The organism is Curvibacter lanceolatus ATCC 14669 (assembly GCF_000381265.1).
In the GTDB taxonomy this organism is placed as follows: domain Bacteria; phylum Pseudomonadota; class Gammaproteobacteria; order Burkholderiales; family Burkholderiaceae_C; genus Curvibacter; species Curvibacter lanceolatus.
The window spans coordinates 111,871-167,859 of the sequence record NZ_KB906253.1 but is presented as its reverse complement, the minus strand read 5'-3'; the positions used below and the strand labels follow the sequence as shown (position 1 = coordinate 167,859).

Below are 55,989 nucleotides of genomic sequence, written 5' to 3'. Positions count from 1 at the left end.
GTGCTCAAGTGGCCGGTGCCAGCCGCGGTGCTGGGCACCCTGGTCACCGGGGCGCTGCTCGGGGGCATCAACGGGGTGCTGATCGGCTATCTGCGGCTGCGCGCCTTCCTGACCACCTTGATCACGCTGATCATCTTCCGCTCGCTGTACGAGATCCTGAGCCTGCGCTATTCCACCGAGATCGCGGGCAACCTGCCCGACTCGGCCTGGTGGGATTTTCTGGGCGGCGGCACGTTTCTGGAGATCCCCTCCGTGGCCTGGGTCTACGCCGTGGTGGCCATCGCAGGCCACCTGATGCTGACCCGGCTGCGCTGGGGCTGGCATGTGATGGCCATCGGCGGCTCGCGCCGCTCGGCCTACAACTGCGGCATCGCCGTGCGCCGCACCGTGGCCTTGAGCTATGTGGGCAGCGGCGTGCTGACGGCCGTGGGGGGCTGCTTCTTCGCGTCACGGCTGGCCACGGCGGGCGCCGACATCGGCGTGGGCATGGAGGTGCTGGTGCTGACCGCGGCCGTGCTGGGCGGCATCAGCCTGGGGGGCGGCCGCGGCTCGGTGACCAAGGCGCTGGTGGGCACCCTGGTGGTGCTGCTGATCACCAACGGTCTGACCTCGCTGTCGGCCCCTGGCGGCGTGACGCGCATGGTGCTGGCCGGCATCCTGATCGCAGCGGCCGCCATCGATGTGCGCTGGCTCAAGAACCGCCACCGCATCATCAGCAAGGTGTACGTGAGCCCCACCTACCTGCGCCTGCCCGCCGCGCCCGACTGCAGTGCCCAGGCACACAGCGCCTGGGCCGTGAACAACAAGCTGCGCGATGTGGAGCTGATCGGCCTGGGCCGCATCGAGGCGCCCGAGGACGTGATCCTGGACCGCGACAACCACCTGTATGCGGGCTCGCGCCATGGCGACATCATCCGGTTCAAGGCGCCCGACTACCAGGAGATGGAGGTCTTTGCCCACATTGGCGGCCAGCCCCTGGGCATGGCGTTTGACCGCGACTGGAACCTGCTGGTCTGTGTGGGCGGCATGGGCCTGTACAAGGTGACGCCACAGCGCGAGGTGCACTGCGTGACCGATGAAACCAACCGCAGCTGGGCCTCGATCAACGACGACAGCCGCCTGCGCCTGGCCGACGACCTGGACATCGCCCCCGACGGCCGCATCTTCTTCAGCGAGGCCACCACCCGCTATGAAATGCACGAGTGGCCGGTGGACGGGCTGGAGGCCCGCGGCAATGGCCGCATCGTGTGCCACGACCCACGTGACGGCAGCACCCGCACCCTGTTGCGCAGGCTGAAGTTTCCCAACGGCATCAGCGTGGCCAGCGACGGCCAGTCCATCCTGTTTGCCGAAACCTGGGGCTGCTGCGTCAAGCGCTACTGGTTTGACGGGCCGCGCCAGGGCCAGGTCGAGGTGGTGCTGGACAACCTGCCGGGCTACCCCGACAACATCAACCTGGCTTCGGACGGCCACTACTGGATGGCCCTGGTGGGCATGCGGGCGCCGGCCTACGACCTGGCCATGCGCATGCCGGGCTTCAGGCGCCGCATGGCCAAGCGGGTGCCGGTGGACGAATGGCTGTTCCCCAACATCAACACCGGCTGCGTGCTCAAGTTCAGCGAGCGCGGCGAGGTGCTTGAAACCCTGTGGGACCTGGGTGGCGAGAACCACCCCATGATCACCTCGATGCGCGAGCACCGGGGCTACCTCTACCTGGGCGGCATTTCCAACAACCGCATCGGCCGCTACAAGCTGCCCGACGCGAAGGCGGATTTCGCCCATTACGAACAACGCTGGGAGCAACACTGATGCTGGCCACCTTCAGACAACTGAGCGACCGCTTTCTGGGCCGGGGCGAGGCGGCCATCACCGTGCCCGTGATGGACGGCGCCCTCAAGCCGAACCGGGCCCTGGACGAGGCCCAGGTGGTGGCCCAGCTGCCGGGCCTGAACGACCTGGCCTGCGATGGGCGCCAGCTGTGGATGAGCGCGGGCAACGCCCTCTACCGCCTGGACCAGAACAGCACGCCCGTGGAGCAGCTGCGCTTTGACCGCCCCATCACCGCGCTGGCTCTGCAGGGGCCCGAGCGCCTGGCCGTGGCACTGGCCGGCAGCGAGCTGCGCATCCTGCACCGCCGGGGCACCGACTGGACCACCGAGGCCAGCCTGCAGACGCTGGCGGGCACGCCGCTGCTCAGCGTGAACGCGCTGGGCTTCGATACCCAGGGGCGATTGCTGTTCAGCGAAGGCTCTTCGCGCCACGGCACCGAGGCCTGGTGCCATGACCTGATGACGCTGGGCCGCACGGGGCGCGTGGGCTGCTGGACGTCGGGCGCGCCGCAGACCGAGCTGCTGGCCCAGGGGCTGCGCCACGCGTTTGGCGTGCTGGCGCTGGGCTCGCGGGTGCTGGTCAGCGAAAGCTGGCATCACCGCGTACTCGACCTCAGCGGCGCCGGCCCGCGCCAGGGCCACCCGCTGAGCGCCGAACTGGTGGGCTACCCGTCGCGCATGGCGCTGGATGACAGCGGTGGCTTCTGGCTGAGCTGCTTTGTGTGTCGCTCGCAACTGGTCGAGTTCGTGCTGCGCGAGCCCGCCTACCGCCAGCGCATGGTGGCGGAGATCGACCCTCGCCACTGGATCGCGCCGGCCTTGTCGTCGGGCCAGAGCTTTCTGGAGCCGTTGCAGGGTGCGGGCGTCAAGCAGATGGGCGTGCTCAAGCCCTGGGCGCCCCCGCGCTCCTATGGTCTGGTGCTCAGGGTGGCGGCCGATGGCCGGGTGCTGTCGTCGCTGCACAGCCAGGTGGACGGGCAGCACCACGGCATCACGGCGGTGGCCCAGCTGGGCCACGCCTTGTATGTGGCCTCGCGCGGTGCGGGGCGCTTGTTGCGGCTGGACACCCAGCCGGCAGGGAGTACGACATGACGGTTTCTCAGCTGGATTCCCCCCACGCTTCCCCCCACGCCACAGCCCCTGCCCCGCTGGCCGACGAGGTGGTGCTGGAGCTGCGCCAGGCCACCAAGAAATACGGCGGGGTGCCAGCCGTCGACGGGGTGAATTTTGACCTGCGGCGCGGCGAGATCCATGCCCTGCTGGGCGAGAACGGTGCCGGCAAGTCCACCCTGACCAAGATCATGGCCGGGGTGGTGGCCCTGAGCGACGGGCAGATGCTGGTCGAGGGGCGCGAGGTGCAGCTCAAGACCCCCCTGGAGGCGCGTGACGCGGGCATTGCCATGGTGTTCCAGGAGACCAGCCTGGTGCCCACCATGACGGTGGCGCAGAACCTGTTTCTGGGGCAGGAGCAGTTCTTCAACCGCTTGCGCGGGGTGTACATCTCGGCGCAGCAGTTTCTGCAGTCGCTCAACTTCGATGTCGACCCCACGGCCACGGTCAGCCTGCTGGGCGCCGCCAAGAAGCAGATGGTGGAGATTGCCCGCGCCGTGCTGCACCAGGCGCGCATCATCATCTTTGACGAGCCCACCGCCAGCCTGACACCCGAAGAGAAGAAATACTTCTTCGACCTGATGCTCAATCTCAAGGCACGCGGGGTGTCGGTGATCTTCATCTCGCACGCCCTGGAAGAGGCCCTGCTGCTGGCCGACCGCATCACCGTGCTGCGCGACGGCCAGCACGTGGTGACCGACCTGAAGCAGAACTTCGACCGCGCCCGCATCATCCAGGCCATGGTGGGGCGCGACCTGTCGCAAACCCTGTACGGGCAGAGGAAGACCCACGTGCGGGCCCAGGGCGACTGCGTGCTGTCGGTGCGCAACCTGCGCATGGCCTCGATGGTGAAAAACAACTCGCTGTCGGTGTTTGCGGGTCAGGTGACCGGCGTGTTCGGGCTGGTGGGGGCTGGCCGCACCGAGACCTTCAAGGTGGTGGCCGGCCTGATCAAGCGCGACTTCTTCCACGGCGGCGAGGTGCTGCTGCGCGGGCGCCCGGTGCGCTACCGCGTGGCGCGCCAGGCCGTGGCCGATGGCATTGCCTACATCACCGAAGACCGCAAGGTGGAGGGCTTTTTCGAGACCATGTCCATCACCCAGAACATCTACATGGGCTGGCTGGGCAAGCTGGGCTCGATGTTCGGTCTGCTCGACCCGGGCCGCGCCGCCCGCATGGGCGAGCACTGGAGCCAGTTGCTCAATGTGCGCGCCATCAGCCGCGATGTGAAGGTGATCGAGCTGTCGGGCGGCAACCAGCAAAAGGTGGTGATTGCCAAGTCGCTGGTGCAAGACCCCGACGTGATCATCTTTGACGAGCCCACACGCGGGGTGGACGTGGGCGCCATCACCGAGATCCACGCCGAGATCAACCGGCTGGCCGATGCCGGCAAGGCGGTGGTGGTGATCTCGTCCTACCTGCCCGAGGTGATGGCCCTGTCCGACCGCATCCTGGTGGCCAAACAGGGCAAGGTGGTGGTCGAGTTCTCGGCCGATCAGGCCAGCCAGGAGGCCATCATGTACGCGGCTATCCACTGACGGGGCGGGGATGGGGGACGCCCGCCCCCGATCGGCGTCAGCCCTTGATGCCGTCCGGCCCCCGGCTGGACCCGCGGATCACCAACTGCCCCTCCAGCACCACCTTGCGCGCCGGCCGCTCCGGGTCGTCCATGCGCTGCAGCATCAACTCGGCCGCCGTGCGGCCGATGTCGTAAGTGGGCTGGGCGATCACGGTCACGTCCACCGAGGGCAACGCGGTCCAGTCGTTGTTGTCGAAGCCGGCCAGGCCGATCTGCCCCGGTGAACGCTTGCCCGCCGCCTGCAAGGCCTGCACCGCCCCCATCAACAGCAGGCCGTTGGAGGCCAGCAGCGCGTCGGGCCCGTCAGCCTGGGCCAGCAAGGCGGCGGCCACCTGGGTGCCGGCCTCGCGGGTGGGGGCCACACGGTGCACCTCGGGGCTGAGGCCGCGGGCCTGCAGGGCGGCTTCGTAGCCGGCCTGGCGCTCCTGGCCGGTGGTGCTTTGGTGGCCCACCAGCAGCGCAATGCGCCGGTAGCCCGCCGCCAGCAGGTGCTCGGTGAGCTGGCGCGCAGCCGCCTCGTTGTCGAGCAGCACCCGGTCCACCGGGGTGTCGGGCAGGGCCCGGTCCACCATCACCACCGGAAAGGGCCAGTCTGAGGCGCGAAAGCGCCGCAGGCCGTCCAGTGTGGGTGAATAGATCACCCCACTGGCCTGCTCATCGGCCATCAGCTGCAGGTAGGAGTGCTCTTTTTCGGGGTTCTCGTCGGTGTTGCAAAGGATCAGGCGCAGGCCATGGCGGTAGGCCATGTCTTCAACGGCCCGGCCCACATCGGTGAAAAAGGGGCTGCGGATGTCCGACACGATCAGGCCCAGCAGCGAGGCGCGCTGTTGCCGCAGCCGACGCGCCGCCAGATTGGGACGATAGCCCAGGGCAGCAATCGCTTCTTCAACCTGGGCGCGCAGCGCCGGGCGCACCGCCTGAGGTTGACTGAGCACCCGCGACACGGTGGTGGTGGACACACCGGCCTTGGCTGCGACGTCCTTGATACTGCTCACCTGGAAACCTTTCTCTTGCCGGCCTCCATGGTAACGCCGGCTGCCATGTTTGGTATCGATTCCAAATACAACATCAAAATGAGCTGTTCAATGGCCTTTCACCCTTCGTCAAATCTTGATTTTCAGACTTGAAACACAGGGATTACCCTGGTTATCAGACGCAAAACACCCCGAATCATTGCCATTCCTGAGAAACGACATCGATAATGCGCTCCTGAAATCGATACCAATTTGGAGACAGCGATGCCGATTCCGGTCGAAGTCCGTCTGGGGGCCGACCCCCACAACCGCGAAGACGCCGTGCGCGCCGCCGGGGCCTTGCTGGCCCAGGCCGGCCATGCGCTGCCGGCCTATGTGGACAGCCTGTTGCAGCGCGAGAAGCTGGCCAACACCTTTTTGGGCCAAGGCGTGGCCATCCCGCACGGGATGATCGAAGACCGCCACCTGGTGCAGAGCACCGGGCTGGCCGTGCTGCAGGTGCCGGCCGGTGTGCGCTGGGGCGACGATGCCAAGCAGGCCCACCTGGTGGTGGCCATTGCGGCGGCCTCCGACGAGCACATTGCTGTGCTGCGCCGCCTGACCCGCCTGATGCGCGACGAGGCCCTGATGCAGCGCCTGATCAGCACCCAAGACCCGCAAGACATCGTGCGCGCCCTGACCACCGACGGCGAGGCCGACGCGCCAGCGCCCTCGGCCCTGGAAGACTTTGCGCTGGGCCGCGAGGTGGCCCTGAGCTACCCCAACGGCCTGCACGCCCGCCCGGCCGGCCAATGGGCCCAGACCGCCCAGCGCTTTGCGGCCCGGGTGCACGTGCGCTACGACCAGGTGGTGGTGGACGCCAAGAACGTGGCCGCCCTGCTGAGCCTGGGCGCCGGTCGCGGCGCCACCCTGCGCCTGTCGGCCCAGGGGCCGGACGCCGAAGACGCGCTGCGCGCCTTGCGCGCCATCGTGGTTCGCCTGGGCGAAGAAGAAGCCCGCCAGGCCCAACTGGCCAGCTTCCGCCAAAGCCAGGCCCAGGGCCTGGGCCAGGTGCTGGGCGACTGGCAGCCGGCGGCGCGCCAGACCTTCACCGGCATCGCGGCCAGCCCCGGCCTGGTGATCGGCACCCTGGTGCAGGCGGCCGGGGCGGTGTTGCAGGTTGAAGACCATTTCCGCAGCGCCCCGCTGGAGGCCGAGGCCCTGGAGCAGGCCCTGCAGGCAGCCCTGGCCGAGCTGGAGGCCTGGTCCACCCAGGCGCGCAGCCAGGGCCAGAGCGAGCAGGCGGGCATCTTCAGCGCCCACGCCGGCCTGCTGCGCGACCCGCGCCTGCTGCAGGCGGTGAGCCGCGGCATCGTGCAGGGCCACGGCGCGGCCTGGGCCTGGCGCCAGGCCTTGGGCGAACGGGTGGCAGCCCAACGGGCCCTGCCCGACACCACCCTGGCCGCGCGGGCCGCCGACCTGCAGGATGCCGGCGACCGGGTGCTGCGCCACCTGCTGGGCCTGCCCTCCGAGGCCGTGGGCGGCGCCTGGCCGGCCGATGCCATCTTGCTGGCTGACGACCTGTCGCCCTCCTTCACCGCCCAGATCGACCCGGCGCGGGTGCGCGGCTTCTGCACCGCCAGTGGCGGCCCCACCGCCCACACCGCCATCCTGGCCCGCGCCCTGGGCCTGCCGGCCGTGGTGGCCGGCGGCCCCGACCTGCTGAAAGCCGACAGCGGCACCCCCGCCATCCTCGACGGCTACCGGGGCCGACTGTATGTGGCCCCCAGCGCCACCGCCCTGATCGAGGCGCAAGAAAGAATCGAAGGCCTGGCCCGCCGCCAGGCCGAAGAGGCCCGCAACCGCCTGCTGCCCGCCACCACCACCGACGGCCACACGGTGGAGATTGCGGCCAATGTGAACCGCGCCGACCAGGTGGCCCGCGCCCTGGAGGCCGGCGCCGAGGGCGTGGGCCTGATGCGCACCGAGTTCCTGTTTCTGGAGCGCGACACCGTGCCCGACGAAGAGGCCCAGTACCTGGCCCTGCGCGCCATGGTCGAGGCCCTGGGTGGGCGCCCGCTGGTGGTGCGCACGCTGGACATTGGCGGCGACAAGCAGGTGCCCCACCTGCAGCTGCCGGTGGAGGACAACCCCTTTCTGGGCGTGCGCGGCGCCCGCCTGGCCCTGCGCCGCGACGACCTGCTGCTGCCCCAGTTGCGCGCCCTGTACCGGGCGGCCCGGCATGGCCCGCTGCAGATCATGTTCCCGATGATCAGCACCGTGGAAGAAGTGCTGGAGCTGCGCCGGCGCATGGCCCAGGTGCGCGAAGAGCTGGACGCCCCCGAGGTGCCCATCGGCATCATGATCGAGGTGCCCTCGGCCGCCCTGCTGGCCGACCGCCTGGCCGCGCATGTTGACTTCTTCTCGATCGGCACCAACGACCTGACCCAATACACGCTGGCGGTGGACCGCCAGCACCCCGAATTGGCCGCCATGGCCGACAGCCTGCACCCCGCCGTGCTGCGCCTGGTCGAGCGCACCGTGGCCGGCGCGCGCCGCCATGGCCGCTGGGTGGGCGTTTGCGGGGGCTTGGCTGGCGAGCCGCTGGGCGCAGCCCTGCTGGTGGGCCTGGGCGTGGACGAGCTCTCGATGAGTGTGGGCGACCTGGGGCCCATCAAGGCCTTGCTGCGGCGCCACCGCCTGAGCGAGCTGCAAGCCCTGGCCCAGCGGGCCCTGGACCTGGACAGCGCCGACGAGGTGCGCGCCCTGGGCGCGGCCCTGCGCAGCGCAGACAGCACGGAGGCGCAGGCATGAGCGCCCGACTGATCACCATCACCCTCAACCCCGCCATCGACCAGACCGTGCGGCTGAGCCGGCTGGAGCCCGGCGCGGTGCACCGCGCCCTGGGCGAGCAGACCGAGGCCGGCGGCAAGGGCATTGGCGTGGCCGCCGTGCTGGCCGCCCTGGGCCGGCCGGTGACCGCCAGCGGCTGGCTGGGCGCCGACAACGACGCGGTGTTCCGCACCGCCTTTGCCAGCCACGGCATCGCCGACGCCTTGGTGCGCCTGCCCGGCGCCACCCGCACCAACATCAAGCTGGCCGTGTCCGAGCGAGGCGACAGCACCGACATCAACCTGCCCGGCCTGAGCCTGCCCCCCGAGGCCTTGCAGGCCGCCGAACAGCAGCTGCAGCAAACCCTGGCCGCCACCCTGGCGCCGGGCGACTGGTGCGAGCTGGCCGGCAGCCTGCCCCCGGGCACCGATGTGGCGCTGTGGGAGCGCCTGGCGCGCTGGCTGGCCAGCCGCGGCGCGCAGCTGGTGATCGACACCGGCGGCGCGGTGCTGGGGCAGCTGCTGGCCCGCCTGTCCGACCCGGCCTTGGGCCCGGTGGTGGCACCCGCCTTCATCAAGCCCAACCGGGCCGAGCTGGAAGAGCTGGTGGGCCAGCCCCTGCCCGATGCCCGGGCCGTGGCCGACGCGGCCCAGGCCCTGGCGCAACGGTACGGGGTGCAACAGATGGTGGTGTCGCTGGGCGCCGAAGGCGCCGTGATGGTCAACGCCCAGGGCCGCTGGCAGGCTGCCGCGCCCGCCGTGCCCGTGGCCACCACCGTGGGCGCGGGCGACGCCCTGGTGGCCGGCACCCTGGCCGCGCTGATGGACGGCCAGGCCATGCCGGCCGCAGGCGTGTTCGGCATGGCCTGTGCCGCCGCCCGCATCCAGCGCATCGCCCCCGGCCTGCCCCCGCTGCAAGAAGTGCGCGAGCTGGCCAGCCGCATCCACACCACGCCGATCTGAGCGCACCGATCTGACCGCCTCGATCTGAACCCCACACTGAGCACACGGAGACACGCATGGCGCAACTCATTGCCCTCGCGGCCAGCCAGGCTGGCCCCGCCCACAGCTTCATCACCGGCGAGGCCCTGCGGGCCGCCGCCGAACGCCAGGGCCACCACCTGGCCCTGTGGGTGAAAAGCCCGCTGGGCGACCAAGGCGTCTGGAGCGAGACCGAACGGGCCGGCGCCCTGGCCTGCATCGTGGCCTCGGACCTGGACACGCCCCTGCCCCCTCACCTGCAACCCCAGGTGCCCACCCTGCGCGTGACGCCGGCCGAGGTGCTGGCCGATGCCGAAGGCGTGCTGCGCCGCGCCCTGCTGCCGGCCGCTGGCGCCGCACAGCCAGGCTTGAACACCACAACGCCCACACCGCTGACACCGGCCGCGGCGCCTGCAGCCGCAAGCGCACCCCGTGTTCCTGCTACGCCCCTGCGCATCGTGGCCGTCACCTCCTACCCCACCGGCGTGGCCCACACCTTCATGGCGGCCGAGGCGCTGGAGCAAGGTGCCAAGGCCCTGGGCCACGCCATCCAGGTCGAAACCCAGGGCTCGGTGGGCGCACAGAACACCCTCAGCACCCAGGCCATTGCCGAGGCCGACCTGGTGATCATTGCCGCCGACACCCAGGTGAACCGCGAACGCTTTGTGGGCAAGCGCCTGCACGTGACCGGCACCAAGGCCGCCATCCACGACGCGGGCGCCGTGTTCACCGAGGCGGCCCGCCAGGCCGTGGTCTGGACCAGCGCCGCGGCCCCCACAGCAGCGGCTTCGGCCAGCGCAGCGCAGGCCGGCCCGCAGGCCCGCACCGGCGCCTACAAGCACCTGATGACGGGTGTGTCGTTCATGCTGCCCTTTGTGGTGGCCGGCGGCCTGCTGATTGCGCTGGCCTTTGCGCTGGGCGGCATCTATGTGTATGACGATGCCCACAAAGGCACGCTGGGCTGGGTGCTGTTCCAGGTCGGGGCCAAGGCCGGCTTTGCCCTGATGCTGCCGGCCCTGGCCGGCTACATCGCCTACTCGATCGCCGACCGCCCCGGCATTGCGCCGGGCATGATCGGCGGCCTGCTGGCCGGCACGGTGGGGGCCGGGTTTCTGGGCGCCATTGCGGCCGGCTTCATTGCCGGCTACAGCGTGCAGGCACTCAACCGCTACCTGCGCCTGCCGCGCGGGCTGGAGGGGCTCAAGCCCGTGCTGCTGCTGCCGCTGCTGGGCGCGGCCATCACCGGCGTGCTGATGCTGATGGTGATCGGCGAGCCCATGGCCGCCGTGATGGGCGCCCTGACCAGCTGGCTCAAGGGCCTGCAAACGGGCAGCGCCGTGATGCTGGGCCTGGTGCTGGGCGGCATGATGGCCGTGGACATGGGCGGGCCCGTCAACAAGGCGGCCTATGTGTTCTCCACCACCTTGATCGGCTCGGGCGTGACCGAACCCATGGCCGCGGCCATGGCCGGCGGCATGACCCCGCCGCTGGGCATCGCCCTGGCCTGCTGGCTGTTTCGCAGCCGCTTTCTGGCCGAAGAGCGCGACGCCGCCAAAGCCACCGCCGTGCTGGGCCTGGCCTTCATCTCCGAAGGCGCCATCCCCTACGTGGCGCGCGACCCCCTGCGCGTGATCCCGGCCTGCGTGCTCGGCTCGGCCGTGGCCGGTGGCCTGAGCATGTTCTGGCACATCGGCCTGCAGGCCCCCCACGGCGGCATCTTTGTGCTGGCCATCCCGAATGCCGTCAATCAGGTGCTGCTGTATGCCGCAGCGATTGCGGCGGGCACGGTGGTGACAGCGCTGGCGCTGGGGGTGGTGAAGCGGCCGGTGGCGGCCAAGGCTGCCTGAGCGTTCAAGGCCAGCCTGCCAAAGCACGGGGCGCTGGCGTGTAGGGCTGAGGGACAGGCTCAGCGCCCGAATCCCACCACGGCGATGCCCCCTTCGGGCCTGCGGACTGGCATCGAAGCCACAGCGATGCAGCCCCCTCTGCACGCCCCCTGCCCCCCTCACTTGGCCAGGATGTGCGGCAGCAGGGGCCGGGAGAGCCGATTCACCCACCACTTCAGCGCCTCGCCCTCGTGGCCGATCTTCCAGCCCAGCCAGAATTGCTCGTCAGGCCTGGGTTCCTGGCAAGGCAATTCGACCAGGGTGCCGCGGGCCAATTCAGACTGGATGCAGGCCAGGGGCAGAAAGCCATGGCCAAGCCCCGCCACCTGGTAGGCGATCTTGGCCTCCATCGAGGGCACGGTGATCCGCTTCTGGCCCAGCTGCACCCCCACCGTCCGCTCTGACAGGTGGCGTGCGCTGTCACCCACCACGATGGCGGTGTGCTGCAACAGCTCGTCCCGACTCAAGGGCAGCTGCGCCCTGGCCAAGGGGTGGGTTGGCGCCACACAAAAGCCAAAAGCGAGCGAACCCACGTTGACCGCCCGGTAGCCGCCGCCGGCCGGGCCATCGCCGGCCGCAATGACCAGATCGGCGCGATCGTCCCGCAAGGCCTCCCAGCTGCCGGTCAGGGCTTCGCAGGCGATGCGCAAACGGGTGCCACAACGCAGGTCTTCAAAAGCGCAGACATCTGGCGCCAGTGCACTGGGCGGGACCAAGGAATCATGGACCAGGCGCAACTCGGACTCATAGCCGGTCGCGATCTGGCACATCCGCGACTCCAGATCGGCTGCGGCATTGAGCAGCCACCGCCCTTCCTTGAGCATCTCCCGCCCTGGGGGCGTGAGGGTGATGCGCGGCCCGTTGCGCACAAACAAAGCCATGCCCAACTGGGCTTCGAGCTTGGTGATGGCATAGGACACCGTCGATGGCACCTTGTGAAGCCACTCGGCCGCCGCGGCGAATGAGCCATGCCTGTCAATCGCGTCCACCAACTCAATGGCTTCGAGGGTGATTTTCAACATGCTTGCAGCGCCCCATCTATGTTCGAATTTTTCGATTATGAAGCATGAAATTCTTCAATCCAAGGGGCTATTCCGAAACGGAAACTAACGTCTATTCATCGGAAACACCTCACTGATTGGTTGATTCGATGAAATTGATCATCAACCAGATCGAAAGATCACCCAGTCCGGAGAGCAGCATGCTTGAACTTCGCAAAGCCAACGATCGGGGCCTCGCCAACTTGGGTTGGCTTGAGTCGCGCCACACCTTCTCATTCGGTCACTACCGCGACCCCCAGCAGCAAGGCTTTTCTGAACTGCTGGTGATCAATGACGACAGGGTGCAAGCCGAGCAGGGCTTCGGCACCCACCCGCACAACAACATGGAGATCTTTTCCTATGTGCTCGAAGGGGCGCTGGAACACAAGGACTCGATGGGCACCGGCTCGGTCATCCACCCTGGCGACGTGCAGTTGATGAGCGCAGGCGCCGGGGTGCGGCACAGCGAGTTCAACCACTCGGCAACCGAGCCGCTGCACTTTCTGCAGATCTGGATCGTGCCCAACATCCGGGCGGCCAAGCCGGGCTACCAGCAAAAGCACTTCAGCGAAGCGGACAAGCGTGGCCGACTGGCCCTCATCATCTCGCCGGACGGTGCGGAGGGCTCACTGCGCATTCACCAGGACGCCCGCGTGTATGCCGGCCTGTTTGACGGTGACGAGGCCAGCACCTTGGCGCTGGGGCCGAACCGCTACGCCTATGTGCATGTGGCGCGCGGCAGCCTGGAGGTGAACGGGCAAAGGCTGGCCGAAGGCGATGGCGCCCGTGTGCGCCATGAAGAGGTGTTGCATTTGAGCGGTGGCCAGCGGGCCGAGGTGCTGGTCTTCAACCTGCCGCCGCGCGAGCTGCCCTCGCGGTGACATGCGGCCGGACACCGCCTCGACCACCTGACAAATCTTCAAGACGGCGCCGAACGCACTTGGCACGATCGGCGCGCTTCTGTTCATTTTTGTTCTCCCACACTTTCAAGGATCTCACCATGACCCTCACCGCCACCCCGACACCCGGCGCCAAACTGCTCACGCCATCGGACCACGCCCTGATCCTGATCGACTACCAGTCACAGATGTCGTTTGCCACGCAGTCGATCGATGCCATCCAGTTGCGCAACAACGCGGCCCTGATCTCGCGCGCCGCCAAGGGCTTTGGCGTGCCCACCATCCTCACCACCGTGGCGGAAAAGAGCTTCTCCGGCCCCATGTACGAAGAAATCACCTCCGCCTTCCCAGGCCAGGCGCTGATCGACCGCACCTCCATGAACACCTGGGAAGACGCCAACGTGATCCAGCAGGTCAATGCCATCGGGCGTGACCGCGTGGTGCTGGGCGGGCTCTGGACCTCGGTTTGCATCGTCGGCCCGGCCTTGTCTGCACTGGCACAGGGCTATGAGGTGTATGTCATTGCCGATGCGTGCGGTGATGTGTCGGCAGAAGCCCACAACCGTGCCATGGATCGCATGGTTCAAGCCGGCGCCCGCCCCATGACCGCGCTGCAATACCTGCTGGAACTGCAACGTGACTGGGCGCGCACCGACACCTATGAGCTCACCACGGGCATTGCCAAGCAGTACGGCGGCGCCTATGGCCTGGGCATCACCTACGCCAAGACCATGTTCGGCGCCCACGAAGGCTGACAGGCCATGAAGCCCTATCTTTTGGCACTGGCCGTCGGTGTGTTGGTGGGTGTCATCTACGGGGCGCTCAATGTGCGGTCACCGGCGCCCCCGGTGATTGCGCTGGTCGGCCTGCTGGGTATCCTGGCGGGCGAGCAAATCCCGTCTCTGCTCAGGCAGGTTCTGCAAGAGCGCGCGCACCGCGTGTCCTGGCTGAACGAGCAGGTCAAACCGCACATGTTCGGGCACCTGCCCAAAGCCCCGCCGAGGGCCCGTGAAACCAACGCCGAAAGGCAGGACACATGATGAACCCCAACAGCCATCCCGACCTGATCCTGCACCGTGGCCTGTTCACCACGCTGGACCGCAGCCAGCCCAACGCCAGCGCCGTGGCCATACGGGACGGGCGGTTTCAGCAGGTGGGGCGCGATCACGAGATCCTGCCGCTGGCAGGCCCGAACACCCGGGTCATCGACCTGCGCGGCAAGCGCGTGCTGCCCGGCCTGATCGACAACCACATCCACATCATCCGTGGTGGCCTGAACTACAACATGGAGCTGCGCTGGGATGGCGTGCGCAGTCTGGCCGATGCGATGGCCATGCTCAAGCGCCAGGTCGACCTGACCCCGGCGCCCCAGTGGGTTCGCGTGGTGGGTGGCTTCACCGAGCACCAGTTCCAGGAGAAGCGCCTGCCCACGCTGGAGGAACTCAACGCGATCGCACCGGACACCCCCGTCTTCATCCTGCATCTGTATGACCGGGCCTTGCTCAATGGCGCCGCCTTGCGGGCCGTGGGCTACACCAAGGACACCCAGGCCCCACCGGGTGGCGAGATCCTGCGTGACGCGGGCGGCAACCCCACCGGGCTGTTGCTGGCCAAGCCCAATGCAGGCATCCTGTACGCCACCCTGGCCAAAGGCCCCAAATTGCCCATCGACTACCAGATCAACTCGACGCGCCACTTCATGCGCGAGCTGAATCGCCTGGGCGTGACCGGGGCCATCGATGCGGGTGGCGGCTTCCAGAACTACCCGCAAGACTATGAAGTGATCCAGACGCTGGCCGACGCGGGGCAGCTGACCCTTCGCCTGGCCTACAACCTCTTCACGCAAAAGCCCAAGCAAGAGAAGGAAGACTTTCTGCAATGGACCGCCACTTCGAAGTACAAGCAGGGCGACGACTACTTTCGCCACAACGGGGCGGGCGAGATGCTGGTGTTTTCGGCCGCCGATTTTGAAGACTTCCGCCAGCCCCGCCCTGACATGGGGCCCGAGATGGAGGGTGAACTCGAGGCCGTGGTGAGTCTGCTCGCGCAGAACCGTTGGCCTTGGCGCCTGCACGCCACCTACGACGAAACCATCAGCCGCGCCCTGGACGTGTTTGAGCGCGTGAACCAGAGCGTGCCCCTGCAAGGGCTGAACTGGTTCTTTGACCACTGCGAGACGATCTCCGAACAGTCCATCGACCGCATCGCGGCGCTGGGTGGCGGCATCGCGGTGCAGCACCGGATGGCCTACCAGGGCGAGTATTTTGTCGAGCGCTACGGCAGGGGCGCCGCCGAGGCCACGCCACCCGTGGCCCGCATGCTCGAGAAAGGCGTGAAGGTGTCGGCGGGCACCGATGCCACCCGCGTCGCCTCGTACAACCCCTGGGTGTCCTTGTCCTGGCTGGTCACCGGCAAGACGGTGGGCGGCCTGCAGCTCTACCCGCAGCGCAATTGCCTGGACCGCGAAGCCGCGCTGCGCATGTGGACAGACAACGTGACCTGGTTCTCCAATGAGGAGGGCAAGAAAGGCCGCATCGAAGCCGGCCAACTGGCCGACCTGATGGTGCCCGATCGCGATTTCTTTGCCTGCCCCGAGTCCGATATTGCCGACACCACCTCCTTGCTGACTCTGGTGGGTGGCAAGGTGGTGTATGCATCGGGCATCTTCCAGGATCACGACGAGGCCGCGCCTCCCCCAGCCATGCCAGACTGGTCACCAGTGCGCACCTTTGGCGGCTATGCGGGCTGGGCTGACGAAGGTGGAGCCCCCTTGCAAGCCAGCTTGAAGCGCCAGGCCGCCTCAGCCTGTGCCTGCAACGTGAGTTGCGGGGTGCATGGCCACGAGCATGCCACCGCCTGGAGCCGCCAGCTGCCCATCGCCGACCTCAAGAGCTTCTGGGGGGCACTCGGCTGTGCCTGCTGGGCCATCTGACCCCGAGCGAGGCGAGCATGCTCAGATCATTGACGGATCAGTCGCCCCAAGGGCCAGCGCATCGCCTGGCGTCGGCCCTTCATGGGCTGGCCCTGCTCGGGCTTTGCGCGGCCTACCTGCAGGGGGGCGTCAACAAGCTGCTTGATTTTCCGGCAGCGGTGCAGGAGATGCAGCACTTCGGCCTGGCCCCTGCCCCGCTCCTGGCGGGCGGCACCATCGTGCTGGAACTGGGGGCGTCCCTCATGATCCTGACGGGTTGGTGGCGTGGGCTCGCAGCCGCCCTGCTGGCGTGCTTCACCCTCGCGGCGACCTTTCTGGCCAACCGGTACTGGACCCTGGAGCCACCGCTGCGCGACGGCGTGGCCAATGCCTTCTATGAACACCTGGGCCTGGTGGGCGGTTTCGTGCTGGTGGCCCTACAAGACTGGCGGGCCCGGCAACGATGACGAGCGCGACCTCCCGCGACGGGAAAACCCCGTCCAGACCGCAACACCAGGTGATTGCCTGGCGCACCGATGACATCGGCTTTCAGCGCGTGGCGATCTCCACCGATCAGCCGCTGGCGTTCAACCGGGTGTTCCACGATGACATCACCATCCTGGCCTTCCGGCATTCCTATTGGCGCAGCGAGCAGGACCGGCGCCAGCACGATGAAACGCCTGATCACCTGGTGATTCGCAATGCCGGCCAGGTCTTTTCGGCCCGCCTCATCGAAGCCCGAGCCAGCGCTGACACCGCACCAGAATGCCGGGAGATGCACCTGTCGGGCAAGCGGCTGGCGCAGATCTATGAAGAGTCACACGGTGTTCTGCCGGCCGTCGATTTTTCGTCGCCCGTGATCATGAGCCCGGAGCTGGTGCAGCTGTTCTGGGACACGCACTGGCTGTTCGAACAAGGCAACGAATGCACCTTGCTGGCCACGACCTACCTCAGCTGGCTGTTGTCGGCCATCGCCCAGCGCAGCAGCGGGCAGGGCCTGAAGGCGTCGACCGCCTCCTGCAGCCATCGGCCCATGCAGGCGATCGAGTACCTCAGAGCGCACTTCCAGGACAAGATCAGCCTGAGCGATCTGGCCCAGGTGTGCCAGACCAACCCCTACACCCTGCTGAGGCAGTTCAAGCAGGCCTTCGGCATCGCCCCGCACGACTACCTGCTGGCCTACCGCATCTTCCGCGCCAAGCAGTACCTGCAAGCCGGCATGCCCTGCTCCGAAGTGGCCCACCTGTGCGGCTTTGCGGATCAAAGCCATCTGAACAGGCGTTTCAAGCAACGCCTTGGCGTGAGCCCGGGCAGCATCGTCCCCAGAACGCGCAGCTGAGAGGGGCCTGTGGGCCCCAGGCGGAGGTCCGGCAGGTGACTGCCGAGCCATGCCCGAGCGATTGCCGACTGATTGCCCACTGATTGCCGGGCGATTTCAGGTTGATGGCTGTTGGATGGCGGATGGATGGCCAACACATCAATAACGTCCAAGACGGGTTGCCGCTGGATCACTACGCTGACCCCATCGCCACCGTAGACAACCCGCCACCGGAGATGCCATGCCACTCAATGTTCCCGTCGATCGCCGCCAAGCCCTGCTGGGGGCCGCCGCTGTTCTGCCCGCCCTGGCCATGGCCAAGGACAAGCCCGCCAACCACCCATCCACTCTGTCACACCCAGGAGCCCACACCATGAACCAAGGCAATGTCATCGTCACCCAGGACAAGACCCGCATCTTCTACAACGACTGGGGGCAAGGTCAGCCCGTCGTCTTCAGCCACGGCTGGCCCCTGAACGGCGATGCCTTTGAAGATCAGATGCTGTTCCTCGCATCGCGCGGTTACCGGGTCATCGCCCATGACCGGCGTGGTCATGGCCGCTCGTCTCAACCCGGCTTCGGCAACGACATGGATCACTATGCCGATGACCTGGCCGCCTTGACCGAGGCGCTGAACCTCAAGGACGCGGTGCACGTCGGCCACTCCACGGGCGGCGGCGAAGTGGCGCGCTACATCGGCCGGCACGGCACCAAACGCGTGGCCAAGGCGGTGCTGATCGGTGCGGTCACCCCCATCATGGCGAAAACAGACTGGAACCCGGCCGGTGTGCCCCTGTCGGTGTTTGACGGTATCCGCGCCGGCGTGCAGGCCAATCGGGCCCAGTTCTACAAAGACCTGACCCTGCCTTTCTATGGCTACAACCGCCCTGGCGCCAAGGTGTCAGAGGCCGTGCGCGACACCTTCTGGCTGCAAGGCATGACGGGCAGCATCCTGGCCCAGTACGAATGCATCAAGGCCTTCTCGGAGACCGACCTGCGCGAAGACCTCAAACGCATGACGGTGCCCACCCTGATCATCCACGGGGATGATGACCAGATCGTGCCACTGGAAACCACGGGCAGAGAGGCCGCCAAACTGGCACCGCGATCCAAGCTGGAGATCGTGGCGGGCGCGCCCCATGGCCTGTGCACCACGCACAAGGACCGCATCAACGAGTTGCTGCTGGCCTTCTTGCAGGCCTGAGCCACATCACAGGGAGAGCACCATGGGATATGTCACCAAGATGGATCTGCCACCGCTGGTGCGTGGGCAGGTTGCACGCCTGCTGCAGCAGCGCCTGAACGATGCCATCGACCTGGACGCGCAGCTCAAGCACGCGCACTGGAACGTCAAGGGCCCTCAATTCTTCCAGCTGCACCAGCTGCTGGATTCGGTGCACGATGCGATCGAAGAGGCGGTCGACCTCATCGCCGAGCGCATCACCGCCCTGGGCGGCACGGCCGATGGGCGCCTGAAAACCGCGGTCAACGGCAGCTCGCTGGCGGAATACCCGCTGACGCTGAAGGGCGGCGCGGCCCACCTCAACGCCGTCAGCGGGGCCCTGAGCGGCTTCGGTGCTGGGGTGCGGCAAGACATTGAGGTGGCCAGCCATCTCGGTGACGCAGGCACGGCCGACCTGTTCACCCAGCTTTCGCGAGAAACAGACAAGCTGCTGTGGCTGGTCGAGGCCCACCTGGTCGACTCGCCTGAGCTGGAGTCAGCCCAGTGAATGCCGCCGTCCTGCAAGCATCGGCCGGGGGATTGTCCCGCTCCAATCGCATTCAGGCCTTGTCCATGTTCGAACTCTGCGGGCAGGCCCATTGCACCGTGGCCGCCGTGGCACGCCAATGCGGTTTGTCGCGGGGCCACTTCAGCATGGCCTTCAAGGCCTGGACGGGTTACAGCCCGGCGCAGTGGCGCCTGGCACGCAAGATCGACATGGCCAAGCTGCTGCTCAAAGGCCCGCTCTCGATTGCAGACATCGCGATCGAATGCGGCTTTGCCGACCAGGCCCACCTGACGCGCAGCTTCCGCGCCGCGGAGGGCCTCTCGCCAGGCCAGTGGCGCAGCCAGTTCCGCGCCCACTGACCCCCTCACCGGAGACCGCCCCACCATGAAACCCCTCTCTGCCCACCACGGCGCCACGCTTTTGGCGGGGGTGGCCGGCTTTGTCGACACGCTTGGGTTTGTCGCCCTGTTCGGCCTGTTCACCGCCCACGTCACAGGCAACTTTGTGTTGATCGGTGCGGAGCTGGTGCAGCCTGGGCGCGGTGTGGCGCTCAAGCTGCTGGCGTTTCCGGTCTTTGTGCTCGCGGTCGCGCTTTGCCGCTGGAGGGCTTTGGCTCTCGAACGGCAAGGCCGGCCGGCCTTGCGCCCCTTGATGGGCCTGCAAGCCATGCTCTTGCTGGCCTTCATGGCGGCGGGGGTGGCTTCAGAGCTGGTACCGACTCATGGTCAGCCCCTGGCCTACGCCGCGGGCCTGTTTGGCGCAGGCGCCATGGGCATGCAGAACGCCAGCAGCAGGATGCTGCTGGCCAAGCTGACGCCCAACACGGTCATGACGGGCAATGTGACCCAACTGGTCATGGAGGCCAGCGACTGGATCGCCGGGCGCAGGGATGCGGGCCTGCACCAGCGCATCAGCCGGCTCTTCTACCCGGTGCTGACCTTTGCCCTGGGGTCGATCGCGGGCGCCCTCAGCTACTCGGCGGTCGGCTTTGCGGCCTTGCTGCTGCCGGTGGCGGCCGTCACCGGCATCGCCATCGTGGGCTTGCGCACCACCGAGCCATGACACCCCGCCTTGGCATGCAGGTGGCTGTGCGCGCAAAATTGTTTCGGCCCCGTCTGCAAGCACCCCGGCAGATGGGGTAGGCGAAATGGGGCACGGGCATGCACAGCCGAGCCCCAGCGGCGGGGGGCAGAGTCTCTGCCCCCTCATTTTCAACAACCGTTTCCAAGTTCCATTTCAAACAGGATTCCACATGAACAAGCAAATTTTGATCGCCGGTCTTCTGGTGTCACAGGCCTTCATCGGCACAGCCTTCGCGGCCGGCGAGGTCGAGGCGGCAGACAGCAAGGCTGCCGCCACCAAAATCGTCACGCCCGAAGAAAAGAAAGCAGCACGTGCAGAGCGCAAGGCCAACGGCGCCGCTGCCGCCAAGGCAACCCCGGTTCCTCAAGGGGGCGAAGTGGCCCTGGGTGACAGCAAGTCGGCAGCATCGGGCAAGGTGAGCGCTGAAGAGAAAAAGGCAGCCCGCGCCAAGCGAAAAGCCGAAGGTGCCGCCGCCGCGAAGGCCGAAAAGAACGGCCAGTAAACCACCGAGCTCTCCAGGTGCGCCGGCATGGGCGCACCTGCCAGTGCCTCTATCCCGTGACGACATGGGCCCAGGGGCCCAGCGCGGGTGCCTGAGCCCTTCGGCCGCCGGCTTCATCGCCTGGCGGCTGCCGATGACGCCCATCACCGGCATCGCAAGCCCACGCCTGCCCACCACCGCGCCTTGAGGCCACAGCCAGGGCAACAGCGGTCGCAGCGCCGGCACCGAGATCCTCGCGCCCCCCCAAAGGGCCTGCCAAAGGGGCGATTGAGGGCTCAACGTTGCCCCGCGGCCCCTACCGCACCCACGGCCCCCGCTTGCGCCGCCTTGCCGCCCTTGCTGGCCTCCAGCTCCGACGCCAGGTCATGGCTGCGCTTGACCAGGTACTGGCGAATCAGCTCCACCTGATCCATCGTCAGCACGCCATTGAAACTGGGCATGCCCTTGGGGATGCGGGCGCCGTACAGGATGCCGGCAAACTGCTGGTGTTTGGCGGGGCTCAGGTAGCGCAGGTCGGGCACCACGCCGCCGCTGATGGCGTTGATGCCGTGGCACGAGGCACACAGGCCATTGAACAGGGTGCGCGCCTGCTGCACCTGCTCGGCGCTGGCCGCCAGCGTTTGCAGCGGGGGCAGATCGCGGGCCTGTTGGGCCGGTGCGGGCAGCTTGGCCTTGCCGTCGAGCTTGAAGGTGACCACGCGCGCTTCGGGCTGCACCTGGGCGCCCAGCGACAAGGGCCCCCCGATCAGGGGCAAGGCCCCGCCCCAACCCACCATGAAGGTCACGTATTGCTCGCCCTTCACCTCGTAGGTGACCGGGCCCGCCATGGCGCCGGAGTTGACGCGCTGCTCCCACAGCTTGCGGCCGGTGTCTGCGGCATAGGCCACGGCCCGGCCATCGGCCGTGCCCTGGAACACCAGATTGCCGGCCGTGCTGAGGGTGCCGCCATTGCCCGGGGCCTTGTAGTCCACCGTCCAGGCCGGCGCCTTCTTCACCGGGTCCCAGGCGATCAGGCGGCCCTTCCAGGCGTCGCGCACCTGTTGGGTGATCTGGGGGTCTTCAGGCAGGTCGGGGGCATTCAGGCCGAGGTTGACCACCGATTTGGTGGGCAGAAACTCGGGCGCCTTGGCCGCCTCCAGCCCGGCGACCGTCTCTTGCGCCGGCAGGTAGATGTAGCCCGTCTGGGGGTTGAACGACATGGGCTGCCAGCTGTGGCCGCCCAGGAACGAGGGCACCACCATCTTCGGGCCCTTGTTGTAATCGGCCTCGCCCGTCATCACCGGGCGGCCCGTGCTCAGGTCCACATGCGAGGCCCAGTTGGCCGGCACAAACTTGTCGGCCGACAGCAGCTTGCCCGTCTGCCGGTCCAGCACGTAGAAGAAGCCGTTCTTGGGCGCCTGCATGATGACCTTGCGCGGCTTGCCCTCGATCACGATGTCGGCCAGCACCATGTGCTGTGTGGCGGTGAAATCCCAGCGGTCGCCGGGTGTGGTCTGGTAGTGCCACACGTACTCGCCAGTGTCGGGGCGCACGGCCACGATGGACGACAGAAACAGGTTATCGCCCTTGCCTTCGCTGCGGAAATCGTAGTTCCAGGGTGAGCCATTGCCCACACCCACATAGAGCAGGTCCAGCTCGGGGTCGTAGGCCATCGAATCCCACACCGTGCCGCCACCACCCCACTTCACCCAGCCATTGCCCGACCAGGTCTTGAGGGCCATCTCCATGGCGGCGTTCTCGGGCGGGATCTTCGGGTCGCCAGGCACGGTGTAGAAGCGCCAGGCCTGCCGGCCGGTGTCGGCGTCGTAGGCCGTCACATAGCCCCGCACCCCGAACTCGGCACCACCATTGCCGATCAGCACCTTGCCCTTCATGATGCGCGGGGCGCCCGTGATGGTGTAGCTCTTCTTGTGGTCGATGACGGTATCCACCTCCCAGACCTTGCGCCCGTTGCGGGCGTCCAGCGCGATCAGGCGACCATCGAAGGCGCCCACATAGACACGCCCCTTCCAGACGGCCACACCGCGGTTGACGATGTCGCAGCAGCCGGTAGACAGGCTTTCCACCCGCACCTGCGGGTCGAACTTCCACAAGGGCTTGCCCGTGCGGGCATCCAGCGCATAGACGATGCTTTTGGCGCCGGTGGTGTACATCACGCCATCCACCACGATGGGCGTGGCCTCCACACCACGGTCGATGTCGAGCTTGTAGGTCCAGGCCACGCCAAGCTGGCCCACGTTGCCATCGTTCACCCGCTTGAGCGGGCTGAAACGCTGCTCGTCATAGGTGCGGCCATGGCTCATCCAGTTGCCGGGCTCTTGATCCGCCCGCTGGATGCGCTGCCCATCCACATCCGCCGGCGGGCGCAAAGCCATGGCGGGCAAAGCGGTGGTGAAGACCCCCCCGGCAATGAGGGTGAGCGAAAGCAGGCGATGGCGGCGTGGGCTTGACATGGGCAGTCTCCGAGTTGTTCTGCCGCGAATTGTCCGAAGTCAAGCCCGCTCGCGCATCGCGAACAATCGTTAAGGGTGTGCCCTAGGCCGCTGGGCGGGAAGCGGGGGATTGGGTGGTGGATATTGACAGGGTGAAGCAGGCCAGCGCAGCGCCTGCAGGGCCCATGAAAACCAGAGCATGAACAAACAGCGGCGCTCGCATTCAAGAGAACCCGTATGGCCCCGCAAAGTCACCGATGGGGCTCAGATGGCTCACCCCGCCGACCCGCGAGGCCCCCGCTCCAGGAGACCGGGGAATCGCCCCTTGGCCAGCGCCGCCGGCCCTCAATTCACCGGCTGGCGCGGCCGGCTGCGCTGGCCATCCACCGACACCGGCACATCGCCGGCCACCGTGACGCGGCGCACCACGCGGTGTTGGTCGCCGTAGTCGTTGATGGCGTAGTGCTGGGTGGCGCGGTTGTCCCAGATGGCCACGTCGCCCTCGCTCCAGCGCCAGCGCACGGTGTTCTCCAGCCGGGTGATGTGGTTCTGGAACAGCTCCAGCAGGCTGCGGCTGTCCTGCCCGTTGTAGCCCACAAAGCGCTTGATGAAGTGGCCCGCGACCAGCGAGCGCTCGCCCGTTTCAGGGTGCACACGCACCAGGGGGTGCTCGGTCTCGATCAGGCGCGAGGTGAACACCTGGCGGTATTTCTGGGCGCCGTGGGCATCGGGCTTGGCGCGCGTGGCGGCGTAGTCGTAGTCATTGCCATGCAATGCCCAGAGCTGATCGGCCAGGGTCTTGAGCGCGGGGGGCAGCTCGTCGTAAGCCGCCACGGTGTTGGCCCACACGGTGTCGCCCCCTGTCGGCGGGATGACCACCGAGCGCAGCACCGCCACCTGGGGGTAGTCAACCTCAAAGGTCACGTCGGTGTGCCAGGAATCGGCACGGCCACCATGGGCCGAGTCCAGCTCCAGGATCTGGGTGCCGTCGCGTGAGGGCACGGTGGGGTGCTCGACCAGCGGCCCGAACAGGCGGGCAAAGGCCTGGTGCGAAGCATCGTCCAGGTGCTGCTGGCCCTTGAAAAACAGCACCTTGTGGCGCAGCAGGGCCTGCTTGAGGGCGGCGAAGGTGGCGGGATCCAGTTCGCCCGACAGGCGCAGGCCGCGCACTTCAGCCCCGAGCTTGCCGGCCAGGGGCTGCAGTTCAAAGGGTGCCGAGGTGGAGGCGGCGTGGGTGGGTTCCAGAACGGTGCTGCTCATCGTGGGTTCTCCTGATCAATGGACGTGAGATGAAGGCGGGACAACATGAAAGGCGGTGCTCAGGCCGCCTTGGCCTGTTGCGCGTAGCGGCTGGCCGGGCGCTCCAGGCCCAGGTTCTCGCGCAGGGTGCGGCCCTCGTAGGCGGTGCGGAACAGGCCACGGCGCTGCAGTTCGGGCACCACCAGGTCGACAAACTCGTTGAGCGACTGCGGCAGCACCGGCGGCATCACGTTGAAGCCATCGGCCGCGCCGTTCTCGAACCACTCCTGGATTCGGTCGGCGATGGTGGTGGGCGTGCCCACCACCACCCAGTGGCCGCGCGCGCCGGCCAGGTACTCGTACAGCTGGCGCACGGTGAAGCGCTCGCGGCGGGCCAGCTCGATCACCACGTGGGCGCGGCTGTTGATGCCCTTGGGTGGCTCGGGGTAGTAAGGTGGCACGGCGTCCAGATCCCAGCGCTGCAGGTCTTCACCGGGCCAGAAAGGCTCGAGCGTGGCCAGGCCCACCGAGGGGTGGATCAGGCCCTGCAGCTCGGCCCATTTGGCCTGGGCCTCCTCCTCGGTGCGCCCGATGACGGGCGAGATGCCGGGCAGCACCAGCAATTGCTCGGGGCGGCGGCCGTAGCGCGCCAGGCGGCCCTTCACATCCCGGTAGAAGGCCTGGGCCTCGGCCAGGCTGGTCCAGGCGGTGAAGATGGCCTCGGCACTGGCGGCGGCCAGCTCTTTGCCGTCTTCCGACGAGCCCGCCTGCACGATCACCGGGTAGCCCTGGGGTGGGCGCTCGATGTTCAGTGGGCCCTTGACCTTGAAGTACTTGCCCACGTGGTTGAGCTCATGGATTTTGCGCGGATCGACGTAGACGCCGCTGGCCCGGTCACGCACCAGGGCATCGTCGTCAAAGCTGTCCCACAGGCCCTTGACCACGTGCACGAACTCATGCGCCCGCTCGTAGCGCACGGCAGGGTCGGGGTGCGCATCAATGCCGAAATTGCCGTGCACGTTGTCGGCGCTGGTGGTGACCACGTTCCAGGCGGCGCGGCCCTTGCTGATGTGGTCCAGCGAGGCGAACTTGCGCGCCAGCAGGTAGGGGTCTTCGTAGGTGGTGGAGGCCGTGGCCACAAAGCCGATGTGCTGGGTGACCGCCGACAGCGCCGCCCACAGCGTGACCGGCTCGAAGTACGAGACCCGGCCCTGGCGGCTCAGCGATTCATCACCACCCCGGTGCCACAGGCCCGGGCTGTCGGCCACAAAGACCTGGTCGAACAGGCCGCGCTCGGCTGTCTTGGCCACCTCGATGTAGTGATCGATGTTGACGCCCGAGTCGATTTGCGAGCCGGGGTGGCGCCAGGCGGCCACGTGGTGGCCGGTGGCCATGACAAAGGCGCCTAGGCGCAGTTTTCTCTGACTCATGTGGACTCCGTGCTTGAGGTTTCAGGTTCAGCGCTTGGCGCCCTGGCTGCCCACCAGGTTGCCGTCGGCGGCGTACTCGGGCCAATAGCCTTCGAGCTTTTGCTCTTTGAGGGCGGCGTTCAGAAAGCGGCGGTCAAACCAGCTGTCGATCTCGGGCTGCTTGCGGATCAGCTTGAGCTTGAAGGACTCGTCGGTGGCGTCCTTGTAGCGGGACACCAGAAAGGGATCGAGCAAGGGTGACAGGCGCACCCGCAGCGGCTGGCCCACAAAGTCTTCGCGCCAGTATTTTTCGGGCAGCTCGGCCTTGCCCCACTGGGCAAACAAGTCACCACGGCGCGACTCTTCGGAATACTCACGCGCGGTGCGCACCACCACATTCACCACGCGCTGCACCAGCTCGGGGTGTTCGGTGGCAAAGACCTCGGTGGCCAGCAGCACGGTCTGCCGCGTGAAGCGGTACGAATCCGCCGCCGCCGACCACACCACCTTGGCCACGCCGCTTTCGCGCAGGCGGAACAGGTCGACATAGCTGAAGGCCGCGTCGATGTCACGGGTGCTGAGGGCCGCCTGGGTACCGGCCGGGTCAAGGTTGATGAGCTTCACATCGCTCTCTTTCAGGCCATGCACCGCCAGGGCGCGCACGGCGGCCAGGTGCAGGTTGGTGCCCTTGAACACGGCCACACGCTTGCCTTTGAGGTCTTCGATGCGGCTGATGGTCGAGTCCGGCGGCACGCCCAGGTACAGGCCGGTACGCACGCCGGTGCCCAGCACGATGCGGGTCTTCACGCCATTGGCGCGGTGCACGATGGAGGGCAGGTCGCCCTGCCAGGCCAGGTCCAGCTGCTGGTTGACCAAGGCTTCGTTGACCGCCGGGCCGGCGCCCTTGAAGAAGATCCACTCGACCTTGATGCCGTCTTTCTCGAACTCTTTCTCGATCAGGCCCTGGGCATTGACGATGCCGACGGTGGAGCCCCCCGTGCGCGGCGGGCCGCCCACGCCGCCCGTGGCCACGCCGATGCGGATGGAAGCGGGGGCCGCCGCCTGAACGGGGCTGATGGCGGCCAACAGCGAAACGGACAGCGCCAGCAGCACGTTCAGCCAACGCTGGGGTGTTCGGGCCGGTGCGTGCCGGGGCGTTTGTTCTGGGGTCATGGGTGCGATCCTTTTTTGGCGAATGTGGGTGTTCTGCCTTCAAAGGTAAGACGCCACCTGCGGCCCGTGAACGCAGGTTTTCAGATTTGGATATGACGAAGTGCGGACCGATCGCGCAGGCGCAACCCAAGGCCGAAAGCCCCGGGACCAGAGTCTGCGGGGCGTTGAGGGGGGCAAAGAAAGGGCGCTAAGCCGGCTCGATGCCGGCTCTATGCGGGCGCCTGGTCGGCATTCAGCGACAGGTGCGGCAGGCCCAGTTGCTGACATCGGGCCGGGCGTCGCTGACAAAGCCCGCCTGGTTGGGCATTTTCAGGGCGCTCAGGCGTGGTGCATCCAGCACCGCATCGGCGGGCAGCACGCCATTGGCATGCAGCACCCAGGCCGTCAGCGCATACACCTCGTCAGGCGGCAGGCTTTGCGGCGCGTTGTAGGGCATGGCCCGGCGAATGAAATCGAACAAGGTGGTGGCATACGGCCAGAAGTTGCCCACGGTCTTGAGCGGCGTGCTTTTTTGCTCCCCCAGCGGCACATTGCCACCCACCAGGGCGTCGGCCGGTTTGCCCTGGCCGCGCTCGCCATGGCAGGCGGCGCATTTCTCGGCGTACAGGCGGGCGCCCTCGGCCACACTGCCCTGGCCACGCGGCAGGCCGCGGCCTTGGGCATCGATGTCGATGTCCCAGGCGGCGATGGCCGCCGGGGTGGCTGCACGGCCAAAGCCGTAAGGCGCAGCGCCTGGGCTGGTTTGGGCCTGGACCGCCAGGGGCAAACCGCCCAGGGCCAAGCCAAACGGCAAGGCCCAGGCGCGCAGGCAGGGGTATGCGGACAACAGGTTTCGGCGCGGGCTTTGGGCTTCAGGCATGGACATTCTTCAGGCTCCCATCGGCTGACAGCTGCCAACTCTGGATGGCGTTGTAGTGGTAGAGCGAGTTCAAGCCGCGTGCCGCAATCAGTTGCTCGCGGGTGGGCTGAACATAGCCGGTCTCATCGATCACCCGGCTTTGCAGCACGGCGGGTGAGCCGTCCCAATGCCAGCCCAGGCTGAAGCGGGTCAGGGCACGGTTCAGCACGGGGCCCTGCAAGGGGGCCTCGCGCCAGCTGCGCCCGCCATCGACCGACACATCGACCCGCTTGACGCGCCCCAGACCGCTCCAGGCCAGGCCGCTGATTTCATGAAAGCCACGCTGGCGCAGCACCTGCCCCGGTGAGGGTCGGGTGATGACGGATTTGGCCTCCATCAGAAAGGTGAACTGTCGCGCCGTGCCGTCGGGCAACGAATCGGTGTACTTGGAGGTTTCCTCCCGGGTCTGGAAGGGCTCGGTGCCGATCTTCAGGCGGCGCAGCCACTTGATGCTCATGTTGCCCTCGAAGCCGGGCAGGAACAGGCGCAGCGGGTAGCCGCTTTCGGGTCGCAGGCGCTCACCGTTCTGGGCATAGACCACCAGGGCGTCTTCAAAGGCCTTGTGCACCGGGATGCTGCGCGACATGGCCGCGCCATCGGCGCCTTCGGCCAGGATCCAACGCGCCTCGGGGGCGATGCCCACCTCGTCGAGCAGCACCGACAGCGGCACGCCGGTCCACTCGCAGCACGACAACAGGCCATGCGACAACTGAACGTTGGCCGAGGTGGGGGTGCGCCACTCGGTGCCGGTGTTGCCCGAGCACTCCAGAAAGTGGATGCGCGACACCGAGGGGAAGCGCAGCAGGTCGTCCATGGTGAACACGCGGGGCCGCTTGGCCAGACCATGGATCACCAGGCGGTGCTGGTCCGGGTCGATCTGCGGGATGCCGGCGTGGTGGCGCTCGAACACCAGCCCGGTGGGGGTGATGATGCCGAACAGATCGGCCAGCGGCGTCATCGACGAAGCCGCCCCCGGGAAAGGCGCGTTGCCGCGGCTGCGCCGCACCACGTGGCGCTCGTGCTCGGAGGGCTGGCCATAGGGGTGCCACAGCACGGGCTCGCCGGGCTGGCGGCTCCAGTCGGGCACCGCCAGCGGCGCGGCCTCGGCGGGCACGGCGTTCTGAACCTGAGCCTGCGCCAGCAGGGGCGTGGCGGCCACGGCGCCCAGGGCGGCGGTGGCGCGGCGGAAGAAGGCACGGCGAGGGGCAGACGCTGCGGCCGCAACAGGCGCCAGTTGGGGGGCTTGGGAGTCTTGGGGAGTCGGCATGACGTCAGACGGCAAATTGCCATTGGGAGGCAGCAGGGGCTTCCTGGCGCAGCGGGGGCTCGATCAGCTCGGCAGCCGGGTGGCCCAAGAACTCGCGCAGCACCGACTCTTTCACCTGGGTGAAGGCAAAGCTGGCACGGTCGCGCGGGTGCGGCAGGGGCACCGGCAGCACCTGGCGGATGCGGCCCGGGCGGGGCTCCATCACCACCACCTTGTCGCCCAGGTAGACGGCCTCTTCCACATCGTGCGTCACCAGGATCATGGTGATGCCTTCCTGCTGCCAGATGCGGTGCAGCTCTTGCTGCAAGTGGGCCCGCGTGAGGGCGTCGAGGGCGCCAAAGGGTTCGTCGAGCAGCAGGATGTCGGGCCGGTTGACCAGGGCACGCGCAATCGCCACGCGCTGCGACATGCCGCCCGAGAGCTGGTGCGGGTAGGCGGTCTCGAAGCCGTTCAGGCCCACCAGCTCGATGTGCTCGTTCACGGCCATGCGCTTCTGGCCCTCGGTCTGGTCAGAGTTGAGCAGGCCCAGACCGATGTTGTCGCGCACATTGAGCCAGGGGAACAGCCGGTGCTCCTGGAACACGATGCCGCGGTTCAGGCTGGTGCCCTTGATGCGCTGGCCGTCGAGCAGGATCTGGCCCTGGTAGCCCTCCTCCAACCCGATGATCAGGCGCAGCAGCGTGGACTTGCCGCAGCCGCTGGCGCCCACGATGCTGACGAACTCACCTGGGGTGATCGAAAGCGAGATGTCTTGCAACACCGGCAGGGCAGCGCCCTTGACCTCGTATTGCTTGCTGACGTTTTGCAGCGTCAGGGTTCCTGCATGTGCCATGGTGAATCGGTCCGGGAAAGTGAGAACGACAGGGGTTGTGCTGCGCGTGACAAGCGGCTTATTCGTACTGGGCCACCGAGCGCCCGCGCCAGGCCAGCAGGCGGTGCTCGAGTTGGCTGGCCAGCCAGTTCAGGGCAAAGCCCACCAGGCCGACCACGATGACGCCGAACAGCACCAGGTCCATCTTGAAGTGCTCGCGCCCATCGATCAGGGTGTTGCCGATGCCCTGGCCCGACACCAGCAGGTACTCGGCGCCCAGGGTGGCCAGCCAGGCGTAGATCAGGCCCAGGTGGATGCCGGCAAACACCGAAGGCAGGGCCGAGGGCAGCACCACGCGGCGCAGCATCTGCCAGCGCGAAAACTCAAACACCCGCCCCACCTCGATCAACTCGGGCGCCACGCTGCGAATGCCCTCGAAAGTGTTGAGCACCACCGGGAAGAACGCGGCCAGCGACAGAAATGCCACCTTGGCCGCATCGCCCAGCCCAAACCACACCGAGAGCAGCGGGATCCAGGCAAACAGCGAGATCTGCTTGAGCGTGTGAAAGCTCGGGCCCAGCAGGCTCTCGAACAGGCGCGACAGGCCCAGCACGGTGCCGAAGATCAGGCCCGCGCTGGCACCGATGGCAAAACCCAGCAGATCGCGCCACAGGCTGGAGCGCAAGGCACGCCAGAGCTCGCCGCTCACGGTCTGCTCGACCGCGGTGTGCCAGACCTGGCTGACCGGCACCAGCAAGGGCGACTTGGACCAGCCCAGCGACACCGCCAGCCACCACAGCAGCAACAGCAGCAGGGGCAGCACCCAGCCGCGCAGGGCCGGGGGCAACGAAAACGACGGCCTGCGCCGGGGCGCGGGCCCCGAAGAGGCGGAAATGGAAACGGGTTCAGACATGGGAGGCCTCTGGATCAAAAGCACGCATCAAAAACCAACCCGGCGCCAGCGCAGCAGGCGCAGCTCGACCAGGGCCAGCAGCTTGTCAAGCGCAAAGCCCACCGCGCCCACCACGATCACCGCCGCCATCACCACATCCAGCTGAAACAACTGGCGGCCGTAAACGATCATGAAACCCAGCCCTTCAGACGAGGCCAGCAGCTCGACCACCACCAACGCCAGCCAGGCGTGAGTGAGCCCGTAGCGGATGCCGTTCCAGATCGGCGCCGCAGCGGCCGGAAACACCACCCGCGACAGCAGCTGCCAGCGCGTGAAGCCGAACACCCGTGCCACCTCGACATAGCGGTTGGGCACGTTCTCGATGCCTTTGGCGGTGTTCAGCGCCACCGGCACCAGTGCGGCCTTGGAGATGAGGATGATCTTCAGCGCCTCGTCAATGCCGACCAGCAACATCAGCAACGGCAGCCAGCCCAGCACGGGCACCTGGCTGAAGGCCTTGAACAAGGGGTACACATAGTCTTTGAAGCGCGGCGACAGGCCCATGCCCACGCCCAGCAGCAAGCCGGCCGAGGCACCCACGCCAAAGCCGAACAGCACCCGCTGCGCGCTGATCCACAGGTTGTCGGCCATCTCGCCGCTGCGCACCAAGTCAACCAGGGTGGTGCCCACATCCTCGGGCGAAGGCAGCACCTGCGGAGCAATCCAACCCTGTCGGGCCGCCACCCACCACAGCAAGAGCAGCAGCAGGGGCACGGCCCAGGGCAGCAACCAGGGGCGCAGCGCCCGCCCGGCCCTTTGCCACAGCCGCAACAGCCGCACCTGCCCGCCGGGCAAGGCGCCCGCAACGGGTGCCCCCGGGGCGGGGGCAGCCTGGGCCAGCGCCCCATCGGGCAGCCGCAAGGTCTGGCTCATGTTTGGCACTCCTGGAAAGAATCGTGGGACCGATCTGACCGGTGCGCGCAACAGCCTGCCTGAGCAGCTTCAGCAACGCCAGCTCAGCCTGTCTTGACACGGGTCATGGTGGCGCCATTGTTCGTGCCCAGGCTGGGTTGAAAAACGAATATTTACAACGCTTCTTATGCAAAAAATGGCGGCCCGAGGGCCGCCACTCAGCGCAGGATGCCGGCGAAGAAGGCCGCCAGTTCGTCAAAGGCATCCAGGGGCAGGACGTGGGCGATGTACTGGTCAGGGCGGACCACCACGATGCAGCCGCGGGCCCGGTCGATGCGTCGCATGTCAAAAATATCGCCTGCGCCCTTGTGGTCCACGCAGAAGACCTTCTCGTGGTCCTGCAAGCCCAGTCGACCCGTCTTGGGCTTGAGCAGCGAGGGCATGTGCTCGTACGCCAATTGCTCGAAGGTCTGCTGGAAGACGGCCCGGAAGTCGATCACCGCATCGATGTCTTCGCCCGGGCGGGTGTGCCGGCGCACCGGCGAGGCCGGGTCGGATTCCAGCCAGTCGGCCAGCCGGTGGATCGCCGAGCCGGGTGCGGAGCTGTCGGCCTGGCCGGCAAAGGCATACAGGCGCCAGCGCGCGTCGGCCTCGGCCACATGGCCCAACTGCATCTGCTTGGCATCGGCCAGGCGCACCACGGGTGCGGAATGGAAGCGGCGGCCGATTTCCTCGCCACGCGCCAGGGCCTGGTACTTGGGGGATGCGATCAAGGTCGAGGCGTCGTATTTGACGGCCGTGCCGCCCGTGAACTCGAGGTTCTGCTTGAACTGGCGGATGATGCGCGGCTCTTCAGTGCCGTCGCGCTCAGCCTGGGTGGTGGGGGCCGACATGATGCGAGCCCACTCGTGGTCGGTCTCGACCAGGCGGCGGGCCTCGGTCAGGCGCTCTTTGGAGTAGCTGCGCAGCAGGCTGGCGTCGGCCCGGCCCTGCAGCACGTGCACCAGCTTCCAGCCGAGGTTGAAGGTGTCCTGCATCGACACGTTCATGCCCTGGCCCGCCTTGGGCGAGTGGGTGTGGCAGGCATCACCCGCAGTGAACACGCGGGGGTTGCGCTCGCTGCCTTCGGGCACGTCGTCGAACTTGTCGGTGATGCTGTGGCCGATGTCATAGATCGACCACCAGACCACCTCCTTCACATCGATCGAATAGGGCCGGATGATGCGGTTGGCCGCGGCAATCATGTCGTCCTGGGTGAACTTGCGGCTGGCGGCCTTCTCGTCGGGGCGCAGCTTGTCGAGCTCCACGTACATGCGGAACACATAGCCGCCTTCGCGCGGCAGGATCAGCACATTGCCTTCGCTGGCCGACGAGATCAGGCACTTCTGGCGCACATCGGGGAAATCGGTGTTGGCCAGGATGTCCATCACGCCCCAGGCCTGGTGCGCGGCGTCACCATGCAGCACACCGCCGATGGCCTTGCGCACGGCCGAGTGGGCGCCGTCGCAGCCCACCACGTAGTTGGCGCGCACGGTGCGGGTGGCGCCCCAGTTCACGCCGCTGGCATCCTTGAGGGTGACGGTGACCGGGTGGTCGTCGGTGTCGGGGTCGACCGTGAGGCCCACGATCTCCCAGCTGTAATCGGGCTCGAGGCGCGAGGGCGAGTTCTTCATCACCTCCAGGAACAGCTCGTGCAGGCGCGCCTGGTTGATCAGGATGTGGGGCATCTCCGAGCTGTCATCGGCCACGTCCTGCACCCGGCCCACGCGCTTGATGTGCTCGGGGTTGGCCGGGTCGGGCATCCAGAACGCGGTCTGGTTCACCCAGTAGGTTTCGCGCTTGACCTTGTCGGCAAAGCCGAAGGCCTGGAACATCTCCATGGTGCGCGTGTTGATGCCGTCGGCCTTGCCCTTGATGATGTTGGTGGGCATGCGCTCGATGATCATCGTCTCGATCTCGGGGAACTGCGCCAGCTGAGCCGCCAGGCACAGGCCGGCCGGCCCGGTGCCAGCGATCAGCACATCCACTTTTTCAGGCAGGGGCTCGTTGATGCCCCGGTTGCGACGGTTTGGCGCGGCTTGCTTGATGTCGGGGCTGCCGCCTCGGAACCCGTTTTTGTAGAACTGCATGGCTTGTCTCCTTGGGATGGGGGGATACCGTCCAGGGTTTGGCGGTATGTATGCAAATAATAACTATGCTTACTAATTGCTGTCAATAAAATAAGTACACTTATCAAAAACACCACCCGGAGCGCAGGCATGAACTCACTCGACATGGCGGGCCACCTGATACGGCGCCTGCACCAGCAATCGACCCAGGTGTTCACCCAACGCACCCAGGCCGCCGGCTTCGACCTGACACCGGTTCAATTTGCCGCGCTCGACGCCATCCAGGCCCACCCTGCCACCGACCAGGCCACAGTGGCCGAGCTGATTGCCTACGACCGCGCCACCATCGGCGGCGTGATCGACCGGATGGAGCAAAAGGGCTGGGTCAAACGCATCGTCAGCGAGCGCGACCGCCGAGCGCGCGAGCTGTCGCTCAGCCCCGAGGGCGAGCGCATCCACGCCACGCTGCTGCCCATCGTGCAGGAGCTGCAGAACGAGATCCTCGGACCCCTGACTGACGATGAACGCAATGCGTTTCTGGCCCTGGCAAGCCGGGCGGTACGGGCTTGACGGCCCTGGCAAAAACCCGGAGTGCATTGTGGCTCGGCACTTCCATACTGCCTGCTGCACAACACAGGAGGTTTCATTCATGTCCCAACGGCTTCAACGCGCTTTCATCGGCCTGGCCTGCCTGGTCGCCGCACCGCTGTGCCTGGCACAGGCTTCAGGCCTGACCCGCACCCTGGTCACCAAGGCCGATGTGTCGGTCGCCAACCGCGAGGCGGTGGTGGCCCGGGTGGAGGTGAGCCCGGGCAGTGCCGCCGGCTGGCACACCCACCCCGGCGATGAGATCAGCTATGTGCAAGAGGGCGAAGCCACCCTGCTGATGGCGGGCCAGCCCGCACGCAAGGTGGCGGCCGGTGAGGCCTTTGTGATCCCGGCCGGGGTGGTGCACAACGCCATCAACCACGGCCAGACAGCGACCAAGCTGGTCGGCGTCTATGTGGTGGAAAAAGGCCAGCCCCTGGCCACGCCGGCGCCTGCTCCGGCGCCCTGATCGACCCGCTGCCCACCCCTGACAACGCCGCCCAACTGCGAAGCTGCGAGCTTGCAGGGATCCCAGGTGGCAGCGACTGCTCTGCATGAGCCGGTCCAGGCGATGCCGCCCCATTGGGTGCCACCTACCCGGGTACGCCGTCGGAATGGCCTTCCATCATGACGCTGGCCTTCGACGGCCGCGCTGCCTTTCCGTGCCAAAAGAATGAGGGACAACTCTCTCATTTCCCATGAGCTACGGCCGGAAATACAGTGCCACTAAGTGGCATACTGTGCCCCAACATCGGGTTTTCATAACAAGGCACTTCGCCCGCTGGATGCGCAAAACGGCCTTGACCCATGTGGCACTCTGTGCCGCCGTCGAGGAAATGGTGGCTGGATTGATCGACGCAGAATTGGGTGGTCATATCTTGAAGAAGCGGGTTGCGTTGCCAGGACGAGGCAAACAAGGCAGCACCCGAACTCTGGTGGCCACCCGTCAAGGCAGCCACTGGTTCTATCTCTTCGGCTTTGAGAAAAACGAGCGTGCCAACGTTACGCCCACCGAACTGCAGGCCTTGCAATTGCTGGCCGCCTCGCTATTGAGCCTGAATGACACCGAACTTGAAACCGCCGTTGCAGACGGCACGTTGCAGGAGATTGGCCATGAAGCCACCCCATCAAGCCTCCCCGCCAAAAAGCCGGATTCTTGCAGCAGTCCATGAAACTTCGACTGACCTGGGACGCCTGGGCTTCATCGACAAACGCAAGCAGCAACAGATCGATGTGCTGTGCCTGCAACCCATCCCCCCTTATGACCGACAGCGCATCCGGGCCCTGCGCGAGCGCCTTCAGCTCAGCCAGACGGTGCTGGCATCGGTGTTGAATGCCAGCCCATCGTCGGTGCGCAAATGGGAATCCGGCGAAAAGCAGCCCAGTGGCCCTTCGCTCAAGCTGCTCCACCTTCTGGAGCGCAAAGGCCTGGAAGCGGTCTTGTAGGCGGCCCCAGGGATATGAAGGAGGGCCGTCAGGCCCCCCGCAAACGTTCACAGACTCTTGAGCGGCACCACGTCCTTGCCTTTGAAGGTGTAGACCGTGACAGCAGACGACTTCAGGTCGTGCTTGGGGTCGTAGGCAAACTCGCCGGTCACGCCCGCGTATTTGCCGGCCGCGATGGCCTGCACGATCTTCTTGGCGTCCAGCGATTGGGTGGCCTCGATGGCACCGGCCAGCAGGTACATGCCGTCGTAGAAGGCGGCGGCGTAGGTCAGCGGATCGCGCTTGTACTCGGCGCGGTAGCGCTCGACGAACTTCTGGCCCTTGTCGCTCTTGTCGAGCATCGAGCCGCCCTGGGTGCAGAAGGTGTTCAGATCGCCTGAGACCTGGGCCAGGGAGGCGGTCTCGGACGAGCAGATGCCGTCCCCGCCCAGCAGCGGCACGGTCAGGCCCAGCGAACGCATCTGGCGCAGCATCGGGCCGCCCTGAGGCGAGTAGCCGCCGAAGAACACGGCCTCGGCCTTGGAGGCCCGCACATTGGTCAGGATGGCGCTGAAATCGGTGGCCTTGTCGGTGGTGAATTCATTGGCCACCACCTTCAGGCCCAGGCGCTTGGCCTGCTCGGTGAATTCCTTGGCCACGCCCTGACCGTAGGCGGTGCGGTCATCGATCACGGCCACGGTCTTGACCTTGAGGTCTTGCGCGGCGTAGGTGGCCATCTTGGCGCCCAGCTGGTTGTCGCTGGCCCCGATGCGGAACAGGTTGTTGTAGCCCAGCTCGGTGACCTTGGGGTTGGAGGCCACGGTCAGCACCACCACATCCGACTCATTGAGCACCCGCGCTGCCGGCACGGTCACGCCCGAGTTGTAAGGGCCCAGAACAAACTTCACCTGCTTGTCGGCCAGGGTCTGGGCCACCTGCACGCCCTGCTTGGGGTCGGCCACGTCGTCATGGATGTCCAGCTCGAACACCACCGGCTTGCCGCCCACCTTCAGGCCCTTGGCGTTGAGCTCCTTGATGGCCAGTTGGGCGCCGTCGCGGTTGTCAATGCCGTTGGCGGCCTGCGGCCCGGTGATCGGGCTCATGAAGCCGACGCGGATGCGCTCCTGCGCCTGAGCGGCCACCGCCGTCAAAGCCAGAGCGACAGCGGTCATGTTGAACAGGATTTTTTTCATGGGAACGTCCTCGTGAGTCGTGGTTGAAAAAGGAAAAGACCAAGGTAGAAAAAGGGTGCGACCCGCCAGACAGGCAAGCCTTGGGCAGTGCCAGGCAGCGGGCGCGCCAAAGCGCAAAGCCATAGGGGAGCCAGAGCAACGCTCAGGACCGGCGCGCCATCAAAGCTTGGGGGACTGGGGGATTGGGAAAAGATGCCGTGCCCGGGCCGCAGACGGCGCTCGATGCAGAAGGGCCAGCACAGCCAAAAAGTGAGCCGGCTGAAAGGCGTGGATCGCCATGTTGAATGCTTTCTTGTCTCGGGTATCGCGTTGGTGTGCCGCCCTGGTGAGGCAGCCACCCCGTCTTGTCACCCCGTCGGTGGGTGCCGGCGAGTTTGCAAATTGGGCGAGATGTTATCCACCAACGGGATCGCTGGCCGGATGGATGAGCTTGCATCAGTTTTTTTCAAGCACCACAACCGCAGGCATCAGAAAGCGCTCCACCCCATCAGGGCCGGATCGGGCTTGGATAATCCCGGCCATGCCTCGTCCCCCACTCAGTATCCGCCACGCCACCCTGGTCGGCCTCATCGCGATTGTTCTCTGGTCTTCGGTCGTGGGGCTGATCCGCAGCGTCAGCACGTGCCTGGGGCCCACAGGGGGCGCGGCCATGATCTACACGCTGGGGGCCTTGCTGCTGGCCCTCACGGCGGGCTTCACCCCGCTGCGCACCATCCCCCGGGCCTACCTGGGCTGGGGCAGCCTGCTGTTCGTGGCTTACGAGTGGTGCCTGTCGCTGTCGATCGGCTACGCCCACACGGCCCAGCAGGCCATCGAGGTCGGCATGGTCAATTACCTGTGGCCCACCTTCACCCTGCTGGCCGCCATCGCCTTCAATGGCCAGCGCGCCAACGGCCTGATCGTGCCGGGCGTGCTGATCGCCCTGGCAGGCATCTGCCGGGTGCTGGCGGGTGAACAAGGGCTGGACTGGGCCGGCATGCTGACCAACATCCAGAGCAACCCCTTGAGCTACGGGCTGGCCTTTCTCGGCGCCCTGCTGTGGGCGGCCTACTGCACGGTCACCGCCCGCATGGCGCGCGGCCGCAACGCCATCACCCTGTTCGTCACGCTCACCGCCCTCAGCCTGTGGGCCAAGTACCTCATCGTGGGCGGCGAGCCCATGCACTGGAGCCTGTCCACCGGCATCCACCTGGTGTTTGCCGCTGCGGCCATGGGCCTGGGCTATGGCGCCTGGAACGTGGGCATCCTGCACGGCAACGTCACGGTGCTGGCCGGGGCCTCTTATTTCACGCCGGTGTTCTCGGCGGCGCTGGCCGCGGCCCTGCTGCAGGTGCCCTTGACGCCCGCCTTCTGGCTGGGCACCGGCATGGTGTGTGGTGGGGCGGTGCTGTGCTGGCTGGCCACACGGGGCCAGCCCGTGGGGGCGAAGTCCTGACAGGGGCACCCTGCCCGGTTCAGGACCAGGCTGTCATCCGGCCCGTTCAGCGGCCACCGCCCGCACCCAACTCTGCAAACGCTGGGTGATCGGCGTCAGTGGCCGCCCGCGCAGGGTGATCATGCCCACGGGGGGCACCTCGGCCTCCACGGCCAGGGGCAGCGGGGTGAGCAGGCCCAGCGCCGCAAAGTGCCGGGCCACCGAATCGGCCATCAGGGCGGCGGCGTTCTGGTCGCGCAGCAAAGTCAACTGGCCCAGGAAAGAAGCGGTCTCGACCACATCCAGCGGCGGGGTCAGGCCCAAGCGGAAAAACTGCTGCTCCAGCTTCACACGCATCGAGGCCCAGGGCGGTGGGGCCACCCAGCGACAGCCGGCCAGCTCATGCCAGCCCGGGGGGGTGGCGCCGGCCAGCAAGGGGTGGTCGGGGCGCAGCACCACGCGCATGCGTTCGTCGTACAGCGCCTCGGTCAGCAGGTCGGGGGCGGCGTAGCCGGGCTCCAGCCGGCCCACGAACAGGTCCAGCTCGCCCAGGCGCAGCTTGGGCAGCAGGTGCGTCAGGTCGCCCTCTTCGATCAGCACGGTGGCGCCTGAGGATTCGGCCTTCAGGCGCTCGATGGCCGGCGCCAGCAATGTGGGCAGGCCCACCACCATGGCGCCCACGCGGGCTCGGCCGGCCACCCCGCGCTCGATGGTGCTGATCTCGTCGCGGGTGCGTTCGTAGTCGGCCAGCACCGAGCGGGCGAAGCGCAGCATGGCCAGGCCGGCTGCCGTGGGCTCGGTGCCACGGCGGGAGCGGTCGAACAGCTGCAGGCCCAGCATCTCCTCGATCTCGCCCAGCATCTTGGACACCGCCGGCTGGGTGACCGACAAAAACTCGGCCGTGCGGCCCAGGTGCCGGAACTCGTTCAGCGCCAGCAGCAATTGCAGGTGGCGCAGCTTGATGTTGGAGCGCAAGGCCCGGTCAATGTGTGACATGCGCGGATGTTACATGAGTAAAAACTCATGTGAAGTTTCCAATTATCGATTGGACGGTTATGAATCAAAAGCGCACCATGCGGCCCGACAACCCATAACAGACGGAGACATTGCCCCATGAAACTGCCTCGCCTCAACCGCCGCGACTGGCTGGCTGGTGCCGCCCTCGCCCCCTTGATCGGCGGCACGGCTGCCACCCTGCCCACCCTGGCCGCTGCCGCTGACGACTACCCCAGCCGCCCCATCAACTTCATCTGCCCCTGGCCGGCCGGCGGCACGGCCGATGTGTCCATGCGCGCCATCTGCCAGGTGGCGGGCCGCATCCTCAAGCAACCGATTGCCGTGGACAACAAGGCCGGCGCGGCCGGCATGATCGGCGTGAAAGCCCTGGCCGGCGCCAAGCCCGACGGCTACACCGTCGGTCAGATCCCGATCTCGGTCACACGCTTCGCGCAGTTGGGCACGGTACAGACCAACCCGCTGAAAGACTTCAGCTACCTGGCCCGCACCTCGGGCCAGACCTTCGGCATTGCTGTGCCCGCCGATTCGCGCTTCAAAACCTTGAAGGACATGGTCGAGCACGCCAAGGCCCACCCCGGCCAGCTGACCTACGCCCACGCCGGCATCGGCGGCGCCACCCATGTGGGCATGGAAGAGTTCGCCATGGCCGCCGGCATCCAGCTCAGCGGCATCGCCTACAAGGGCGGGGCGGCCGCCCTCAACGACACCCTGGGCGGCCAGGTCGACATGCTGGCCGACTCCAGCTCCTGGGCACCCCACGTCGAGGGCGGCAAGCTGCGCCTGCTGGCCACCTGGGGTGAGCAGCGCACGCCGCGCTTCAACAGCACGCCCACCCTGCAAGAGCTGGGCTTCAAGGTGGTGGTGGATGCCCCCAACGGCATCGGCGCCCCGGCCGGCCTGCCACCCGCCATCGAGAAGAAGCTGCGCGACGCCTTCCGCCAGGCCGTGGCCAGCGACGAATTCAAGGCCGTGGCGGCCCGCATCGACGCCCCCCTGATGTACCTGGACGGCCCCGACTACAAACGCTATGTGGCCGAGGTCTACCAACGCGACACCGCCCTGATCGAGCGCCTCAAGCTCAAAGAACTCCTGGAAAAAGGCTGATTGGCCATGAGCACCACCCCCCACCTGATCCGTCTGCACGCGGCAGACAACGTTCTGATCGCCAAAGAGCCCATCGCGCTGGGCCAGACCCTGCCCGGGCTGGCGGCCCGGGCCCGCGCCCAGGTGCCGGCCGGCCACAAGATCGCCGCCAGCCGCATTGCCCAGGGCGAGCCGGTGCGCAAGTACAACGCGGTGATCGGCGTGGCCGGGCGCGACATCGAGCCCGGTGACTACGTGCACACCCACAACCTCAGCCTGACCGAGTTCGACCGCGACCCGGGCTTTGGTCTGGATGTGCGCCCCGTCAGCTACGTGAGCGCGGCCGAACAGGCCACCTTCGAAGGCTATGTGCGTGAGGACGGCCGGGTGGGCACGCGCAATTTCGTGGGCATCCTGGCCTCGGTGAACTGCTCGGCCACGGCCATCAGCCGCATTGCGGCGCACTTCACGCCCGAGCGCCTGAAAGACTTCCCCAATGTGGACGGCGTGGTCGCCTTCACCCAGACCACGGGCTGCGGCATGTCTTCGCCCAGCCCGCACTTCGACCTGCTGCGCCGCACCCTGGCCGGCTACGCGCGCCACCCCAACCTGGCCGGCGTGCTGGTGGTGGGCCTGGGCTGCGAACGCAACCAGGTGGCCGACCTGATGGACTCGCAAGGCCTGCAAAGCGGCCGCCTGATGCGCAGCATGGTCATGCAGGACATGGGCGGCACCCGGGTCACCATCGAAGCCGGCATCCGCGCCATCGAAGAGATGCTGCCCCTGGCCAACGCCTACCAGCGCCAGACCGTGCCGGCCAGCCACATCAGCATCGGCCTGCAGTGCGGCGGCTCCGACGGCTTTTCGGGCATCACCGCCAACCCGGCCCTGGGCGAGGCCATGGACATCCTGGTGCGCCATGGCGGCACCGCCATCCTGTCGGAAACCCCCGAAATCCACGGCGTGGAATACATGCTCACGCGTCGCGCCGTCTCGCCCGAGGTGGGGCAGAAGCTGCTGGACCAGCTGGCCTGGTGGGCCGAATACACCCGGGGCCACAACGGCCAGTTCAACGGCGTGGTGGGCCCGGGCAACCAGGCCGGCGGCCTGGCCAACATCTTTGAGAAATCGCTGGGCTCGGCCATGAAGTGCGGCACCACGCCGCTGCAGGGCGTGTACGCCTATGCCGAGGCCATCGACCGCAAGGGCTTTGTCTTCATGGATTCGCCAGGCTACGACCCGGTCTCGGCCACCGGCCAGATCGCCAGCGGCGCCAACCTGATCTGCTTCACCACCGGGCGCGGCTCGATGTTCGGCAGCAAGCCGGCCCCCACCCTCAAGCTGGCCAGCAACACCCCCATGTACCAGCGCCTGAGCGAAGACATGGACATCAACTGCGGCGCCATCCTCGATGGCGAGGTGGATCTGCCCGGCATGGGCCAGCGCATCTTCGAAGCCATCCTGCGCCACGCCTCGGGCGAGCGCACCAAGAGCGAACTGCTGGGCCTGGGCGACCACGAGTTCGTGCCCTGGCACCTGGGCATCGTGAGCTGACCACCCCCTGCCCCGCCCTGCTCCTTTTTTCAGACAAGACCCCATGACCGTGCCCCACCCGCTCGCCCTGAACCGAGCCGACCTGATCGAAACCCGCCACCTGATCGGCGGCCACTGGTGTGCCGGCCTGCAGGCCGACCGCGCCCCGCTGGCCGTGCACGACCCCGCCGACCTGAGCCTGATCGCCAGCGTGCCCGATGGCGGCGCCGCCGACGCCCGCGCCGCCCTGGAAGCCGCCCAGGCCGCCTGGCCGGCCTGGAAAGCCCTGCCCGCGCGCGATCGCGCCGCCATCCTCAAGCGCTGGAACGACCTGATCGTGGCCCACCAGGACGACCTGGGCCGCCTGATCAGCCGCGAGCAGGGCAAACCCCTGGCCGAAGGCCGCGGCGAGGTGCTGTACGCGGCCAGCTATGTGGAATGGTTTGCCGAGCAGGCCACCCGCGCCAACGGCGAGGTGATCCCCACCCCGGCCCCCCACAAGCGCCTGCTGGCCGTGCGCGAGCCCGTGGGTGTGGTGGCCGTGATCACGCCCTGGAACTTCCCAGCCGCCATGATCGCGCGCAAGATCGCCCCGGCCCTGGCCGCCGGCTGCACCGTGGTGGCCAAGCCGGCCGAAGACACCCCACTCACCGCCCTGGCCCTGGCCAAGCTGGCGCAAGAGGCCGGCGTGCCCGCCGGGGTGCTCAACCTGGTCACGGCCTCACGCGAGCGCACGCCCGAGGTGGTCGATGTGTGGCTGGCCGATGAGCGCGTGCGCAAGATCAGCTTCACCGGAAGCACCCCGGTGGGCCGGCATCTGGCCCGCGAATCGGCCGCCACGCTCAAGAAGCTGTCGCTGGAGCTGGGCGGCAACGCCCCCTTCATCGTGTTCGAGGACGCCGACCTGGACGCCGCCGTCGAAGGCCTGATGGTGGCCAAGTTCCGCAACGGCGGCCAGACCTGCGTGTGCCCCAACCGCGTGTATGTGCAAAACACCGTGCACGAGGCCTTTGTCGACAAGCTGGTGGCCCGCGTGGCCGCGCTGCAGGTGGGCCCGGCCAGCGACCCGGCCTCGCAGATCGGCCCCATGATCAACGAGCGCGCCGTGGCCAAGATCGAACGCCACGTGCAGGATGCCTTGGCCAAGGGCGCCGTCGTGCGCACGGGCGGGCTTCGCCTGAGTCGTGCCGACACCCCTGGCGCCGGCTACTACGCCCCCACCGTGCTCACCGAAGCCCAGCCCGACATGGAGTGCGCCTGCGAAGAGACCTTCGGCCCGGTGGTGCCGGTGTCGCGCTTCGAGACCGAGGCCGAGGTGCTGACCCTGGCCAATGGCACCCCTTACGGCCTGGCCGCCTACTTCTACAGCCAGAACCCGGCGCGCATCTGGCGCGTGGGCGAGGCACTGGATTGCGGCATCGTGGGCATCAACGAAGGCGCCCTGGCCGCCGAGGCCGCGCCCTTTGGCGGCGTCAAGGCCTCGGGCTATGGCCGCGAGGGCTCGGTGCACGGGCTGGACGACTACCAGCACATCAAGTACCTGTGCCAGGGCGGGCTGGGCTGAACCCGGCCCGATGCCCACGCCAGCAACACCCTCATTTGAACCCGGGACCCCCACCATGACACACTCACCCGGCCTGCCCGCAGGCAACCCCTTCAAACACGCCCTGCAACAACGCCAGGCCCAGGTCGGCCTGTGGCTGTCGATGGCCAACCCCTACCTGGCCGAGGTCAGCGCCACGGCCGGCTTCGATTGGCTGCTGATCGACGGCGAACATGCCCCCAACGACCTGCGCAGCACCCTGGCCGCAATGCAGGCGGTGGCGCCCTACCGGGCCCAGCCGGTGGTGCGCGCGGTGCAGGCCGACACCGCCCTGATCAAGCAGCTGCTGGACATCGGCGTGCAGAACCTGCTGGTGCCCATGGTGGACACCGCCGAGCAGGCCGCCCAGGTGGTCAGCGCCACCCGTTACCCGCCCCAGGGCATCCGGGGCGTGGGCAGTGCCGTGGGCCGGGCCTCGCGCTGGAGCGCCCGGGCCGACTACCTGCAGGTGGCTGACAGCGAAATCTGCCTGCTGGTGCAGGCCGAAACCGTGACCGCCCTCGGCCATCTGCAGGCCATCTGCGACGTGGATGGCGTGGACGGCGTGTTCATCGGCCCGGCCGATCTGGCCGCCTCGATGGGCCACCGCGGCAACCCAGGCCACCCCGAGGTGCAGGCCGCCATCGAAGGCGCCATGCGCACCATCATCGCCAGTGGCAAGGCTGCGGGCACCCTGACCTCCGACCCCGTGCTGGCCCGCCGCTACCTGAACCTGGGCTGCACCTTTGTCGCCACCGGTGTCGACGTGCTGCTGTATGCCCAGGCCGCGCGCAAGCTGGCCGCGAGCTTTCTGGCCAGCGCACCCGCCGTGGCCGCACCGGCCCCGGGTGCGGCCTACTGAGGGCCTGACGGCGGCCGCCCCCTTCCCCCTACACCTGAACGCCCATGTCCACCCCCGTTGATTTCATCGCTGCGCTCACGCGCATCGTCGGCCCCCAGGCCTGCCTGACCGAGGCGGCTGACACCGTCGGCTACACCACCGACTACCGCAAGCTCTACCGCGGCGATGCCCTGGCCGTGGTGCTGCCCGCCAGCACCGAAGAGGTCAGCCAGGTGATGGCCCTCTGCCACGCCCACGCTGTGCGCGTGGTGCCCCAAGGCGGCAACACCTCGCTGATGGGCGGGGCGGTGCCTGAGCCGAACTCGGGTGCCATCGTGCTCAACCTGCGCCGCATGAACCGGGTGCTGGCCGTGGACACGGTGAACGACACCCTGACCCTGCAGGCCGGCGTGACCCTGAGCGGCGCGCGTGCTGCGGCCGACGAGGCCAAACGCCTGTTCCCGCTGCGCATCGGCTCGGAGGGCTCGTGCCAGATCGGGGGCAACCTGGCCACCAACGCGGGCGGCACCGCCGTGCTGCGCTACGGCAACATGCGCGACCTGGTGCTGGGCATCGAGGCCGTGCTGCCCGATGGCCGCATTTACGCCAGCCTGCGCGGCCTGCGCAAGGACAACACGGGCTACGACCTGAAGCAACTGTTCATCGGCTCCGAAGGCACCCTGGGCATCATCACGGCCGCGGTGCTCAAGCTCTACCCGCAGCCACGCGCCGTGTCGGCCGCCTTTGTGGCCGTCAGCGACCCGCGTGCCGCCGTGCAACTGCTGGGCCTGGCCAAGCAGCTGGCCGGCCCGCAGGTCACCGCCTTCGAGCTGGTGTCGGCCGACGCCATGGCCCTGGTGTGCGACTACCTGGGCGGCGCACGCCCGCCGCTGGCCGGCCAGCCCGCCTGGATGGTGTTGATGGAATTCAGCTCCACGGGCGAGCAAGCCGCCCTGGACGCCCAGCTGACCCAGGTGCTGGAAGCCGGCATGGAACAGGGCTGGGTGCACGACGCCGCCCTGGCCGCCAGCCTGTCGGATGTGCAGGCCTTCTGGCGCCTGCGCGAGGAAATCTCGGACGCCCAGACCCGCACCGGCGGCAGCATCAAATGCGATGTGTCGGTGCCGCTGTCCGACATCCCGGCCTTCATCGACGCAGCCAGCCGCCAGGTGCAAGCCCTGGCCCCGGGCAGCCGCATGGTGATCTACGGCCACATGGGCGACGGCAACGTGCACTTCAACCCCCTGCGCCCCGCCGACACCCCGGCCCGCGACTACCTGGAGCACCACTACAGCGCCGTCTCGCACGCCGTGGACCAACTGGTGCACCACCTGCACGGCTCGATCTCGGCCGAACACGGCATCGGCGTGGCCAAGCGCGACGACCTGCGCCTGTACAAGTCCGAGGTCGAACTGGCCCTGATGTGGCAGGTCAAGCGCGCTCTGGACCCCCAAGGATTGTTGAACCCAGGCAAGATGCTGCCCGTGGTCTGAGCCCACCCGAAACCAGCGCCGCCTGAAAAAAAGGCCATGTTGTCAAACATGGCCTTTTCGCCTGGCATCAAGGGGCAAGCCCCTCAAAGCACAGCTTCAACCCGGACACTGCACAGCAATCGAACAAGACGCGGCGGGCGCCATCGTCGGCAGACTGGTGCAAGTGCCCGTTGTGGTGACGTTCGTGCCTCTGTTCACAGCAGTCACCGCCATGGTGATGCTGGTGGTGTTGACCACATTGCCATTGGATCCACAGACGAGGTTGATGGTGCCCCCCGCCGGCAATGTCATGGAGCCGGGTGCGGGGATGGCCATGGCTTGCTCACCCACATAGCCAGCCGAGACTGCCAACACCCCCGCTGCACCCGCCAAAAACACCGCCGCCAGAGGGCGCCCCTGCAGCCGAACGCGCAAATGCCGGTAGCTGATCATGGCAACCAAGGCCATCAGCGCCAACAAGGTCCACTCGGACAGCGTCGGCACACTGGCCGTGGCGGGCGCATAGGTCAGGGAGGCAGAGAAGCCGGCAAATGCCAACTTGCCTGTCAAACCGGCAAGCACCACCGAGAAACCACGAATCATTTTGACCAGAAACATGAACAACCTTCAATTTGTAACTAATTTGTAACCACCCCCAATGTACAGGAGATCGCGAAAGTGCCACCGCCACAGCGCATTCAGGGTGACTCAACGACCTGTCTGCCCCCCCTCCACTCCCCGGTGCGCACAGATCGGCTCGACCCGACGGCTCAGCCCCAGCCGCTAGACTGTTGGCATGTTGGAACAATTTTTTACATCCCTCGGCCGCGCCAGCATCGAGCCAGCCCTGGTTTTCTCCATCGTGGTGTGGATGGTCTTCGAGAACTGGCGGCCCTTTCGACCGGCGGGCCCCAACGCCTCGGGCCATGCCGTGAACAACTTGACGCTGACCGCACTCAACCACGGCTTGATGTTGTGGCTGACCCCTTGGCTCTATCTGGCCTGCATGAGCTTGCTGGGGGCTCACTGGCAAGGCTGGTTGGCCTCTGAGGGGCTTGGATTCGTGAACTCATTTGCCGTCACACTGCTCGCCAGCGAACTCCTGGTGTATTGGATGCACCGACTGTTTCATGCCGTGCCCTGGTTGTGGCGGGTACACGCCGTGCACCACAGCGACACCGAGACCGACGTCACCACCGCGCACCGTCATCACCCGATCGAAGTGCTGGTGGGCAGCGTCTCCACCTTGCTGCTCTTGCTGCTGCTGGGGCCCAGCCAGGGCGTCGTGCTGGCCTACAGCCTGTTCCGCCTGGCCACGGATGCCTTCAGCCACGCCAACATCAGCCTGCCCGAGAAACTCAACCGCCTTTTGAACCTGGTGGTGGTCACACCGAATTTCCACCGCCTGCACCACATGGCCGACAGGCGCTACACCAACAGCAATTACGGCTCGGTGCTGCCGTGGTTCGACACCCTGTTCGGTACCCGCCAATCCCTGCCAGTGGATCAGGCCCTGGGCCAGGAGTACGGCCTGGAGTACTTCCGGGAGGCCGGGGACTCGCGCCTGGACCGATTGCTGGCAATGCCATTTCGCAGCGGGTTTCCAAAACAGCCCTGATTCCCTCTGGTGGCCTGCCGCCCGCTGCGGCAACGCTTGCCCAGGCCAGGCGCCTGGCGGCCCGGGGCATGTTCCCCCGCAGCCCCCCCCCCCCCCCAGGGGTGGGGCGATACGGCCCCAAGGCAGTCCGCGGTGGCATCTTGTGGCTCTTTGAGGGTGGGGCTCACCACCTGCGTGAAGCCGCGCCCCAGGCTTTCACCGATTGTCAGTGCTGGCCACGGCGGTTCAGATGCGGGTTGCAATCACCAACCGGGCCGCCGCCATGAACCCCTCTCTCAGCCGTCGCCAGACCTTGGGCGACATCCTGCGCCGCACCGCACAACGCCTGCCCCACAAGACCGCCATCGTGTGCGGCAGCACCCGCTGGAGCTACGCCGAGTTCGATGCCCTGGTCACCCGCCTGGCGGCGGGCCTGGCCCTGCAGGGCATCGCCCCGGGCGACAACGTGGCCCTGCTGGCGCGCAACTCGCACGCCTTTGCGGCCATGCGCTTTGCCCTGGCCCGCCTGGGCGCCGTGCTGGTGCCGATCAACTTCATGCTCAAGGCCGACGAAGTGGCCTTCATCCTGCGCCATGCCGGCGCCCGCACCCTGGCCACCGACACCGAGTTCGCGCCCGTGGCCCGCCAGGCCGCCACCCTGCAGACCCAGGTGCGCCAGTTCATCTGGCTGCCCAGCGAGGAGCCCACCGAGCCGGCGCAGGGCATGCTCGACTTCGACACCTTGGCCCGCTGCGATGCGCCGCTGCCAGGCCCGGGCCCCGACAGCACCGACCTGGCCCAGATCGTCTACACCAGCGGCACCGAATCCAGCCCCAAGGGCGCCATGCTGACCCACGACGCCGTGCTGTGGCAGTACGTGAGCTGCGTGATGGATGCGGCCATCGCCCGCGACGACCTGATGCTGCACGCCCTGCCGCTGTACCACTGTGCCCAGCTCGACGTGTTCTTCGGCCCCGCCATCTATGTGGGGGCCACCAACATCATCACCGGCCGCCCGGTGGCCGAGCGCCTGCTGGACCTGATCGAAACCCACCGCATCACCAGTTTCTTCGCCCCGCCCACCGTCTGGATTGCCCTGCTGCGCTCGCCCCAGTTCAGCGAGGCACGGCTGGCCAGCCTGGCCAAGGGCTATTACGGTGCCTCGATCATGCCGGTCGAGGTGCTCAAGGAACTGGCCCAGCGCCTGCCCCGTGTGCAACTGTGGAACCTGTACGGCCAGACCGAGATCGCGCCGCTGGCCACGATGCTGGGCCCTGAAGACCAGCTGCGCAAACCAGGCTCCTGCGGGCGCGCCGTCACCAATGTGGAGACCCGCGTGGTCGACGACCAGATGCGCGACGTGGCCCCTGGCGAGGTGGGTGAGATCGTGCACCGATCGCCGCACCTGATGCTGGGCTACTTCCACGACGAAGAGCGCACCCGCGCCGCCTTTGAAGGCGGCTGGTTCCACAGCGGCGATCTGGCCACGGTGGACGCCGAGGGCTACATCACGGTGGTCGACCGCAAAAAAGACATGATCAAGACCGGCGGCGAGAACGTGGCCAGCCGCGAGGTCGAAGAGAGCATCTACCGCCTGCCCCAGGTCAGCGAGGTGGCGGTGGTGGGCCTGCCCGACGCCCGCTGGGTCGAGGCCGTGACCGCCGTGGTGGTGGTGAAAGCCGGCCACACCTTGAGCGAAGCCGAGGTGATGGCCCATTGCAACACCCATCTGGCCGGCTTCAAGTGCCCCAAGCGCGTGGTGTTTGTGGACGCCCTGCCCAAGAACCCCAGCGGCAAGTTGCTGAAGCGGCAGTTGCGCATCGAGTTGAACGAAGCAGGCGCCAGCAGCGCCACGCACAACTGACTATGATGCGCGGCATTCCAGACCGCTGAAACCTGTCGGCATGAGTTCGCAAAAACTTTCGCAACATCGTTCGCAAAAGCGCCTGCTTGCATTCCTGGCCACCCACGGGCTTCTGATGCTCACCAGCCTGCTGCTGGTGGCCCCCCCTGCGCTGCAAGCCCGCACGCCGGCCGCGCCCCGGGCAGTGAGCCCGCGCGGGCCCCTGGGGGCCGAGGAGCTCAACCACATCAACGTGTTCAAGGCCAGCTCGCCCTCGGTGGTCAACATCACGGCGCTGGGGCTGGAGCGGGATGTGTTCTCGCTGAATGTGCAGCAGGTGCCCCAGGGCACGGGCACCGGCTTTGTGTGGGACACCCAGGGCCACATCGTGACCAATTTCCATGTGATCCAGGGCGCTGCCGCCGCCCGGGTCACCCTGGCCGACCAAAGCAGCTACCGGGCCGAACTGGTGGGCGCCTTTGCCGACCGCGATCTGGCGGTGCTGCGCATCAACGCCCCCGCCAGCAAGCTGCGTCCGCTGCCGCTGGGCAGCAGCCGCGAGTTGCAGGTGGGGCAGCAGGTGTACGCCATCGGCAACCCCTTCGGGCTGGACCAGACCCTCACCATGGGCATCGTGAGCGCGCTCAACCGCGAGATCGAATCCGTCACGCGCCGCACCATCAAGGGGGCCATCCAGACCGATGCGGCCATCAACCCCGGCAACTCGGGCGGGCCGCTGCTGGATTCGGCGGGCCGGCTGATCGGTGTCAACACCTCGATCTACAGCCCCTCCGGGGCCAGCGCGGGCATCGGCTTTGCCATCCCTGTGGACGAGGTCAACCGCATCGTGCCCAGCCTGATCCGCGACGGCCGCCTGGTGCGCCCGGCCCTGGGCCTGAGCGGCGCCGGGCCCGACCTGAACCGGGCCCTGGGCCTGCCCAAGGGCGTGGCCATCGTGCGCCTGCAGCGCAACGGCCCGGCCGCCAAGGCCGGCCTGCGCGCCTTCACCCGCAGCGAGAACGGCATCGTGGCCGGTGACGTGATCACCGCCGTGGAAGGCGAGCCCGTCGAGACCATGGACGACCTGCTCACCGCACTGGAGCGATTGCAGCCGGGCCAGACCTGCACCCTCACGCTGTGGCGCGCCGGCAGCACCCGGCGCCAGGCCGTGACGCTGGCCGAGTCGGAGGATTGAGGCCTTGACCCGATCGGTGGGTCAGGCCGCGCCCGGCAACTCCATCCGGTAGCCCACCCCGTACACCGACACGATGCCCGAGCCCTCGGGGCGCAGGCGTTCGATCTTCTTGCGCAGGTTCTTGATGTGGCTGTCGATCACGCGGTCGCTCACGTCGCGCAGATCGCCTTCGTGCACCTCGTCGAGCAGGCGGCTGCGCTCCAGCACCTGGCCGGGGCGCGACAGCAGCAGGCGCAGCAGGCGAAACTCCACCGCGGACAAGCCCAATGACTGGCGCTGCCAGCGCACCTGCAGCGCGGGTTCGTCCACCACAAAGCCCTGTTCGGGCGGCCAGGTTGCCTGGGCCAGCCAGCCCTCGGCCCGGCGCAACAGGGCGTTCAGGCGGGCCACCACCTCGCGCGGGCTGAAGGGCTTGCACACGTAGTCGTCGACACCGGTCTCCAGGCCCTCCAGGCGGTCGATCTCATCGACACGCGCCGTGACCATCATCACCGGCACATCCGAGAAGGTGCGCAGTTCGCGGCACACCGACAAGCCGTCCTGGTCGGGCAGGGTCAGGTCCAGCAGCACCGCCGAGGGCTGCAACTCACGCACGCAGGGGCCCACCTGGCGGCCCTCCGACAGCCAGACCGCGCGAAAGCCCTGCGCCCCCAGGTAGTTGCTCAGCATGTCGGCGATCTTGAAGTCGTCTTCCACCACCAGCACGGTGCGTGGCGGGGCCGGTGGCTGGGGGGCCAGGGCGGGGGCTGATGGGGCAAGAGGCTGTGACATGGCGGGCTTGAGAACTCAGGCGGGTTGACGGGGCAGTTCGATGTCCATGCGCAGGCCGCCCAGCGGGCTCAGGCTGGCTGTGATGCGGCCCTGGTGGGCCTTGACGATGGCCTGGGCAATGGCCAGGCCCAGGCCGCCGCCGGCCGAGCCCGGTCGCTGGCGCAGGCGGGCGCCCTCAGTGCGGAACAGGGGCTCGAACAGGCGATGCAACTGCTCAGGAGCCACACCGGGGGCGCTGTCTTCCTCGATGAAGCGCACACCCGGCGGGCTGGCCTCGCAAGGCACACACACCCCACCGGGCGAGTCGGTGTAGCTCATGCTCGCCCACCAACTGGTGCATGGCCTCCGGGGCACGGTCCAGCCATTGCAGGCTGGGATCTTGCGCGGCGTGACGTTCCACCACGCCGATGAAGCGGTCTAGCTCCTGCTCCTTGCGGACGCGCAGGAAATCGTTGAAACCGTTGCGCTGGCTGAGCGCCATCACCGTGCCCAGGCTCAATGTCGAGGCCAGCACGGCGGCCAGCAGCAGCAAAGCCAGTTGCTCAAGATGATCGTCCAAACCGCCCTCAGGGCCGCAGACCGCCCAGCCCCGCCGCCCCCAGCAAGGGCCCGTAGCGCAGGCCGATGTAGGCGTGCTCACGCATCAGCATCTCCACCCGGGCCGATTCGCCGCGCTGCAGGGCGTCGAACACCAACTGGTGCTGCAACTGGGCCACGCGCAGTTTCTGGTACTCGCGGTCGAGCGCCAGCTTGTCGATCTGGATCGAGCCCGCCGAGGCAAAGGGCAGGTGGTTGTTGCGTGTGATGGCGTCCCCAATCACCTGGCTGCCGGCTGCGCCCACGATGGCGTTGTGAAAGCTGTCGTTGAGCGCGCTCCAGGCGGCCACGCTCTCCAGTTGCAGGGCACCGGGGGCCAGCACGCGCTCGCCCTCGTCCAGGCAGGCCTGCAGTCGCTCGCGCAGGGCCGTGTCCAGTCCGCGCTCGGCCAGGCGGCGGGCGGCCAGGCCTTCGAGCACGCCACGCACCTCCAGGGCACACAGCACATCAGCCTCTGAAAAATCACGCACCACCAGGCCGCGCTTGCCGGTCTTTTCGAGCAGGCCCTCTTGCTCCAGCGTGCGGAAAGCCAGCCGGATGGGGGTGCGCGACACGCCCAGCGCCTCGGCCACGGCCTCTTCAGCCAGGCGGGCGCCGGGCGGGAAATGCCCGTCCATGATGAGCTGCCGCAGGCTGGCCACCACGCTGAGCGAATCGGCGGCCGCCGGCTTTATTGGATCCATTTTCAAGATTTCTTTTGTATTTTCAGCCATTATTTTCTAGAATTGGATCCAATAAATCCAACCCACCTGAGAAAGAGACAAGCGATGTTCCCTCAAGATACCTGGTATGTGGCCTGCACGCCCGACGAGATCAGCGACAAACCCCTGGGCCGCATGATCTGCGGGCACCGCATGGTGTTTTACCGCGGCCCCGAACAACGCGCGGTGGCGCTGGAGGATTTTTGCCCGCACCGGGGTGCCCCGCTGTCGCTGGGCAAGGTGTGCGAGGGCAAGCTGGTGTGCGGCTACCACGGCCTGGAGATGGGCTGCGATGGCAAGACGGTGGCCATGCCCGGCCAGCGTGTGCACGCCTTCCCGGGGGTGCGCCCCTTCCCGGTGGTAGAGCGCTATGGCTTCATCTGGGTCTGGCCCGGCGATGCCGCCAAGGCCGACCCGGCTCTGATCCCGCACCTGGAGTGGGCCGTCAGCCCCGAATGGGCCTATGGCGGCGGCCTGTACCACATCGGCTGCGACTACCGCCTGATGATCGACAACCTGATGGACCTGACGCACGAGACCTATGTGCACAGCACCAGCATCGGCCAGAAGGAGATCGACGAAACCCCCTGCCGCACCCGGGTGGAGGGCGAAGAGGTGATCACCAGCCGCTTCATGGAAGGCATTCAGCCGCCGCCCTTCTGGCAGATGGCGCTGCGCATGAACGGCCTGCCCGACGACCAGCCGGTGGACCGCTGGCAGATCTGCCACTTCACCCCGCCGAGCCACGTGCTGATCGAGGTGGGGGTGGCCCTGGCCGGCCACGGCGGCTACGACGCCCCCGACGCAGTCAAGGCCTCCAGCATCGTGGTGGACTTCATCACGCCCGAGACCGAGACCTCGATCTGGTACTTCTGGGGCATGGCGCGCCACTTCAAGCCGCAGGACGCCGAACTCACCGCCCAGATCCGCCAAGGCCAGGGCGGCATCTTTGCCGAAGACCAGGAGATGCTGGAGCGCCAGCAGCAGAACCTGCTGCAATGGCCCGACCGCAAGCTGCTGATGCTCAACATCGATGCCGGCGGCGTGCAGGCGCGCAAGATCCTGGACCGCATCATGGCCGCCGAGCAGGCCGGTGCCGGCGCATGAACGAGCCCCTGCTGACCCTGCGCGTGGCGCGCAAACAGGCGGCCACCGAGCGCATCTGCACCCTGGAGCTGGAGGCCCTGCCGGGCCAGACCCTGCCGCCCTTCAGCCCCGGGGCCCACCTGGAGCTGCACCTGGCCGAGGGCCTGGTGCGCCAATACTCGCTGGTCAATGCGCCGGCCGAAAGCCAGCTGTACCGCCTGGGCGTTCTGCTCGATCCGCAGTCGCGCGGCGGCTCGCGGGCCGTGCACGAAGCCGTGCAGCCGGGGCAGACCCTGCAGGTGCGCGGCCCGCGCAACCACTTCGAGTTGGCCCCGGCGGCGCGCCACCACCTGCTGCTGGCCGGGGGCATCGGCATCACGCCGCTGCTGAGCATGGCCCAGCACCTGGCCAGCCCGGCCCAGCAGGGCAGCGGTGCCAGTTTCAGCCTGCACTACGCCGCCCGCTCACGCGCCCAGGCCGCCTACCTGGAGCGCCTGGCCGAGCCCGACCTGGCCGCCCAGGTGCATCACCACTTTGACGACGGCCCCCCCGAGCAGCGGCTCGACCTGGGCGCCCTGCTGGCACAGCCCGAGCCTGGCAACCATGTGTACGTGTGCGGCCCGCAGGGCTTCATCGAGGCCACCCTGGCCGCGGCGCGCGGCGCGCGCTGGCCCGAGGAGCAGCTGCACTACGAGTACTTCGGTGCCAGCGTGCAGGCCCAGGCGGGCGACACTGGCTTCGAGATCGAACTGGCGCGCAGCGGCAAGACGGTGTGGGTGGCCCCCGACTGCAGCGCGGCCGACGCCCTCACCGAGGCCGGCGTGCCGCTGATGACGGCCTGCCTGCAAGGCGTGTGTGGCACCTGCCTGACACCCGTGCTGGCCGGCCAGCCCGACCACCGCGACGCCTACCTGAGCGCAGAGGAGAAGGCCGCCAACCAGCAGTTCCTGCCCTGCTGTTCGCGCTCGCTGTCGGCGCGCCTGGTGCTGGACCTGTGAGGCGGCGGCCCTGCAAGCTGCAGGGCCTGACGTGGAGCGGCTCAGAGCCGGTCAAAGCTGGTCAAAGCTGATGTTTGCGGGCCCGGTAAGCCAGCTTGGCCCGGCTGATCTTGAGCAGGCGGGCCGCCGCCGAGTAGTTGCCGCCGCAGCGGGCCAGCGCGTCTTTCAGCAGCTCGCGCTCGGCCTGGTCCAGCGCCAGATGGATGGCCCGGCCACCGCCGGCCAGCGAAGGCGCCGGGGCCGGGGGCGTCGGCTCCGCATCACGAGGCAGGTGCGACAAGGGCTGCGCTGGTGAAGACAGCGGCGGTATCGCCCCACCCTGCGCCATCAGCCGCCCGGGTGCGCCATGCACATCCAGCGTCAGAAAGCCCTGCTTCTGCACCTCGCCGCCCATGAACAGGTGGTGGGTATCGATCAGGTCGGTGTCCTCGGCCAGGATCACCGCGCGCTCCACCAGGTTCTGCAGCTCGCGGATGTTGCCCGGAAAGTCGTAGCCCAGCAGGGCCCGCACGGCGGCCTGGGTGAAGCCCTTGGCCTGCCCCTGGTGCTTGTGCCGGTAGTGCTGCAAAAAGTGGTTCATCAGCAGCGGGATGTCATCGCGCCGGTCGCGCAGCGGCGGCAGGTGGATGGGGAACACATTCAGGCGAAAAAACAGGTCTTCGCGAAAGCGCCCGGCACGCACCGCCTCGCGCAGGTCCTCATTGGTGGCGGCCACCACGCGAACATCCACCTTCACGGCACGGCTGCCGCCCACGCGCTCCACCTCGCCCTCCTGCAGGGCCCGCAGCAGCTTGCCCTGGGCCACAAAGCTCAGCGTGCCGATCTCGTCGAGGAACAGCGTGCCGCCACTGGCGCGCTCGAAGCGGCCCGGCCGCGACTGGCTGGCGCCGGTGTAGGCGCCGCGCTCCACGCCGAACAGCTCGGTCTCGATCAGGGTCTCGGGAATGGCCGCGCAATTGACCGCCACAAAGGGTGCACTCTTGCGCGGGCTGATGCGGTGCAGCATCTGGGCGAACTTCTCCTTGCCCACGCCCGACTCGCCGGTGAACAGCACCGTGGCGGTGGTGCGCGCCACCCGGCTCAGGTGGTGGCAGGCGGCGTTGAAGGCCGACGAGGCCCCCACCATGGCGTCGCTGGGGTGCGGCTCGGGCGAGGCCGGGCGCGCGGCCTGGGGCGGCGCGCGGTCGTAGGCCGCGGTGTCGACGAAATCGCGCGCGTTGAGGTAGCGCATGTCTTCCTCCACGTCGTCCCACAGATCGG

General features: G+C 67.5%; 52 protein-coding genes (2 of these 52 cut by a window edge). 33 read left to right on the top strand and 19 right to left on the bottom strand.

Going from position 1 to position 55,989, the window contains the following annotated elements:
- The 3 genes in view from F624_RS0100790 to F624_RS0100780 are tightly spaced (each overlapping or abutting the next) and all read left to right on the top strand, a layout consistent with a single transcriptional unit that may run on beyond the window.
- On the top strand, positions 1-1,809 hold the 3' portion of the coding sequence (locus tag F624_RS0100790) for an ABC transporter permease (protein ID WP_019572341.1). 387 nt of this gene lie to the left of the window's left edge; the window shows 1,809 of its 2,196 coding nt (coding positions 388-2,196); its start codon lies beyond the left edge, outside the window; its stop codon occupies positions 1,807-1,809.
- Entirely contained in the window at positions 1,809-2,921 is a 1,113-nt protein-coding gene (locus tag F624_RS0100785; protein ID WP_019572340.1) for an SMP-30/gluconolactonase/LRE family protein, read from the top strand. The genes F624_RS0100790 and F624_RS0100785 overlap by 1 nt, the downstream gene beginning before the upstream one ends.
- On the top strand, positions 2,918-4,477 hold the full coding sequence (locus F624_RS0100780) for a sugar ABC transporter ATP-binding protein (RefSeq protein ID WP_019572339.1): 1,560 nt from the start codon (positions 2,918-2,920) through the stop codon (positions 4,475-4,477). The genes F624_RS0100785 and F624_RS0100780 overlap by 4 nt, the downstream gene beginning before the upstream one ends.
- 37 nt (positions 4,478-4,514) lie before the next feature.
- On the opposite strand, the gene F624_RS0100775 is transcribed toward F624_RS0100780, so the two are convergent.
- Positions 4,515-5,513: a LacI family DNA-binding transcriptional regulator gene (locus F624_RS0100775; RefSeq protein WP_019572338.1), complete on the bottom strand. Its 999-nt coding sequence runs from the start codon at positions 5,511-5,513 to the stop codon at positions 4,515-4,517.
- Positions 5,514-5,756: 243 nt separating this feature from the next.
- On the opposite strand from F624_RS0100775, the gene ptsP reads away from it, so the two are divergent.
- From ptsP to F624_RS0100760, 3 genes are read left to right on the top strand one after another with little or no spacing between them, the layout of a single operon-like run.
- The gene (ptsP, locus tag F624_RS0100770) at positions 5,757-8,285 is read left to right on the top strand and encodes a phosphoenolpyruvate--protein phosphotransferase (RefSeq protein WP_019572337.1); all 2,529 of its coding nucleotides are present in this window, start codon (positions 5,757-5,759) and stop codon (positions 8,283-8,285) included.
- The gene (locus tag F624_RS0100765; protein ID WP_019572336.1) at positions 8,282-9,265 is read left to right on the top strand and encodes a 1-phosphofructokinase family hexose kinase; all 984 of its coding nucleotides are present in this window, start codon (positions 8,282-8,284) and stop codon (positions 9,263-9,265) included. The genes ptsP and F624_RS0100765 overlap by 4 nt, the downstream gene beginning before the upstream one ends.
- A 56-nt stretch (positions 9,266-9,321) precedes the next feature.
- Positions 9,322-11,130: a fructose-specific PTS transporter subunit EIIC gene (locus F624_RS0100760; protein ID WP_019572335.1), complete on the top strand. Its 1,809-nt coding sequence runs from the start codon at positions 9,322-9,324 to the stop codon at positions 11,128-11,130.
- A gap of 158 nt (positions 11,131-11,288) precedes the next feature.
- Here F624_RS0100760 and F624_RS0100755 read toward each other — a convergent pair whose 3' ends face one another.
- Positions 11,289-12,191, bottom strand: coding sequence for a LysR family transcriptional regulator (locus tag F624_RS0100755; RefSeq protein ID WP_019572334.1), 903 nt, complete (start codon positions 12,189-12,191; stop codon positions 11,289-11,291).
- Positions 12,192-12,370: 179 nt separating this feature from the next.
- Here F624_RS0100755 and F624_RS0100750 point away from each other — a divergent pair, with 179 nt between their 5' ends.
- From F624_RS0100750 to F624_RS35305, 12 genes are all read left to right on the top strand, one after another.
- A complete protein-coding gene (locus tag F624_RS0100750; RefSeq protein ID WP_031253760.1) occupies positions 12,371-13,090 on the top strand; it encodes a pirin family protein in 720 nt (239 codons plus the stop codon).
- A 119-nt stretch (positions 13,091-13,209) separates the two neighbouring features.
- On the top strand, positions 13,210-13,863 hold the full coding sequence (locus tag F624_RS0100745; protein WP_019572332.1) for a hydrolase: 654 nt from the start codon (positions 13,210-13,212) through the stop codon (positions 13,861-13,863).
- Positions 13,864-13,869: 6 nt separating this feature from the next.
- The gene (locus tag F624_RS0100740) at positions 13,870-14,148 is read left to right on the top strand and encodes a XapX domain-containing protein (RefSeq protein ID WP_019572331.1); all 279 of its coding nucleotides are present in this window, start codon (positions 13,870-13,872) and stop codon (positions 14,146-14,148) included.
- Entirely contained in the window at positions 14,148-16,040 is a 1,893-nt protein-coding gene (locus F624_RS0100735) for an amidohydrolase (RefSeq protein WP_019572330.1), read from the top strand. The genes F624_RS0100740 and F624_RS0100735 overlap by 1 nt, the downstream gene beginning before the upstream one ends.
- Positions 16,041-16,057: 17 nt before the next feature.
- A complete protein-coding gene (locus F624_RS0100730) occupies positions 16,058-16,486 on the top strand; it encodes a DoxX family protein (protein WP_051107260.1) in 429 nt (142 codons plus the stop codon).
- A gap of 50 nt (positions 16,487-16,536) precedes the next feature.
- Positions 16,537-17,358, top strand: coding sequence for an AraC family transcriptional regulator (locus tag F624_RS33130; RefSeq protein WP_019572328.1), 822 nt, complete (start codon positions 16,537-16,539; stop codon positions 17,356-17,358).
- A gap of 352 nt (positions 17,359-17,710) precedes the next feature.
- The gene (locus tag F624_RS0100720) at positions 17,711-18,541 is read left to right on the top strand and encodes an alpha/beta fold hydrolase (RefSeq protein WP_031253758.1); all 831 of its coding nucleotides are present in this window, start codon (positions 17,711-17,713) and stop codon (positions 18,539-18,541) included.
- Between the two features lie 22 nt (positions 18,542-18,563).
- Positions 18,564-19,067, top strand: a complete 504-nt coding sequence (gene dps / locus F624_RS0100715; RefSeq protein WP_019572326.1) for a DNA starvation/stationary phase protection protein Dps — start codon at positions 18,564-18,566, stop codon at positions 19,065-19,067.
- 65 nt (positions 19,068-19,132) lie between these two features.
- A complete protein-coding gene (locus F624_RS0100710) occupies positions 19,133-19,426 on the top strand; it encodes a helix-turn-helix transcriptional regulator (RefSeq protein WP_019572325.1) in 294 nt (97 codons plus the stop codon).
- 25 nt (positions 19,427-19,451) lie between these two features.
- Positions 19,452-20,129: a YoaK family protein gene (locus tag F624_RS0100705; protein ID WP_019572324.1), complete on the top strand. Its 678-nt coding sequence runs from the start codon at positions 19,452-19,454 to the stop codon at positions 20,127-20,129.
- Positions 20,130-20,214: 85 nt separating this feature from the next.
- Positions 20,215-20,652 (top strand): hypothetical protein, encoded by a 438-nt coding sequence (locus tag F624_RS0100700; protein WP_245573527.1) that lies wholly within the window; start codon positions 20,215-20,217, stop codon positions 20,650-20,652.
- A 43-nt stretch (positions 20,653-20,695) separates the two neighbouring features.
- Positions 20,696-20,839 carry a hypothetical protein gene (locus F624_RS35305; protein WP_169426506.1) on the top strand — a complete coding sequence of 48 codons (144 nt, stop codon included), beginning with the start codon at positions 20,696-20,698 and terminating at the stop codon, positions 20,837-20,839.
- 88 nt (positions 20,840-20,927) lie between these two features.
- Here F624_RS35305 and F624_RS0100690 read toward each other — a convergent pair whose 3' ends face one another.
- The 10 genes from F624_RS0100690 to F624_RS0100645 form a co-directional block, all read right to left on the bottom strand.
- On the bottom strand, positions 20,928-23,027 hold the full coding sequence (locus tag F624_RS0100690; protein WP_019572321.1) for a PQQ-dependent dehydrogenase, methanol/ethanol family: 2,100 nt from the start codon (positions 23,025-23,027) through the stop codon (positions 20,928-20,930).
- A 402-nt stretch (positions 23,028-23,429) separates the two neighbouring features.
- The gene (locus tag F624_RS0100685; RefSeq protein ID WP_019572320.1) at positions 23,430-24,344 is read right to left on the bottom strand and encodes a TauD/TfdA dioxygenase family protein; all 915 of its coding nucleotides are present in this window, start codon (positions 24,342-24,344) and stop codon (positions 23,430-23,432) included.
- 59 nt (positions 24,345-24,403) lie between these two features.
- The gene (locus tag F624_RS0100680; RefSeq protein WP_031253753.1) at positions 24,404-25,753 is read right to left on the bottom strand and encodes an LLM class flavin-dependent oxidoreductase; all 1,350 of its coding nucleotides are present in this window, start codon (positions 25,751-25,753) and stop codon (positions 24,404-24,406) included.
- A 27-nt stretch (positions 25,754-25,780) separates the two neighbouring features.
- Positions 25,781-26,905, bottom strand: a complete 1,125-nt coding sequence (locus F624_RS0100675) for an ABC transporter substrate-binding protein (protein WP_019572318.1) — start codon at positions 26,903-26,905, stop codon at positions 25,781-25,783.
- A 232-nt stretch (positions 26,906-27,137) separates the two neighbouring features.
- Positions 27,138-27,764 (bottom strand): c-type cytochrome, encoded by a 627-nt coding sequence (locus tag F624_RS0100670; RefSeq protein ID WP_019572317.1) that lies wholly within the window; start codon positions 27,762-27,764, stop codon positions 27,138-27,140.
- Complete coding sequence (soxC, locus tag F624_RS0100665; RefSeq protein ID WP_019572316.1) at positions 27,757-29,070, bottom strand: sulfite dehydrogenase; 1,314 nt, start codon at positions 29,068-29,070, stop codon at positions 27,757-27,759. The genes F624_RS0100670 and soxC overlap by 8 nt, the downstream gene beginning before the upstream one ends.
- Before the next feature lie 4 nt (positions 29,071-29,074).
- Complete coding sequence (locus F624_RS0100660; RefSeq protein WP_019572315.1) at positions 29,075-29,902, bottom strand: ABC transporter ATP-binding protein; 828 nt, start codon at positions 29,900-29,902, stop codon at positions 29,075-29,077.
- Positions 29,903-29,960: 58 nt separating this feature from the next.
- On the bottom strand, positions 29,961-30,794 hold the full coding sequence (locus F624_RS0100655) for an ABC transporter permease (protein WP_051107259.1): 834 nt from the start codon (positions 30,792-30,794) through the stop codon (positions 29,961-29,963).
- 27 nt (positions 30,795-30,821) lie between these two features.
- A complete protein-coding gene (locus tag F624_RS0100650) occupies positions 30,822-31,706 on the bottom strand; it encodes an ABC transporter permease (RefSeq protein WP_019572313.1) in 885 nt (294 codons plus the stop codon).
- Between the two features lie 197 nt (positions 31,707-31,903).
- Positions 31,904-33,814, bottom strand: a complete 1,911-nt coding sequence (locus F624_RS0100645) for an FAD-dependent monooxygenase (protein WP_019572312.1) — start codon at positions 33,812-33,814, stop codon at positions 31,904-31,906.
- Between the two features lie 129 nt (positions 33,815-33,943).
- Here F624_RS0100645 and F624_RS0100640 point away from each other — a divergent pair, with 129 nt between their 5' ends.
- The 4 genes from F624_RS0100640 (at position 33,944) to F624_RS0100630 (ending at position 35,827) form a co-directional block, all read left to right on the top strand.
- On the top strand, positions 33,944-34,363 hold the full coding sequence (locus tag F624_RS0100640) for a MarR family winged helix-turn-helix transcriptional regulator (protein ID WP_019572311.1): 420 nt from the start codon (positions 33,944-33,946) through the stop codon (positions 34,361-34,363).
- Positions 34,364-34,442: 79 nt separating this feature from the next.
- Positions 34,443-34,850, top strand: a complete 408-nt coding sequence (locus F624_RS0100635; protein ID WP_019572310.1) for a cupin domain-containing protein — start codon at positions 34,443-34,445, stop codon at positions 34,848-34,850.
- 229 nt (positions 34,851-35,079) lie between these two features.
- The gene (locus F624_RS33845; RefSeq protein WP_084679355.1) at positions 35,080-35,553 is read left to right on the top strand and encodes a type II toxin-antitoxin system RelE/ParE family toxin; all 474 of its coding nucleotides are present in this window, start codon (positions 35,080-35,082) and stop codon (positions 35,551-35,553) included.
- On the top strand, positions 35,495-35,827 hold the full coding sequence (locus tag F624_RS0100630) for a helix-turn-helix domain-containing protein (protein WP_031253749.1): 333 nt from the start codon (positions 35,495-35,497) through the stop codon (positions 35,825-35,827). Before F624_RS33845 ends, F624_RS0100630 begins: the two co-directional genes overlap by 59 nt.
- A 47-nt stretch (positions 35,828-35,874) precedes the next feature.
- Here the strand turns inward: F624_RS0100630 and F624_RS0100625 are convergent, their stop codons facing one another.
- Positions 35,875-36,999, bottom strand: a complete 1,125-nt coding sequence (locus tag F624_RS0100625; RefSeq protein ID WP_019572307.1) for a branched-chain amino acid ABC transporter substrate-binding protein — start codon at positions 36,997-36,999, stop codon at positions 35,875-35,877.
- 520 nt (positions 37,000-37,519) lie between these two features.
- On the opposite strand from F624_RS0100625, the gene yddG reads away from it, so the two are divergent.
- Entirely contained in the window at positions 37,520-38,434 is a 915-nt protein-coding gene (gene yddG / locus F624_RS0100620) for an aromatic amino acid DMT transporter YddG (RefSeq protein ID WP_031253746.1), read from the top strand.
- A gap of 33 nt (positions 38,435-38,467) precedes the next feature.
- On the opposite strand, the gene F624_RS0100615 is transcribed toward yddG, so the two are convergent.
- Positions 38,468-39,409, bottom strand: coding sequence for a LysR family transcriptional regulator (locus F624_RS0100615; RefSeq protein WP_019572305.1), 942 nt, complete (start codon positions 39,407-39,409; stop codon positions 38,468-38,470).
- 117 nt (positions 39,410-39,526) lie between these two features.
- On the opposite strand from F624_RS0100615, the gene F624_RS0100610 reads away from it, so the two are divergent.
- The 5 genes from F624_RS0100610 to F624_RS0100590 all read left to right on the top strand — a co-directional run bounded on the left by F624_RS0100610 (position 39,527) and on the right by F624_RS0100590 (position 45,962).
- Entirely contained in the window at positions 39,527-40,534 is a 1,008-nt protein-coding gene (locus F624_RS0100610) for a tripartite tricarboxylate transporter substrate binding protein (protein WP_019572304.1), read from the top strand.
- A 6-nt stretch (positions 40,535-40,540) separates the two neighbouring features.
- Positions 40,541-42,067, top strand: coding sequence for a UxaA family hydrolase (locus tag F624_RS0100605; protein WP_031253745.1), 1,527 nt, complete (start codon positions 40,541-40,543; stop codon positions 42,065-42,067).
- A 43-nt stretch (positions 42,068-42,110) separates the two neighbouring features.
- A complete protein-coding gene (locus F624_RS0100600) occupies positions 42,111-43,610 on the top strand; it encodes an NAD-dependent succinate-semialdehyde dehydrogenase (RefSeq protein WP_019572302.1) in 1,500 nt (499 codons plus the stop codon).
- 73 nt (positions 43,611-43,683) lie between these two features.
- The gene (gene hpaI / locus F624_RS0100595; RefSeq protein WP_031253744.1) at positions 43,684-44,490 is read left to right on the top strand and encodes a 4-hydroxy-2-oxoheptanedioate aldolase; all 807 of its coding nucleotides are present in this window, start codon (positions 43,684-43,686) and stop codon (positions 44,488-44,490) included.
- 44 nt (positions 44,491-44,534) lie between these two features.
- Positions 44,535-45,962 carry an FAD-binding oxidoreductase gene (locus F624_RS0100590; RefSeq protein WP_019572300.1) on the top strand — a complete coding sequence of 476 codons (1,428 nt, stop codon included), beginning with the start codon at positions 44,535-44,537 and terminating at the stop codon, positions 45,960-45,962.
- A gap of 96 nt (positions 45,963-46,058) precedes the next feature.
- Here F624_RS0100590 and F624_RS33125 read toward each other — a convergent pair whose 3' ends face one another.
- A complete protein-coding gene (locus tag F624_RS33125; protein WP_019572299.1) occupies positions 46,059-46,559 on the bottom strand; it encodes a midcut-by-XrtH protein in 501 nt (166 codons plus the stop codon).
- Positions 46,560-46,737: 178 nt separating this feature from the next.
- Here F624_RS33125 and F624_RS0100580 point away from each other — a divergent pair, with 178 nt between their 5' ends.
- From F624_RS0100580 to F624_RS0100570, 3 genes are all read left to right on the top strand, one after another.
- Positions 46,738-47,559, top strand: a complete 822-nt coding sequence (locus tag F624_RS0100580; protein WP_019572298.1) for a sterol desaturase family protein — start codon at positions 46,738-46,740, stop codon at positions 47,557-47,559.
- A 262-nt stretch (positions 47,560-47,821) separates the two neighbouring features.
- The gene (locus F624_RS0100575) at positions 47,822-49,402 is read left to right on the top strand and encodes an acyl-CoA synthetase (RefSeq protein ID WP_043425255.1); all 1,581 of its coding nucleotides are present in this window, start codon (positions 47,822-47,824) and stop codon (positions 49,400-49,402) included.
- 40 nt (positions 49,403-49,442) lie between these two features.
- A complete protein-coding gene (locus F624_RS0100570; RefSeq protein WP_019572296.1) occupies positions 49,443-50,576 on the top strand; it encodes a S1C family serine protease in 1,134 nt (377 codons plus the stop codon).
- A gap of 21 nt (positions 50,577-50,597) precedes the next feature.
- Here F624_RS0100570 and F624_RS0100565 read toward each other — a convergent pair whose 3' ends face one another.
- From F624_RS0100565 to F624_RS0100550, 3 genes are all read right to left on the bottom strand, one after another.
- Positions 50,598-51,347, bottom strand: coding sequence for a response regulator (locus tag F624_RS0100565; protein WP_019572295.1), 750 nt, complete (start codon positions 51,345-51,347; stop codon positions 50,598-50,600).
- Between the two features lie 15 nt (positions 51,348-51,362).
- Positions 51,363-51,665 carry an ATP-binding protein gene (locus F624_RS0100560; RefSeq protein ID WP_019572294.1) on the bottom strand — a complete coding sequence of 101 codons (303 nt, stop codon included), beginning with the start codon at positions 51,663-51,665 and terminating at the stop codon, positions 51,363-51,365.
- Between the two features lie 248 nt (positions 51,666-51,913).
- Positions 51,914-52,627, bottom strand: coding sequence for a GntR family transcriptional regulator (locus F624_RS0100550; RefSeq protein ID WP_019572293.1), 714 nt, complete (start codon positions 52,625-52,627; stop codon positions 51,914-51,916).
- 84 nt (positions 52,628-52,711) lie between these two features.
- Here F624_RS0100550 and F624_RS0100545 point away from each other — a divergent pair, with 84 nt between their 5' ends.
- Entirely contained in the window at positions 52,712-53,752 is a 1,041-nt protein-coding gene (locus F624_RS0100545; protein ID WP_019572292.1) for an aromatic ring-hydroxylating oxygenase subunit alpha, read from the top strand.
- Positions 53,749-54,729 carry a PDR/VanB family oxidoreductase gene (locus F624_RS0100540; RefSeq protein ID WP_019572291.1) on the top strand — a complete coding sequence of 327 codons (981 nt, stop codon included), beginning with the start codon at positions 53,749-53,751 and terminating at the stop codon, positions 54,727-54,729. The genes F624_RS0100545 and F624_RS0100540 overlap by 4 nt, the downstream gene beginning before the upstream one ends.
- A gap of 61 nt (positions 54,730-54,790) precedes the next feature.
- Here the strand turns inward: F624_RS0100540 and F624_RS0100535 are convergent, their stop codons facing one another.
- Positions 54,791-55,989, bottom strand: partial view of a sigma-54-dependent Fis family transcriptional regulator gene (locus F624_RS0100535; RefSeq protein WP_019572290.1) — the 3' portion only. Its footprint extends 670 nt past the window's final position; the window shows 1,199 of its 1,869 coding nt (coding positions 671-1,869); the start codon falls outside the window, past its right edge — the gene reads right to left on this strand; the stop codon is at positions 54,791-54,793.

What these genes read in the sequence shown, in the direction of transcription:
- F624_RS0100785 (WP_019572340.1), top strand. Translation starts at nt 1,809, where the DNA reads ATGCTGGCCACCTTCAGACAACTGAGCGACCGCTTTCTGGGCCGGGGC.
- F624_RS0100780 (WP_019572339.1), top strand. Translation starts at nt 2,918, where the DNA reads ATGACGGTTTCTCAGCTGGATTCCCCCCACGCTTCCCCCCACGCCACA.
- ptsP (WP_019572337.1), top strand. Translation starts at nt 5,757, where the DNA reads ATGCCGATTCCGGTCGAAGTCCGTCTGGGGGCCGACCCCCACAACCGC.
- F624_RS0100765 (WP_019572336.1), top strand. Translation starts at nt 8,282, where the DNA reads ATGAGCGCCCGACTGATCACCATCACCCTCAACCCCGCCATCGACCAG.
- F624_RS0100760 (WP_019572335.1), top strand. Translation starts at nt 9,322, where the DNA reads ATGGCGCAACTCATTGCCCTCGCGGCCAGCCAGGCTGGCCCCGCCCAC.
- F624_RS0100755 (WP_019572334.1), bottom strand. Translation starts at nt 12,191, where the DNA reads ATGTTGAAAATCACCCTCGAAGCCATTGAGTTGGTGGACGCGATTGAC.
- F624_RS0100750 (WP_031253760.1), top strand. Translation starts at nt 12,371, where the DNA reads ATGCTTGAACTTCGCAAAGCCAACGATCGGGGCCTCGCCAACTTGGGT.
- F624_RS0100745 (WP_019572332.1), top strand. Translation starts at nt 13,210, where the DNA reads ATGACCCTCACCGCCACCCCGACACCCGGCGCCAAACTGCTCACGCCA.
- F624_RS0100740 (WP_019572331.1), top strand. Translation starts at nt 13,870, where the DNA reads ATGAAGCCCTATCTTTTGGCACTGGCCGTCGGTGTGTTGGTGGGTGTC.
- F624_RS0100735 (WP_019572330.1), top strand. Translation starts at nt 14,148, where the DNA reads ATGAACCCCAACAGCCATCCCGACCTGATCCTGCACCGTGGCCTGTTC.
- F624_RS0100730 (WP_051107260.1), top strand. Translation starts at nt 16,058, where the DNA reads ATGCTCAGATCATTGACGGATCAGTCGCCCCAAGGGCCAGCGCATCGC.
- F624_RS0100720 (WP_031253758.1), top strand. Translation starts at nt 17,711, where the DNA reads ATGAACCAAGGCAATGTCATCGTCACCCAGGACAAGACCCGCATCTTC.
- dps (WP_019572326.1), top strand. Translation starts at nt 18,564, where the DNA reads ATGGGATATGTCACCAAGATGGATCTGCCACCGCTGGTGCGTGGGCAG.
- F624_RS0100710 (WP_019572325.1), top strand. Translation starts at nt 19,133, where the DNA reads ATGTTCGAACTCTGCGGGCAGGCCCATTGCACCGTGGCCGCCGTGGCA.
- F624_RS0100705 (WP_019572324.1), top strand. Translation starts at nt 19,452, where the DNA reads ATGAAACCCCTCTCTGCCCACCACGGCGCCACGCTTTTGGCGGGGGTG.
- F624_RS0100700 (WP_245573527.1), top strand. Translation starts at nt 20,215, where the DNA reads ATGGGGCACGGGCATGCACAGCCGAGCCCCAGCGGCGGGGGGCAGAGT.
- F624_RS0100690 (WP_019572321.1), bottom strand. Translation starts at nt 23,027, where the DNA reads ATGGCTTTGCGCCCGCCGGCGGATGTGGATGGGCAGCGCATCCAGCGG.
- F624_RS0100685 (WP_019572320.1), bottom strand. Translation starts at nt 24,344, where the DNA reads ATGAGCAGCACCGTTCTGGAACCCACCCACGCCGCCTCCACCTCGGCA.
- F624_RS0100680 (WP_031253753.1), bottom strand. Translation starts at nt 25,753, where the DNA reads ATGAGTCAGAGAAAACTGCGCCTAGGCGCCTTTGTCATGGCCACCGGC.
- F624_RS0100675 (WP_019572318.1), bottom strand. Translation starts at nt 26,905, where the DNA reads ATGACCCCAGAACAAACGCCCCGGCACGCACCGGCCCGAACACCCCAG.
- F624_RS0100670 (WP_019572317.1), bottom strand. Translation starts at nt 27,764, where the DNA reads ATGCCTGAAGCCCAAAGCCCGCGCCGAAACCTGTTGTCCGCATACCCC.
- soxC (WP_019572316.1), bottom strand. Translation starts at nt 29,070, where the DNA reads ATGCCGACTCCCCAAGACTCCCAAGCCCCCCAACTGGCGCCTGTTGCG.
- F624_RS0100660 (WP_019572315.1), bottom strand. Translation starts at nt 29,902, where the DNA reads ATGGCACATGCAGGAACCCTGACGCTGCAAAACGTCAGCAAGCAATAC.
- F624_RS0100655 (WP_051107259.1), bottom strand. Translation starts at nt 30,794, where the DNA reads ATGTCTGAACCCGTTTCCATTTCCGCCTCTTCGGGGCCCGCGCCCCGG.
- F624_RS0100650 (WP_019572313.1), bottom strand. Translation starts at nt 31,706, where the DNA reads ATGAGCCAGACCTTGCGGCTGCCCGATGGGGCGCTGGCCCAGGCTGCC.
- F624_RS0100645 (WP_019572312.1), bottom strand. Translation starts at nt 33,814, where the DNA reads ATGCAGTTCTACAAAAACGGGTTCCGAGGCGGCAGCCCCGACATCAAG.
- F624_RS0100640 (WP_019572311.1), top strand. Translation starts at nt 33,944, where the DNA reads ATGAACTCACTCGACATGGCGGGCCACCTGATACGGCGCCTGCACCAG.
- F624_RS0100635 (WP_019572310.1), top strand. Translation starts at nt 34,443, where the DNA reads ATGTCCCAACGGCTTCAACGCGCTTTCATCGGCCTGGCCTGCCTGGTC.
- F624_RS33845 (WP_084679355.1), top strand. Translation starts at nt 35,080, where the DNA reads ATGAGCTACGGCCGGAAATACAGTGCCACTAAGTGGCATACTGTGCCC.
- F624_RS0100630 (WP_031253749.1), top strand. Translation starts at nt 35,495, where the DNA reads ATGAAGCCACCCCATCAAGCCTCCCCGCCAAAAAGCCGGATTCTTGCA.
- F624_RS0100625 (WP_019572307.1), bottom strand. Translation starts at nt 36,999, where the DNA reads ATGAAAAAAATCCTGTTCAACATGACCGCTGTCGCTCTGGCTTTGACG.
- yddG (WP_031253746.1), top strand. Translation starts at nt 37,520, where the DNA reads ATGCCTCGTCCCCCACTCAGTATCCGCCACGCCACCCTGGTCGGCCTC.
- F624_RS0100615 (WP_019572305.1), bottom strand. Translation starts at nt 39,409, where the DNA reads ATGTCACACATTGACCGGGCCTTGCGCTCCAACATCAAGCTGCGCCAC.
- F624_RS0100610 (WP_019572304.1), top strand. Translation starts at nt 39,527, where the DNA reads ATGAAACTGCCTCGCCTCAACCGCCGCGACTGGCTGGCTGGTGCCGCC.
- F624_RS0100605 (WP_031253745.1), top strand. Translation starts at nt 40,541, where the DNA reads ATGAGCACCACCCCCCACCTGATCCGTCTGCACGCGGCAGACAACGTT.
- F624_RS0100600 (WP_019572302.1), top strand. Translation starts at nt 42,111, where the DNA reads ATGACCGTGCCCCACCCGCTCGCCCTGAACCGAGCCGACCTGATCGAA.
- F624_RS0100590 (WP_019572300.1), top strand. Translation starts at nt 44,535, where the DNA reads ATGTCCACCCCCGTTGATTTCATCGCTGCGCTCACGCGCATCGTCGGC.
- F624_RS33125 (WP_019572299.1), bottom strand. Translation starts at nt 46,559, where the DNA reads ATGTTTCTGGTCAAAATGATTCGTGGTTTCTCGGTGGTGCTTGCCGGT.
- F624_RS0100580 (WP_019572298.1), top strand. Translation starts at nt 46,738, where the DNA reads ATGTTGGAACAATTTTTTACATCCCTCGGCCGCGCCAGCATCGAGCCA.
- F624_RS0100575 (WP_043425255.1), top strand. Translation starts at nt 47,822, where the DNA reads ATGAACCCCTCTCTCAGCCGTCGCCAGACCTTGGGCGACATCCTGCGC.
- F624_RS0100570 (WP_019572296.1), top strand. Translation starts at nt 49,443, where the DNA reads ATGAGTTCGCAAAAACTTTCGCAACATCGTTCGCAAAAGCGCCTGCTT.
- F624_RS0100565 (WP_019572295.1), bottom strand. Translation starts at nt 51,347, where the DNA reads ATGTCACAGCCTCTTGCCCCATCAGCCCCCGCCCTGGCCCCCCAGCCA.
- F624_RS0100560 (WP_019572294.1), bottom strand. Translation starts at nt 51,665, where the DNA reads ATGAGCTACACCGACTCGCCCGGTGGGGTGTGTGTGCCTTGCGAGGCC.
- F624_RS0100550 (WP_019572293.1), bottom strand. Translation starts at nt 52,627, where the DNA reads ATGGATCCAATAAAGCCGGCGGCCGCCGATTCGCTCAGCGTGGTGGCC.
- F624_RS0100545 (WP_019572292.1), top strand. Translation starts at nt 52,712, where the DNA reads ATGTTCCCTCAAGATACCTGGTATGTGGCCTGCACGCCCGACGAGATC.
- F624_RS0100540 (WP_019572291.1), top strand. Translation starts at nt 53,749, where the DNA reads ATGAACGAGCCCCTGCTGACCCTGCGCGTGGCGCGCAAACAGGCGGCC.